Source organism: Rhizobium sp. Root1204 (assembly GCF_001424965.1).
Classification (GTDB): domain Bacteria; phylum Pseudomonadota; class Alphaproteobacteria; order Rhizobiales; family Rhizobiaceae; genus Pararhizobium.
This window is the reverse complement of the sequence record NZ_LMCZ01000006.1, coordinates 457514-515184: the sequence shown is the minus strand read 5'-3', so window position 1 is coordinate 515184 and position 57671 is coordinate 457514. Positions and strand designations below refer to the sequence as shown.

Annotated in this window: 46 protein-coding genes and 1 tRNA gene (2 of these 47 running past the window's edge); 26 read left to right on the top strand and 21 right to left on the bottom strand. The window is 60.0% G+C overall.

The genetic code is table 11. The annotated features are described in order from the left end of the window. The 4 genes from metH to ASC96_RS09905 form a co-directional block, all read right to left on the bottom strand. On the bottom strand, positions 1-126 hold the start of the coding sequence (gene metH, locus ASC96_RS09920) for a methionine synthase (protein WP_060502819.1). The gene continues 3648 nt to the left of window position 1, outside the view; only the first 126 of its 3774 coding nucleotides appear in the window; the start codon lies at positions 124-126; its stop codon lies off the left edge, out of view. Positions 127-289: 163 nt separating this feature from the next. Continuing rightward, positions 290-1447, bottom strand: a complete 1158-nt coding sequence (locus ASC96_RS09915; RefSeq protein ID WP_060502884.1) for an AGE family epimerase/isomerase — start codon at positions 1445-1447, stop codon at positions 290-292. Positions 1448-1467: 20 nt separating this feature from the next. Then, on the bottom strand, positions 1468-1962 hold the full coding sequence (locus ASC96_RS09910; RefSeq protein ID WP_060502818.1) for a heme-degrading domain-containing protein: 495 nt from the start codon (positions 1960-1962) through the stop codon (positions 1468-1470). Positions 1963-1975: 13 nt separating this feature from the next. After that, positions 1976-2872: an ROK family protein gene (locus tag ASC96_RS09905; RefSeq protein ID WP_060502817.1), complete on the bottom strand. Its 897-nt coding sequence runs from the start codon at positions 2870-2872 to the stop codon at positions 1976-1978. 218 nt (positions 2873-3090) lie between these two features. On the opposite strand from ASC96_RS09905, the gene ASC96_RS09900 reads away from it, so the two are divergent. Further along, a tRNA-Arg gene (locus ASC96_RS09900) sits at positions 3091-3167 on the top strand. An 86-nt stretch (positions 3168-3253) separates the two neighbouring features. After that, positions 3254-3553 (top strand): hypothetical protein, encoded by a 300-nt coding sequence (locus ASC96_RS32545; protein ID WP_156393918.1) that lies wholly within the window; start codon positions 3254-3256, stop codon positions 3551-3553. On the opposite strand, the gene ASC96_RS33305 is transcribed toward ASC96_RS32545, so the two are convergent. From ASC96_RS33305 to ASC96_RS09890, 3 genes are all read right to left on the bottom strand, one after another. Then, positions 3547-3711 carry a hypothetical protein gene (locus ASC96_RS33305; protein ID WP_164491974.1) on the bottom strand — a complete coding sequence of 55 codons (165 nt, stop codon included), beginning with the start codon at positions 3709-3711 and terminating at the stop codon, positions 3547-3549. The two genes, ASC96_RS32545 and ASC96_RS33305, sit on opposite strands and share 7 nt — an antisense overlap. Positions 3712-4051: 340 nt before the next feature. Further along, entirely contained in the window at positions 4052-5335 is a 1284-nt protein-coding gene (locus ASC96_RS09895; protein ID WP_060502816.1) for a cystathionine gamma-synthase family protein, read from the bottom strand. 169 nt (positions 5336-5504) lie between these two features. Next, a complete protein-coding gene (locus tag ASC96_RS09890) occupies positions 5505-7235 on the bottom strand; it encodes a cation:proton antiporter (RefSeq protein WP_060502815.1) in 1731 nt (576 codons plus the stop codon). A gap of 221 nt (positions 7236-7456) precedes the next feature. Between ASC96_RS09890 and ASC96_RS32540 the strand changes: the two genes are divergently transcribed. From ASC96_RS32540 to ASC96_RS09875, 4 genes are all read left to right on the top strand, one after another. Then, positions 7457-7594, top strand: coding sequence for a hypothetical protein (locus ASC96_RS32540; RefSeq protein WP_156393919.1), 138 nt, complete (start codon positions 7457-7459; stop codon positions 7592-7594). Positions 7595-7731: 137 nt separating this feature from the next. Then, the gene (locus tag ASC96_RS09885; protein ID WP_060502814.1) at positions 7732-7944 is read left to right on the top strand and encodes a hypothetical protein; all 213 of its coding nucleotides are present in this window, start codon (positions 7732-7734) and stop codon (positions 7942-7944) included. A 120-nt stretch (positions 7945-8064) separates the two neighbouring features. Next, positions 8065-9525 carry an FAD/NAD(P)-binding protein gene (locus tag ASC96_RS09880; RefSeq protein WP_060502883.1) on the top strand — a complete coding sequence of 487 codons (1461 nt, stop codon included), beginning with the start codon at positions 8065-8067 and terminating at the stop codon, positions 9523-9525. Positions 9526-9625: 100 nt separating this feature from the next. Further along, positions 9626-10843 carry an SfnB family sulfur acquisition oxidoreductase gene (locus ASC96_RS09875; RefSeq protein WP_060502813.1) on the top strand — a complete coding sequence of 406 codons (1218 nt, stop codon included), beginning with the start codon at positions 9626-9628 and terminating at the stop codon, positions 10841-10843. 489 nt (positions 10844-11332) lie between these two features. Here ASC96_RS09875 and ASC96_RS09870 read toward each other — a convergent pair whose 3' ends face one another. Both ASC96_RS09870 and ASC96_RS09865 read right to left on the bottom strand, forming a co-directional pair. Then, positions 11333-12544, bottom strand: a complete 1212-nt coding sequence (locus tag ASC96_RS09870) for an acyl-CoA dehydrogenase family protein (RefSeq protein ID WP_060502812.1) — start codon at positions 12542-12544, stop codon at positions 11333-11335. A gap of 73 nt (positions 12545-12617) precedes the next feature. Next, positions 12618-13664 (bottom strand): substrate-binding domain-containing protein, encoded by a 1047-nt coding sequence (locus tag ASC96_RS09865; protein ID WP_060502811.1) that lies wholly within the window; start codon positions 13662-13664, stop codon positions 12618-12620. 354 nt (positions 13665-14018) lie between these two features. On the opposite strand from ASC96_RS09865, the gene ASC96_RS09860 reads away from it, so the two are divergent. From ASC96_RS09860 to ASC96_RS09835, 6 genes are all read left to right on the top strand, one after another. Then, the gene (locus ASC96_RS09860; protein ID WP_060502810.1) at positions 14019-15500 is read left to right on the top strand and encodes a sugar ABC transporter ATP-binding protein; all 1482 of its coding nucleotides are present in this window, start codon (positions 14019-14021) and stop codon (positions 15498-15500) included. Next, positions 15497-16543, top strand: a complete 1047-nt coding sequence (locus ASC96_RS09855; protein WP_060502809.1) for an ABC transporter permease — start codon at positions 15497-15499, stop codon at positions 16541-16543. Before ASC96_RS09860 ends, ASC96_RS09855 begins: the two co-directional genes overlap by 4 nt. 145 nt (positions 16544-16688) lie before the next feature. Continuing rightward, positions 16689-17699, top strand: coding sequence for a sugar ABC transporter substrate-binding protein (locus tag ASC96_RS09850; RefSeq protein ID WP_060502808.1), 1011 nt, complete (start codon positions 16689-16691; stop codon positions 17697-17699). An 80-nt stretch (positions 17700-17779) separates the two neighbouring features. After that, positions 17780-19318, top strand: a complete 1539-nt coding sequence (locus ASC96_RS09845; RefSeq protein WP_060502807.1) for a sugar ABC transporter ATP-binding protein — start codon at positions 17780-17782, stop codon at positions 19316-19318. Beyond that, positions 19308-20336 carry an ABC transporter permease gene (locus ASC96_RS09840; protein ID WP_060502806.1) on the top strand — a complete coding sequence of 343 codons (1029 nt, stop codon included), beginning with the start codon at positions 19308-19310 and terminating at the stop codon, positions 20334-20336. Before ASC96_RS09845 ends, ASC96_RS09840 begins: the two co-directional genes overlap by 11 nt. A gap of 2 nt (positions 20337-20338) precedes the next feature. Further along, entirely contained in the window at positions 20339-21334 is a 996-nt protein-coding gene (locus ASC96_RS09835) for an ABC transporter permease (protein WP_060502805.1), read from the top strand. A gap of 106 nt (positions 21335-21440) precedes the next feature. Here the strand turns inward: ASC96_RS09835 and ASC96_RS09830 are convergent, their stop codons facing one another. Continuing rightward, the gene (locus ASC96_RS09830) at positions 21441-22154 is read right to left on the bottom strand and encodes an META domain-containing protein (protein WP_060502804.1); all 714 of its coding nucleotides are present in this window, start codon (positions 22152-22154) and stop codon (positions 21441-21443) included. Positions 22155-22322: 168 nt separating this feature from the next. Between ASC96_RS09830 and dxr the strand changes: the two genes are divergently transcribed. Together dxr and ASC96_RS09820 are read left to right on the top strand one after the other, a co-directional pair. After that, a complete protein-coding gene (dxr, locus tag ASC96_RS09825; protein ID WP_060502803.1) occupies positions 22323-23513 on the top strand; it encodes a 1-deoxy-D-xylulose-5-phosphate reductoisomerase in 1191 nt (396 codons plus the stop codon). Between the two features lie 319 nt (positions 23514-23832). Further along, a complete protein-coding gene (locus tag ASC96_RS09820; RefSeq protein ID WP_244481960.1) occupies positions 23833-25968 on the top strand; it encodes an Ig-like domain-containing protein in 2136 nt (711 codons plus the stop codon). Between the two features lie 183 nt (positions 25969-26151). On the opposite strand, the gene hemA is transcribed toward ASC96_RS09820, so the two are convergent. The 4 genes from hemA to ASC96_RS09800 form a co-directional block, all read right to left on the bottom strand. Beyond that, the gene (gene hemA, locus ASC96_RS09815; RefSeq protein ID WP_037097469.1) at positions 26152-27369 is read right to left on the bottom strand and encodes a 5-aminolevulinate synthase; all 1218 of its coding nucleotides are present in this window, start codon (positions 27367-27369) and stop codon (positions 26152-26154) included. A 225-nt stretch (positions 27370-27594) separates the two neighbouring features. Beyond that, complete coding sequence (locus ASC96_RS09810) at positions 27595-28395, bottom strand: xanthine dehydrogenase family protein subunit M (RefSeq protein WP_060502802.1); 801 nt, start codon at positions 28393-28395, stop codon at positions 27595-27597. Between the two features lie 12 nt (positions 28396-28407). Next, positions 28408-30756, bottom strand: coding sequence for a xanthine dehydrogenase family protein molybdopterin-binding subunit (locus tag ASC96_RS09805; protein WP_060502801.1), 2349 nt, complete (start codon positions 30754-30756; stop codon positions 28408-28410). A 131-nt stretch (positions 30757-30887) separates the two neighbouring features. Then, positions 30888-31376 (bottom strand): (2Fe-2S)-binding protein, encoded by a 489-nt coding sequence (locus tag ASC96_RS09800; RefSeq protein WP_060502800.1) that lies wholly within the window; start codon positions 31374-31376, stop codon positions 30888-30890. Positions 31377-31817: 441 nt separating this feature from the next. Here ASC96_RS09800 and ASC96_RS09795 point away from each other — a divergent pair, with 441 nt between their 5' ends. From ASC96_RS09795 to ASC96_RS09785, 3 genes are all read left to right on the top strand, one after another. Then, positions 31818-32075, top strand: coding sequence for a glycine zipper domain-containing protein (locus tag ASC96_RS09795; protein ID WP_060502799.1), 258 nt, complete (start codon positions 31818-31820; stop codon positions 32073-32075). 252 nt (positions 32076-32327) lie between these two features. After that, a complete protein-coding gene (locus ASC96_RS09790) occupies positions 32328-34238 on the top strand; it encodes an autotransporter assembly complex family protein (RefSeq protein ID WP_060502798.1) in 1911 nt (636 codons plus the stop codon). 99 nt (positions 34239-34337) lie between these two features. Continuing rightward, a complete protein-coding gene (locus tag ASC96_RS09785; protein ID WP_060502797.1) occupies positions 34338-40049 on the top strand; it encodes a translocation/assembly module TamB domain-containing protein in 5712 nt (1903 codons plus the stop codon). A gap of 35 nt (positions 40050-40084) precedes the next feature. Here ASC96_RS09785 and ASC96_RS09780 read toward each other — a convergent pair whose 3' ends face one another. After that, a complete protein-coding gene (locus ASC96_RS09780; protein ID WP_060502796.1) occupies positions 40085-40528 on the bottom strand; it encodes an Lrp/AsnC family transcriptional regulator in 444 nt (147 codons plus the stop codon). Between the two features lie 138 nt (positions 40529-40666). On the opposite strand from ASC96_RS09780, the gene rocF reads away from it, so the two are divergent. The 5 genes from rocF (at position 40667) to ASC96_RS09755 (ending at position 46021) form a co-directional block, all read left to right on the top strand. Further along, on the top strand, positions 40667-41602 hold the full coding sequence (rocF, locus tag ASC96_RS09775) for an arginase (protein WP_060502795.1): 936 nt from the start codon (positions 40667-40669) through the stop codon (positions 41600-41602). A 28-nt stretch (positions 41603-41630) separates the two neighbouring features. Further along, a complete protein-coding gene (rocD, locus tag ASC96_RS09770; protein ID WP_060502794.1) occupies positions 41631-42836 on the top strand; it encodes an ornithine--oxo-acid transaminase in 1206 nt (401 codons plus the stop codon). Between the two features lie 348 nt (positions 42837-43184). Then, positions 43185-44975 (top strand): methyl-accepting chemotaxis protein, encoded by a 1791-nt coding sequence (locus tag ASC96_RS09765; RefSeq protein ID WP_060502793.1) that lies wholly within the window; start codon positions 43185-43187, stop codon positions 44973-44975. Next, a complete protein-coding gene (locus ASC96_RS09760) occupies positions 44975-45454 on the top strand; it encodes a chemotaxis protein CheW (RefSeq protein ID WP_037097448.1) in 480 nt (159 codons plus the stop codon). Before ASC96_RS09765 ends, ASC96_RS09760 begins: the two co-directional genes overlap by 1 nt. 150 nt (positions 45455-45604) lie before the next feature. Continuing rightward, positions 45605-46021: a hypothetical protein gene (locus tag ASC96_RS09755; RefSeq protein ID WP_060502792.1), complete on the top strand. Its 417-nt coding sequence runs from the start codon at positions 45605-45607 to the stop codon at positions 46019-46021. Between the two features lie 65 nt (positions 46022-46086). Here ASC96_RS09755 and ASC96_RS09750 read toward each other — a convergent pair whose 3' ends face one another. Together ASC96_RS09750 and mprF are read right to left on the bottom strand one after the other, a co-directional pair. Beyond that, positions 46087-47466: an AcvB/VirJ family lysyl-phosphatidylglycerol hydrolase gene (locus ASC96_RS09750; protein ID WP_060502791.1), complete on the bottom strand. Its 1380-nt coding sequence runs from the start codon at positions 47464-47466 to the stop codon at positions 46087-46089. Then, entirely contained in the window at positions 47463-50015 is a 2553-nt protein-coding gene (gene mprF / locus ASC96_RS09745) for a bifunctional lysylphosphatidylglycerol flippase/synthetase MprF (RefSeq protein WP_277996011.1), read from the bottom strand. Before mprF ends, ASC96_RS09750 begins: the two co-directional genes overlap by 4 nt. Before the next feature lie 338 nt (positions 50016-50353). On the opposite strand from mprF, the gene ASC96_RS09740 reads away from it, so the two are divergent. From ASC96_RS09740 to ASC96_RS09725, 4 genes are all read left to right on the top strand, one after another. Continuing rightward, positions 50354-51091, top strand: coding sequence for an ion channel (locus tag ASC96_RS09740; protein ID WP_244481966.1), 738 nt, complete (start codon positions 50354-50356; stop codon positions 51089-51091). Positions 51092-51198: 107 nt separating this feature from the next. Continuing rightward, on the top strand, positions 51199-51597 hold the full coding sequence (locus tag ASC96_RS09735) for a hypothetical protein (RefSeq protein WP_060502789.1): 399 nt from the start codon (positions 51199-51201) through the stop codon (positions 51595-51597). 299 nt (positions 51598-51896) lie between these two features. Then, a complete protein-coding gene (locus ASC96_RS09730; protein WP_060502788.1) occupies positions 51897-52769 on the top strand; it encodes a DUF6030 family protein in 873 nt (290 codons plus the stop codon). A 221-nt stretch (positions 52770-52990) separates the two neighbouring features. Beyond that, positions 52991-53881, top strand: coding sequence for a sugar transferase (locus tag ASC96_RS09725; protein ID WP_244481958.1), 891 nt, complete (start codon positions 52991-52993; stop codon positions 53879-53881). Positions 53882-54009: 128 nt separating this feature from the next. Here ASC96_RS09725 and ASC96_RS09720 read toward each other — a convergent pair whose 3' ends face one another. From ASC96_RS09720 to ASC96_RS09705, 4 genes are all read right to left on the bottom strand, one after another. After that, positions 54010-55728: an ABC transporter substrate-binding protein gene (locus ASC96_RS09720; protein WP_060502786.1), complete on the bottom strand. Its 1719-nt coding sequence runs from the start codon at positions 55726-55728 to the stop codon at positions 54010-54012. A 71-nt stretch (positions 55729-55799) separates the two neighbouring features. Then, positions 55800-56219 carry a DUF2160 domain-containing protein gene (locus ASC96_RS09715; RefSeq protein ID WP_060502785.1) on the bottom strand — a complete coding sequence of 140 codons (420 nt, stop codon included), beginning with the start codon at positions 56217-56219 and terminating at the stop codon, positions 55800-55802. Then, on the bottom strand, positions 56219-57043 hold the full coding sequence (locus ASC96_RS09710; RefSeq protein ID WP_060502784.1) for a carbohydrate ABC transporter permease: 825 nt from the start codon (positions 57041-57043) through the stop codon (positions 56219-56221). Before ASC96_RS09710 ends, ASC96_RS09715 begins: the two co-directional genes overlap by 1 nt. A gap of 18 nt (positions 57044-57061) precedes the next feature. Continuing rightward, positions 57062-57671, bottom strand: the 3' portion of a protein-coding gene (locus tag ASC96_RS09705) for a sugar ABC transporter permease (protein WP_060502783.1). It continues 257 nt past the right edge of the window; 610 of the gene's 867 nt are visible here — the last part of the coding sequence; the start codon falls outside the window, past its right edge; it ends in the stop codon at positions 57062-57064.

Below are 57671 nucleotides of genomic sequence, written 5' to 3'. Positions count from 1 at the left end.
TTCCGTGCCCATTGCGCCATCCATGATCAGGATGCGTTCACGTGCCGCCGCTTTCAGCGCGGCCATGACCTCGGATCCATCCGGTTGGGGTGAAACGGCGCCGAAAAGGGCATCGATGGCGGACATGGGAAATCTCCCGTTCTGAAAACGACATTAAACTGAAAATCAGAGATCACATAAAGATATCTTTATGTCAATATATCAGTTGGAAATTTGATTGCCCCGAAATTGAAACGGCCCGCCTCTGCTTGAGACGGGCCGCTTGAAAAAATCGTGCAGATATCTTGGCTTAGAGTCGTTTCAGGCAATCGTCCAGTTCATAGACCGCGCACAGAATGTGATAGAAGCTGCTGGCCGGCGCAGGTTCGTCGACAAAGCTGCCGTCGGCCTTCTGCTTGTCACGCCAAAGCCCCTCGACCGGCGTATCGAGAAAGCCTTGCAACGCTGTAGCGGCGCGAACGGCAGACCGCAGATACCGCTCACGCTCCTCGCCCTGTGTCAGCGCCGCAAAACGAACAGCGGCCTTCAGCCACTCCGTTTGCGGCCAAAGCCGCGCAATCGGATCGGCGACGGAGAAATCGTCCAGCAGCGTCATGACAGCGACGTCGCGTGGCTGGGCAATGCCATATTGTTCGCCAATTTCGAACAACCGCCGCGCCTTCACCAGTGCATCGGCATTGCCGCGCCGCTCGGCCCAACGCAGCAAGAGCCAGGCCCATTCGAACTGGTGGCCGGGCTCGACGATACGGCCCTTGTCACCAGGCATTGGCGCCCAGTCCTGATCGAAGAATTCACGCAGCGCGCCGGTTTCCCGGTCGATGAAATGCTCCATGCAGAGAAAGGCGATTTCATCTGCCAGATTGGTCCAGGCCACGGTGTCGAAGCCCTCCACCGTCTCGCTGGCAAGGCATGCCTCGAACAGGTGCATATGCGGGTTGGAGCAAAGCGGCAGGCGTGATGGATTGTCTTCTTCAAACCCTGCCGACGGATGCTTGCAATGCGCTTCCAACCTGCCGTGCAGCGCATTGCTACGGTCGATCATCTCCGCCTTGCGATCAGGAAAGACCTGCGCCAGATAGGCGAAGGACAGAAGCGCAAAAGCCTGATTGTAGAGATCGAATGACGCGTCGATCAGAGTGCCATCGGCGTCGGCAAGAGCGCCATAAAAACCGCTTGGCTGCAGATAGACCCTATCGAAATAGGCGATGCCATCGCTGGCCACCGTCTGCCAATCGCCGGACCAACCACGTCGCCCGGCTTCCGCGAAGCAATAGACCTGACGAGGCTGGACGCGCGAACGGCGATTGGCCCGCGTCGGCTGCCCGGACATGTCGATCGTCTCGACAAAGCCGCCGCCGACACCATCAAAACCCTTGTCCCGCCAGAGCGGCAAGGCTTTTTCGGAAAGCCACGCGTTCAGTTTTGCGGAAAAACCGGCAATATCCATTGTCATCAATCCGTTCAATCTTATTCGCTCAGCTGCAACTCACCAAGATTTTTACCGAGAAGTTTGGCCAGCGCTTCGATGACCATGGTGTGATCATCACGCTGCGGCAAGCCCGAAACAGTCACCGCGCCGATACAACCAGTACCCTTGACGACGATCGGGAAGCTACCGCCATGCGGCGCAAATTCCGCATCCGGCAAGCCGAACTTGGTGGTGATATCGGTGCCTTGCTTGGCGAGCGACAAGCCCACCGCATAGCTGCTCTTCAGGAACCGGAAGACGCAGTTTCGCTTGCGGCGCACCCAATTCGGATTGTCGGGCGTCGAGCCTTCCAGCGCCGTGTAGAATACCGGCATGGAAAACAGCGTCACATCGATGACGACGCCGAGCTTGCGCTCCACCGCCATCTCGCGCAGCAGCGAACCCAGCGCCCAGCCGGTTTCCAGGCTGAAACTGTCGAACTGAAGTTCGCGTTCCTGCAGTGCAATCTGCTCCAGATCCGCCTCGATAATCATCGTAATCCCTCCATCAATCCTTCCAGAGCCAGGCGGCACCGCGCACGCCGGAACTGTCGCCATGCACCGCCTTGCGGATCGGTGTTTCGAAGCTGTCGCCGAAGATGTATTTGACGATCAGGTCCGGCAATTCGTCGTAGATCTCATCGACATTCGACATGCCGCCACCCAGCACGAACACATCCGGATCGACGATATTGGTCAGAAGCGCCAGGCTGCGGGCAAGCCGGTCGACGAAACGCTCGTAGACGGCGGCCGCTACCGGCTCGCCGTTGCGCTTGTCGGCAATGATATCGCGACCGCGCCGGTCGGTACCCGTGGTCAAGCGATAGTCCAGCTCTACCCCGGTACCGCACGCATACATGTCGAGACAGCCATGTTTGCCGCACCAGCATTTGTGGCCGGGATATTCGTCCCTGGTCATCCAGGGCAGCGGATAATGGCCAATTTCAGCGGCAATGCCCTGATAACCGGCATGTACGTGCTTGTTAATCGCCAGCCCGCCGCCATGGCCGGTCCCGACAATCACGCCAAAGACTGTATGCGCATCCTTGCCGGCACCGTCGACAGCTTCCGAGATCGCCAAGCAATTGGCGTCGTTGGCAAGCCGGACCTCACGGCCGAGTGCGGCGCCAAGATCGCGCCCCAGCGGCTGGCCATTGAGAAGCACCGCGTTGGAATTGCGTACTATGCCGGTGCGCGGATTGAGGCTTCCGGGAATACCAATACCGATCGTTCCCGTTTCGCCAGCGCTCTGCTCGGCGGCTGCGACAAGCTCCTGTACCGCGCGGATACAGGCATCATAGCCGCTGGTCGGCGTGGCGATGCGATGCCTTGCCCGTGTTGCGCCATCGCGATCGAGCGCGATGACTTCCATTTTCGTGCCGCCCCAATCAATTCCGATGAACATGCTGGATCAAACTCTATGGGTGTCATTGTCAAAGGCGGCGCCATCGCGGCCGGGTCTCCTCCCCGTTTCGCCGCACCCTGCTTATCATCGGAAAACCGTTCCGCGCCAGCCCCGGCCTGCATCACACACGTTAGAAAACCCAGTTCGCAGAAAACCACTCAAACCACACCGGAAACACTTGGCTTCCACGCCCACCTTTTGTAAGGGTTCTTCAGGTTGGTCCCATAGCTCAGCAGGATAGAGCGCAAGATTCCTAATCTTGAGGCCACTGGTTCGAATCCAGTTGGGATCACCACTTTTGTCCTGCCCAATACTTGGGGAAAACGCGGACACGACCACCAGCATTGCCTTGGACGATATCGAACCGGCTGGAACTTCGCCGTGGCCGATCAACCTGTTTCCGCCCGCATCAAGGATTTCCATGAACTCGGCGTGAAGAACCGTTCAGAACGGCTACTCTGTGTTTCTGACGATGGCAACGCCGCTGAACAGCCCAAAAAAGAGCACGCCGGAATGAGTGCGGCGATAATCCAGACAGGGGTGCAGCAAGCCCGCCGTAAAGTTTCAGCTGGCGCGCACACAGGAAAACCTTGTTCAACGCCGCCGCATCAACTGTCATGCACGGCTTGCAGGGGCATCCACAATGCCCCTGCAAGCCGTCACCTCAAAAAACGTCAGTAACCGATGCGCACGCCACCGGCATCAGAGGGACCGAGGTCCGGTATCGGTCCATAGCCCTGGTATTGCGCGTAGGTCGTGTTATTCGCGCCGGTGCTGGCGCATCCCGAAAGCGCCAAAAGCGCCAGCGCCGCAACGGCCATCAGAGATTTAAGGGACATAATTTTCTCCTGTCGAGGGGATTGGCCAGCAGGCCGGACGGCCATGGCAAATGTTCGTCTATATCATCGGCAATGACAAGTGGGATCATCCCCGCGAAAGGCGAGATACAAACGACAGCGTAAACACACCTTGAAAGGCAAACCAGACGGCGGGAAATCCGCAAGCATCCGGACAAAGAAAAAGGCCGGGTGAAAACCCGACCTCTCCGACCCGTCTCGACAGCGATTGCCAGTACATCCGTGGTCAACCGCTGGAAACGAATTCCGTATGCCCAATATGGCAAGGGAATGTAACCGTTTCAAGACAAAGCGAAAAATAAGAAAAAAACGGGGCTCTCTGTCAGGCTGCATCCAGCGCAATCGTCAGGTCGGCGATCAGATCATCCGGATGCTCGATACCGATCGAAAGCCGGATAGTCGATTCCAGCACGCCGATCCGCTGGCGGACCTCCAGCGGCACGCCGGAATGGGTCATCGTGGCCGGATGACTGGCCAGCGATTCCGTGCCACCGAGACTGACGGCGAGCTTGAAGATCTGCAGCGCATTGAGAAACTTGAAGGATGCAGGCTGGCCACCGCGGATATCGAAGGAAAAGGTCGAGCCAGCGCCGGTACACTGCGCAGCAAATGTCTTGCCAAGTGGCGACTGCGGGTCATGATAGGGCAGATAATGAATGCCCTCGACCTTGGGGTGATCGCGCAGGAAATTGGCAACCTCGAGTGCATTGTTGTTGGCCTTTTCCATGCGAATCGACAATGTCTCAAGAGACCGGCCAAGCATCCAGCAGGAATGCGGATCGAGTTGCGTGCCGATGGCGCCGCGCAGTGCCTTGACCTGTTTCATCACCGCCTTGGCACCGAGAGCCGCACCCGCGATCAGGTCCGAATGACCACCGACATATTTGGTCAGCGAATAAAGCGAGATATCGGCGCCATGTTCGATTGGCCGCTGGAAGACCGGGCCAAGCAGGGTATTGTCGCAGGCGACGATCGGCGTATGCCCCTGCTTGCGGCCGATCGCATCGGCAATCCGGCGGATCATCGCGACATCGACAAGGCTGTTGGTGGGGTTGGCCGGCGTTTCGATCAGGATCATCGAGACCCGGCCTTTGGTCATCGCCTCTTCAGCCGCCGATTGCACCGACGCCTCGTTGACGCCATCGGCAAATCCAACCGCAGCAACACCCATGTTGAGAAAGGTTTTTGCCAGCAGCGTTTCGGTTCCACCGTAGAGCGGCTGGGAATGAAGAATGGCGTCGCCCGGCCGTACGAACGCCAGAAGCGTCGTTGCAATCGCTGACATGCCGGAGGAAAACAGCGCGCAGCTTTCCGTCCGCTCGTAAACGGCGAGACGGTCCTCAACAATCTCGCTGTTGGGATGATTGAAGCGGGAATAGACCAGCCCCGCCCCGGTCCCCGCAGGCGGCTCGCGGCGGCCGGAAACGAAATCGAAGAAATCGCGCCCTTCTTCGGCCGACTTGAACACGAATGTAGACGTCAGAAAGACCGGTGGCTTGACCGCGCCCTCGGAGAGCTCCGGGTCATAACCGTAATTCAGCATCAGGGTTTCGGGATGCAGTTTGTGATTGCCGATATGAGTCTTGGAGGGATGTGGAGCAGTCATGACGGTCTCCGGGATTTGCGGCCAATGACGCAGTCTACATCAATTTTCGACACCGCTTCTTGCCATTCTTCGGGTTTTTTCATCCGAAAATTGCGCTACAGCGATGGATGACCGGAAAAACCGGATAGTGCAGCACTGGCCCGTCGTCTGCGAGGCCAACGTTTCGCAATCAATCCACCGCACCGCTCTTGAGACTGCCAGGAACATTCATCTTCTTACGCTCACGGGCCATGTCGCTGACGGCGGCACGCAGCCGCGGGTGCCGGGCCATGAAGATATTGAAATCGCGCCGGTCGAGTTTCAGGAACTGGCAGAAATCCACAGCGATCACGTCGGCGGTGCGCAATCCGCCGCTGAGAAGTGCCATCTCGCCGAAAAATGCGCCGGCTTCCAGCATGATGGCATTGCCCGGCAAGCGGACCTCGGCAGCACCGGCCGAGATGAAATACATGGCATCGCCACGCTCCCCAACCCGGATGACCTTGTCGCCCGGTGAGGCCGAGGCCGGACGGAACAGGAGGAGAAGCTCCTCGAGCGCATGCTCGTTGACTTCGGAAAACAGCGGGAAAGTGTGAACCAGCTGCTGTTTCTTCAGCTGCTGTTGGCTTTCCTTTTCCTCCGTCCGCGCCTTGATGATGTCGAGCTCGCGGCTCAGTGTTGCAAATTTCCGCTGGCCATAGTTCGGCATGGCGCCGCTCAGCGCCGTCTTCAGCTTTGCCGCAGCCCAGAAAATCAGTGGGTTGAGGGTAATCGACAGGATGGCGCCTGCCAGGATGAGGTCATATCCCTCCTGTGACATCAAGCCCAGGGAGACGCCGAGACCGGCGACGATGAAGGAAAATTCACCGATTTGCGCCAGGCTCGCCGCCACGGTCAACGCCATCGACAGGGGATAGCGCAGCATGAGCACGAAGGCGGCGGCAATCAGCGATTTTCCAAGCGTGATCAACGCCACAATGGCGAGGACTGCAAGCGGCTGATTGATGAGGATCATCGGGCTGAACAACATCCCGACGGACACGAAGAACAACACCGAAAAGGCATTCTGCAACGGCAGCGAATCGGCTGCCGCCCTGTGGCTGAGATGTGATTCGCTCATGACCACGCCGGCAAAAAATGCGCCGAGCGCAAACGAAACACCAAAAAGCGTGGCCGAACCAAAGGCGATGCCCAACGCAATGGCAAGAACCGTCAGCGTGAACAATTCGCGCGATCCGGTGCGGGCAACCAGCGTCAGAAGCCAGGGAACGATTCGTGGCCCAAGAACAATGGCAAGAACAGCGAATGCACCAAGCTTGACCAGGGTCAGCACGATCGTCAGCGCAACCGGCGTAGAGCTCGCTTCTGCTCCGTGCGCCGCGGCACCTTGAGCGCCCAGAACCTCCGCGACGATCGGCAGTAAAACGAGTGCCAGCACCATCGCCAGGTCCTCGACGATCAGCCACCCGATGGCCACCCGCCCATTCGGCGAGTTGACCAGATTTCGCTCCTCCAGCGCCTTGAGCAGAACGACAGTACTGGCAACCGAGATGCTCAAGCCAAAGACCAGTCCGGCGCCGAGGTTCCAACCCCAGAGTGTGCTGAGACCAATTCCCAGAAGCGTTGCCAGGGCAATCTGCCCGATGGCGCCGGGGATGGCCACGCCGCGAACGGCGATAAGATCGGCAGCAGAGAAATGCAGGCCGACACCGAACATCAGAAGGATGACGCCGATCTCGGCCAATTGGGTGGCAAGGCCGGCATCCGCCGTAAACCCGGGCGTAAAGGGTCCCATCAGAATACCGGCAACGAGATATCCGACCAATGGCGGCAGGCGGAGCCGATCCGCGACATAACCGCAGCCCGCAGCCAGCACGAAGCTGATTGCGACGGTTGCTACCAACGCCATATCGTGATGCACGCACTACCCCCCGGCTGCCTTCATTCCATTCATCTGATGTATTTGCATCGGAAGCCTCCGGCAAGCGCTCGGCCAAGTATCAAATGGGGGAAGGATGATTTATCGTTTTCCAGGTGCCAGGAGGGTTGATGCCCGCATCAGGACCAACCTTGCGGCCGCCGCTTTTGGAACAAGCCTTCGATCCACACGTTTGCGGGCAAGCTTAAACAGGAAAAAGCACAATGCAAATGACCATGCGCGCCGTTGTCTTCGTTATCGTCGGATCGATCCTCAGCATTCTTGTCATCAAATATGCCGACAACGATCTCAATGCGGCCGTGCCGATGATGGACCCGGCCGCAGAAGCAGCGCCTGTCTGATCCACAACGATAAAAAACCGCCACAATCAACCGTCACTCGTATCGCTCAAGGGCGCGCAGCAACTCTGAACGCGGCGTAAGCCTTGTTGCAGTCCGGCATTGGCAGGTCCGCCTTAGCTGGCACCAGGAGACGAAGCATGACGAAATGGCGCAATGAACCAATGCTCCCCAACCATGTGCAGTTGTGCCAGCGTGTCTTCGACAAAGCAAAGTCGGCCCGCAATATCGCCCCTGACAGCGACGCCAACGACCCGGTGGCGGCGCTGGTGCTGACATTGTACCGCCACGGCGTTCGCGGCGAAGAAGAATTGTTGACCCGTGTTCTCCTAGCACTGGACGAGAAGTCCTGACCGCGATCAACGCCTGCCTCACCATGCTTAAGGCTTGACCGCCGAATAATATTGATAAAAACTATAGACTATCAAACGGCTCGACGGTGAGGTGTGATGAACCAGTTGATCGTCAACCCGATGACATTATCCGGCACCGCTGCCAGCGAAGCGCCGGTGGGATCGCAACGGCCAGTCGTCGCCATTATCGGCGGCGGCGTGTCGGGTGCGGCAACGGCCTTTCATCTCGCGTCGTCAAACCAGACCTGCGCGCCGCAAATCATCGTCTTCGAACCGCGCGAATGTCTTGGCAAGGGCCTTGCCTATGATACGACCGAACCTGCCCATCGTATCAACGTGCCAGCCGCGCGCATGAGCCTCTTGAGCGACGAACCGGATCATTTTCTGCGCTGGATTGCGGCGAATTCGGCAACAGCCGGCGATGTCGATGCCCTGCGGCCGGATGGCGCTCTGTTTCCACGCCGCAGCGTGTTTGGCGATTACGTCAATGCCATGCTGCAGCCACTCGTTGCCAGCGGTGCCATCCAGCATCGACGCAACGCCGTCGCCCATGTCCTGCGCGAGGATGCGCACTGGTGGATCAGCGGCGACGATGGCACGCAGACCAAGGCCGACATTGTCGTCATCGCCACCAGCCACCCGCCACCGGTGGCGCCGGGCCGGCTTCACGCCCTGCTGAAAGACCATCCCCGTTTCGTTCCCGACCCAACCAGTGCGAATGCGCTTGCGGCCATCCGGCCATCAGACCGGGTGCTTATCGTTGGCAACGGCCTCACCTCCGCCGACGTCATCGCAGCTCTCGCGCTGAAGGGTCACACCGGCCCGATTACCGCGATTTCACGGCGTGGACTGCGCTCGCGCGGCCATGCGCCGGTGGCGCAGGACCCCACCGGCGACTTTCTCACGGAACCGGCCTTTACGGCGCGGGCATTGCTCAAAAATATCCGCCGCACAATTTGGCAGGCCGGTCTGGGGGGCCGGACTTGGCACGGCGTCATCGATCAGGTCCGCGCACAGGGACAGGCACTGTGGCAGGTTTTGCCGATGCAAGAACGACAGCGCATCGTCCGGCATTTGCGGCCGTTCTGGGACGTGCACCGGTTCCGCGTCGCGCCGCAGGTGGAAGCAGCACTTGATACGGCGATCGCTGAAGGGCGCCTTGAAATCCTCGCAGGCTCGGTTGCGGCAAGCCGGATTGAAGCGGATGTGATTCATTGCGCGCTACACCTGCGGCGCTGTCCCGGCACCATCGAGAAGAGTTATGACGCCGTGGTCGTCACCACCGGCCCCGGCCATGGCGGCATTCTCGCCAGCCAGCCTTTCCTCGTCGAGCTTTCGCACAACGGTTACCTCGAACTCGACCCGACCGGCCTTGGGCTCTCCTGCACGCGTAACTCGGAAGCCATTGGTCCGGCGGCGGGCGTGACATCGTCCCTGCTGATCGCCGGACCCCTGGCACGCGGCACGTTCGGCGAGTTGATGGGCCTGCCACAGGTGACCGACCATGCCGTGTTTGTTGCCACGAAGATTGCCGAATTCTTGTCGGCGCAAAGGCCAAAGGCGGCGCAAAAACCGCTTTAAGAAAAGACTTTTCTTAGTATAGTGGATCTATAGAAATTATAATCTTATCTTTCCGCCCGACTTCTTCCACCCATGGTCCGTACAAAAAATGGAGCGTGCGATGGAAACCATCCTGCAGTATCAGCCAATCGTCAAACAAACGGCCGGTCGCCTCCGCAGCGATTTCGAAGCCATCGAAACTGCCCGGGCACTGGCCGCCGATTTCGCCACCCGAGCCGCCGATCGCGATGCCAACCGCACCCTGCCCTACGACGAACTCGAGGCGATCGCCGAGTCCGGGCTTCTAGCGATTACCGTTCCCGCCGAATATGGCGGGCTGGATGTGTCCAATGCGGTGCTGGCGGAAGTGACTGCCATCCTGTCCGAAGCGGATGCATCGATCGGCCAAATTCCGCAAAACCATTTCTACATTCTGGAAGCCTTGCGGGTGGACGGCAGCGAGGAACAGAAGCGCTACTTCTTCGGCCGTGCGCTGGCGGGCGACCGTTTCGGCAACGCACTTTCCGAACGCGGCACCAAGACGGTGGCCGATTACAATACCCGCATCACGCCGGAGGGACCGGGCTACCGCGTCAACGGTGAAAAATTCTATTCGACCGGCGTCCTTTTCGCCGACTGGATCACCGTGTTCGCACTCGATCCCGAGGATCGGCTAACCATGTCCTTCGTCGCCAAGGGCACCGAGGGTATCGAGATCATCGACGATTGGGATGGCTTTGGCCAGCGCACCACCGGCAGCGGCACCACCGTCTTCAAGAATGTCTATGTCAATGCCGATGTCATTGTCTTCCATCACAAAGGCTTTGAGCGGCCGACCACCATCGGTTCGGTCGGCCAGATCATCCATGCCGGTGTCGATCTCGGTATCGCGCGTGCCGCCTTTGCGGAGACGCTGGATTTCGTCCGCACGCAGAGCCGTCCGTGGAAAGATTCCGGCGTCGAGCGCGCCACAGACGATCCGCTGACCATCGCCAAGATCGGCGAGATCGCAATCAAGATCGAGGCCGCTACAGGGCTGATCGAGCGGGCTGGCCGCAAGGTCGATGTCGCCCAAATGGACGCGACCGAAGCCAATGTCATCGACGCTACACTCTCGGTCGCCGCGGCAAAAGTCCTGACGACCGAAGTCGCGCTCTCAGCGTCCACGACGCTGTTCGAACTCGCAGGAACATCGGCCACCCGCATCGGCCTCAATCTCGACCGCCACTGGCGCAATGCCCGCACGCACACCCTGCACGACCCGGTGCGCTGGAAGGCCCATGTCGTGGGCAATTATCACTTGAACGGCGTCGTACCACCGAAGAACGGGGCGTTGTGAGACAGACAATTGCGGCGGTGAAATTCTGCGGCCGCAAACGGCTAGGAGACCCGAAAGCGATAGACTGATGAGGACCGCCCCTCACTCCCTGTCATGCTCTCCTCAGGTTTCAACTTGAGGACCTGTGGCGGGCATCCAACGATCCAACGTCCGCCCGGTTAAAGACTCTTCCACTCGAAGACCTAAACGGCACCCCGAATCGGCAGGGCTATCGCATATGGAAGGAGGCAGTCTGGGAACGATCCTATCTTCTCCCCAGCGGGCAGAAGTGCCGAGCGGATGCGAGGCGATGAGGGGGCTTCGGCGAAGCCGGAGCCGGACAAAGGTGGCCTTCGGCCCCTCATCCGGCGCTTCGCACCACCTTCTCCCCGCTGGGGAGAAGAGGGAGGGCGCCGCCAATGGCACATGCGACGGCCCTGCCCACATTCGGGGATACCGCATCGCTCACGCCGCATCCCAGCTGTAAATTGCGATTTCCCTTCACGCTGCTCAGCTGTACAAACTCACCACCGGGATTTTATCGTTCAGCACGAACTCGCCGACCTCCTTCGCCTTGTAGAACACCGGATCGTGCAGCGTGTGGGTGCGCACATTGCGCCAGAAGCGGTCGAACCGGTATTTTTCCGCCGTCGACCGAGCTCCGGTCACCTCAAAAACGCGCGCGGTGATATCGAGGGCGACATGGGTGGTGTGAACCTTGGCAGCGTAGGCCTCGGCCGCCGCCTCGCCGCGTTCGCGCGCGGTCACATCCCGTCCCTTCGAAAGGGCGGTTTGCACCGCCAGCGCTGCACCGTCCGCAAGAGCCACGGATGCCTTCAGCGCGGCCGTGAACTCACCCACGCGCTCGAGAATATACGGATCGTCCGAGGCGCGTTCGACACCCGACGTCACCCAGGGACGGGTCGTGGTGCGGACATAATCGACGGCGGCGGCCAGCGCGCCTTCAGCGGCGCCCAGATAAAAATTGACGAAGACCAGCTGAATCAGCGGCGTATTGAACGTTGCCAGAGCCGGTGGCGGCGCATTTTCATCGGCAGGTGCTGCGACGAAATCTTCGTCGTAGACCGGAAAGTCGTGGAACTCGACGCTTCCGGAGTCGGAGAGCCGCTGGCCGATATTCTCCCAGTCGTCATTCGCGACATAGCCAGGCCGATCGGTTGGCACGGCGAAGTTGGCGATCTTGCCATCCAGCGTCGCGCTGGCATTGATATAGTCGGAAACCCGGGCGGCGGTGGAGAAGGATTTACGGCCGTTCAGCACGTAACCGGTGCCACGGCGCGTCAATGTCAGGCCGGCGTCGCGGGGGTTGACCGCCGCACCCCAGTAAAGGTTCTGTGCCACGGTCTCAGCGCCCAGCACCTGCGCGCGCGCCTGATCCGCAAAAGACCAGTAGATCGACTGGCTGTTGACATAGTGGTAGCCGAGCAACTGGCCGACAGAGCTTTCGCCGCGTGCCAGGATGCGAACGAGCTTCAGCCCATCGACCCAATTCAGCCCACCGCCACCAACCTCACGCGCATGCAGGGCATTGAGCAGGCCCGATTTCTTCAGTTTGACGATCTCGCCGATCGGCGGGCGCCCTTCCCTGTCGAGGTCTGCCGCGCGCAGCGACAGGTCGTGGGAGATTTCGGCGGCACTGGCAAACAGGCTATCGCGGGTGACGCCGAGACCGGCGGCATAGACGACATTGGATTGGCTCATGGGAAAAGCTCCAGTTCTTTAACGAGGAAGAACGGCGGAACCGTCGGCGGCTCCGCCATCGCGATGCAAAAGCTCAGAACAGCTTGGCCGGAATCCAGTTTGCCGTAACCGCATCGCTGGCGCTGAAAGCCGGGATCTTGGCGGCGAGTTCCTCGATGGTTTTGACGCCGGCGTCTCTCAGGCTTTTCTGGGTCAGCAGCGTCGGCTCGACGGTGATCTGGCGAGGAACGTCCTGTCCGGCAATTTCAAGCGCAGCCGCGCGGATCGAAACGGCGCCAACCACGGCCGGATTGGTTGCGACCGTTGCGACCCAGGGACTGCCTTCCTCGACAATCTCCTGGATATCGGCAGTGGAAACATCCGCCGAATAAATCTTCAGCTTGTCGGCGATGCCGAGATCGGCCGCCGCCAGCTTCACCCCACGGGCAAATTCGTCATAGGGCGCGAAAACCACGGTAATATCCGGATTGGCCCGCAGTGCCGCTTTCGCCTGATCGGCCGTGGTTGTCGCTGTCGTGTCGCTGACATTGCCGAAACGCGCCTTCTCGACGACCCCCTTATTCTCCGCCTTGAACGCATCCCAGACCTCGTTTCGGCGATCGAGCGGCGCAAAGCCGGCGACATAGACGTAACCGGCATTGAAGCTGGTGCCGTTATCCTTGACCGCCTGTTCGAGAGCCTGTTTTGCCAACGCGTGATCGCTTTGCTCGACTTGAGGCACTTTCGGATTGTTGAGATTGACATCAAAGGCGACGACCTTGATGCCCTTGTCCAGCGCCTGCTGCACGACATCGGCGAGCGATTCGGGAACACCGTGATCGATAACGATGCCTTCGACGCCGAGATTGATCGCCTGCAGAATCTGCTCGCGCTGTTCCGCCGCGTTCTGGCGTCCAGGGAACACCCGCAGATCGACGCCGAGCGCCTTCGCCTGTGCCTCAGCACCGGCCTGATAGGCCTGGAAAAAATCACCGGTGGAAATGTAGCTGATCAATGCCAGCTTGACGCCGCCCTTGTCGAACGGCGCCGGTGCGCCTGCAACACCATCGGCCTTGGCAGCAGAGACGAACAGGAAGGGAATGAAGGCGGCGGTTGCCGCCAGACGGAGAATGGTTTTCATAAAAAGCGTTCCTTCTGAAGACAATCGGAGACGTCACCGGCAGCAGCCTTCTCGGGACGCAACATCTATTAAATATTCAATCAATAAATTTAATAGACTAATTAGTGCCAATTTTCTGGATTGATAGAGAAACGTGTTTCACGGAAACCGAGCTCACCGGCAAAGTCCTACCGGCATCGCGCCGCTCGACAGCCGCTGCCCGCGCGGCGCGAACTTTCTGCCGCACTCCGTCCCTCAGCAAAGAAATTACCGGCTCAGACGGTACTTCGCAAAGCTGTTCCGCCAGCCCGGCTGTCACCAGCAGGAAATATATGACAAATTATATAGATAATAAAGATATCAGGATTCCCATTCATGCCATTGCTTCACATCGATGCGCTCAACCGCAGCTTTCAGTCCACGCGCGCCCTCGTAAACGCAATGCTGAAGATCGATGCCGGAGAGATCGTGGCATTGATGGGGGCAAACGGTGCCGGAAAATCGACACTGGTGAAGATCCTCTCCGGAGTGTTGCCCGCCGATAGCGGCGTAATCACGCTGAACGGCCGGCCCTATGTCCCGCGCACGCCCGCACAGGCCGCCGCTGCAGGCATCGTCACCGTCCATCAATCAACTGATCTGGTGGGCGCGGCAGGCCTCACCGTTGCAGATACGCTGCTGCTGACGCAGTTCAGCCAGCGCGGCCAACCTTTCTTCATCTCCCGCGCCAGCGTCAGACGGCAAGCACAGGCAATTCTCGACGCCGCCGGGTTCGATCTGCCGCTGGACCGCGACTTCGCCGATCTCACGGCAGCCGACCGGCAACTGGTGGCCATTGCCCGCGCACTGGCCAACCGGGCGGACCTCTTGATCCTCGACGAGCCGACAGCCAGTCTTTCCCTTGCCGAAAGCCAGCGCCTGTTTAACATTCTCAAGCGCTTGCGCGATGGCGGCCTTGCCATTCTCTACATTTCGCATCGGACCGCCGATCTCCAGGCAATTGCCGACAGGGTGCTCGTCATGTGCGGCGGGGCGATCGCTGGCGTCTTCGAACGTCCGATCGATTTTGCCGCAGCGATCGAGGCAATGATCGGCCGCAAGCTGCAATCGGCGCGGCCCGGCATTCGCCCGCCTGAAGGGCAGCCGGTCTTTGAGATGCGCGACGCGCGGCTGTTGCCCGGCTCCCTTCCTTTCGATCTCGCCGTCCACACCGACGAGGTGGTGGCGATCACCGGTGTGCTGGGGGCCGGCAAGAGCCGCCTGCTCTCCGCGATCTTCGGCAACGGCCGCCTTGCTGCCGGAGAGATGTATCTGGACAGCCGCCGGCACCGGCCGAAAACACCGGCAGAGGCGATTGCCGCCGGTGTCGCCATGGCCGCAGAAGACCGGCACCGCTCTTCCTTGATGCCAGCCGATTGGCCAGGAAGTTCACTGGCAGCCACCATCAGCCTGCCGCATCTTTCCAAATGGTATCCGCACGGCCTGCTGTTTGGCGGCCGTGAACGGCGCGAGGCGGAACAGGCAATCGACCGCCTGCGCATCAAGGCATCCGGACCACTGGCCCCGATAACCTCGCTTTCCGGCGGCAACCAGCAAAAGGTGGTTCTGGCCCGCTGGGAAGCCGAACCGAGCCGGCTTCTGCTGCTCGACGAACCCTTTCAAGGCGTCGATGTCGGCGCCCGTCACGATATCATCCAGGCGATCCGCAGCCGCAGCGACCGTGCCACCCTGATCGCCACCTCCGACCCGGAAGAAGCCTACGAGGTTGCCGACCGCATTCTGATCATCGACCACCACAGCCTTGCCGCAGCGCCCGGCGGCGCGCGCGGCGGTCTTTCCGAGGAAATCCACGCATGACATCGACCATTGACGAAGCCGCTCCGGTACAACGCAACGCAAACCGGGTTGGCTGGCTTGCAGACCTCGGTACGGCCTTGCGATCGAGCGCCGTCTTCATTCTTCTGGCAGCGCTGCTTTTAGGCTTCTCTGCCGCCGAGCCCGCCTTCGCCAATCTCGGCAACCTGATGAGCATCCTGCAGGCCGTGGCCGTCGTCGCCATTCTCGGTGCGGGCGTCACAGTGACGCTCGCCGTTGGCGGCTTCGATCTGTCGATCGGCGCGATAGCCGCCTCCAGCGTCATGGCCGCCAGCTATGCGATGATCGTCTGGGGGCTCGGTGCCATTGCCACCGTGCTGCTGGTGCTTGCCTTCGGTGCGCTGATCGGCCTTGTCAACGCCTTCCTCATCGTCCGGCTGAAGGTTCCCGATCTCTTGGCCACGCTGTCGATGATGTTTCTGCTCTCCGGCCTGCAGCTGATCCCGACCGCCGGCCGCTCGATCTCCGCCGGACTGATCCTGCCGAACGGCACAACCGCCACCGGCGTCTACGATCCCGCCTTTCTCCTGATCGGCCGCGCCAACCTGGCCGGCATCGTCCCGGTTTCCGTCGTGCTGATGGCCCTCGTCGCCATCGCCCTGTTCGTGCTGACGGAGCGGACCCGCATCGGCCGCCTGCTGTTTGCCACCGGCGGCAACGCGGTAGCGACGCGGCTGGCGGGTGCATCAACGGCGCGGCTGAAGATGCTTGCCTATGTGATCTCCGGCACGCTTGCCTCGCTCGGCGGTATCGTCATTGCTGCCCGCGTCGGGCGCGGCGACGTCTCCTCCGGCGGCTCATTGCTGATGGATGCTGTCGCTGCCGCCCTGATCGGCTTCGCAGTGCTGGGCAAGCGGCGGCCGAATGTTCTCGGCACCATTGTCGGTGCCGTCTTCGTCGGCGTTCTGCTCAACGGCCTGACCATGCTCAACGCGCCCTATTACACGCAGGATTTCGTCAAGGGCGCCGTCCTCGTCGGCGCCTTGGCGCTGACCTACGGAACTGTTCGCAGTCCCTCCCCCTGACATGACCCCGCCGGCCGGGATTTCGCCCGGCTGCGTAACTTCCCAGCCCAAGTTTTCCGGCCGCTGTTCCATCTTTGGAAATTTCTTCCTCGGCAAGCCGCATAATACACTTATTCTATAGATATTATTTAAACGGGGATTGACCATGACACAGGATAAAGCGGTACAGGGCGTCGGCCGGCGTGACCTTTTGAAACTCTCGGCAGTCGCCGGTGCGGCCATTGCCGGAGCCAGCCTTATCGGCAGCCGGACAGCGGCGGCGGAAGGTGAACTCTCACTGAAAGGCAAGCGCATCGCCATCAGCGCCACCGGCACTGATCACTTCTTCGACCTTCAGGCCTACAATGCCCAGATCGAGGAAGTGAAGCGCCTCGGTGGTGAGCCGATTGCTGTGGATGCAGGGCGGAACGACGGCAAGCTCGTATCGCAACTGCAGACGCTGATTGCCCAGAAGCCGGACGCCATCGTCCAGATTCTTGGAACGCTCAGCGTCATTGATCCCTGGCTGAAAAAGGCGCGCGACGCGGGCATTCCGGTCCTGACCGTCGATGTCGGTTCGACCAATTCGATCAACAACACCACTTCCGACAATTGGGGCATCGGCAAGGACCTGGCGCTGCAGCTGGTTTCCGATATCGGCGGTGAAGGCAATATCGTCGTCTTCAACGGCTTTTACGGCGTCACGCCCTGCGCCATCCGCTACGACCAGCTGGTCAATGTCGTCAAATATTTCCCCAAGGTCAAAATCCTTGAGCCGGAATTGCGCGACGTCATCCCGAACACGGTTCAGGACGCCTTCACGCAGATCACCGCGCTTCTCAACAAATACCCGGAGAAAGGCTCGATCAAGGCGATCTGGTCGGCCTGGGATATCCCGCAGCTCGGTGCCACCCAGGCGGTGGCCGCCGCCGGCCGTACCGAGATTCTGACCTACGGCGTCGATGGCAGCCCTGAAGTGCTGCAGCTCGTTGCCGATCCGAATTCGCCAGCCGGTGCCGATGTCGCCCAGCAGCCGGCCGAAATCGGCCGCACGGCAATCCAGAATGTCGCTAGGCTGCTCGCCGGCCAGACACTGCCGCGTGAAACCTACGTGCCAGCGCTGATCGCCAACAAGGCAAACGTCAACGAAGTCAGCAAAAAGCTCGGTATCGGCTGACATCAGCATGTCTTCGGGGCGATCCGGACCGATACCGGATCGCCCATTCCATAAGGGTCGATCAGCAGGACGGTCATGCCATGAGCACAGCTTCACCAGACGAAACCGGCGATGCCATTCATCTCGACGGGATCGTCAAGCGCTTTGATGGCGCACTGGCGCTGAACCACGCCTCGTTGCGCGTCCGGCGCGGTACCGTTCACGGCCTCGTCGGCCAGAACGGCGCCGGCAAATCGACCCTGATCAAGCTGCTCGCCGGCCTGCATCAGCCGGACGAAGGCCGTATCAAGATCGATGGCGAGGCTTACGACAGACTGACGCCGCACCGGGTCGAGGAACTCGGTATCCATTTCATCCATCAGGACCGGCTGCTCGTTCCGACCTTCACGGTCGATGAAGCCCTGTTTCTCGGACGCGAACCGCGCATCGCCGGTACGCCCTTTCTCGACCGGCGGCTGATGCAACGCCGAGCCAGCGAAATCCTCGACGATTATTTCGGCATCAAGCTGCCCAACAGCGCGCTGATCAGCGAGCTTTCCACCGCCGAAAAACAGATCGTCCAGATCACCCGTGCGCTGCTAGACCAGCCGAAAGTCCTCGTCTTCGACGAGCCGACGGCGGCTCTTGTGCGCCGCGAGGCGGATATTCTCTTCCGCCTGATCCGCCGCCTGCGCGACGAGGGGGTGACGATCATCTACATCTCGCATTATCTCAACGAGATCGAAGAGCTCTGCGACACCGTCACGGTGCTGCGCAATGGCGAAGACGTCGCCACCTTGCCGCTTGGCGAAACGTCTGCTGCGGCCATCGCCCGGCTGATGGTGGCGCGCGACATCGCCGACCTCTACCCGAAACGCGACGTGACGCCCGGCAAGGACATCCTGACGCTCGAACGGCTGTCGGCACATGGAAAATATCAGGATGTCTCCCTGACACTGCGGCGCGGCGAAGTGCTCGGCCTGACTGGCCTTCTCGGCTCCGGCGCCAAGGACCTGATCCGTACACTGTTCGGCCTGGAAAGTGCCTCATCGGGGCAGATCACCATCAATGGCAAACCGGTGCGCTCAGTCAATCCCGCCCAAGCCGTCGACCGGCACCTTGCGCTCGTCCCGGAAGACCGGCGCGGCAACGGCGTGGCGCTTGATCTCAGCGTCAAGGAAAACATCACGCTATCCTCGTTGAAGCGCTTCACTCGCCTCGGCTTCCTTGATTTCAACAGCGAACGGCGCGAAGCGGATGATCTTATCCGTCGCCTCGAGATCAAGACATCGGGGTGCAATGCCCTTGTGCGCACGCTCTCGGGCGGCAACCAGCAGAAGGTGGCGATCGCCAAATGGCTGAGCCGCCACTCCGAAATCTACCTGCTGGACGAGCCGACGGTCGGCGTCGATATCGGCTCCAAGGTCGAGATTTACAACCTCATCGGCGATCTCGCCGCCCGCGGGGCCGGTATCATCGTGCTGTCATCGGATCTGCCGGAACTGATCGGCATTACCGATCGCATCCTCGTCCTCTTCCGCGGCAGTATCATCAGCGAATTCACCTCTTCGCAAACATCTCCGGACGACGTGCTTGCCGCATCCACCGGCTCCTCAGAGGTTCTCCGCCATGTCGGTTGATATCCAGCTCGCACCCGTCATCCATTTTGAACCGGGCTTATCGACGTCCAAGCCGAGCCGGGGTGGAAATCTCGCCGCCGGTGCACTCCGTGCCGGATCGCTGGTAGCCTTCGTTACCATCCTGCTCGTCTTTTCACTGACGGCACCTTACTTTCTCAGCGTTGGCAATATCGGCAACGTGCTTGGCCAGTCGGCGATATCAGGCGTTCTGGCCATCGGCCTGACCATCGTGCTGATCGCCGGCGGTTCCAACGTCGTCACCGGCGGCATCGACCTGTCGCTTGCCGCCAATATGGGCCTGAGCGCCGCCGTCTATGCGACGGCAGCCCAACTCGGCTATGGTGATGCAACGGCGGTTGCAGGCGCCCTCCTCACCGGCCTCCTGATCGGCGCGATCAATGCCATCGCCGTGGTCGGCGCAGGCATCGTGCCGCTGCTTGCAACGCTTGCCGTAATGAACATCGTCGCCGGCCTCGAACTGGTGCTGACGCAAAACACCGTCATTCCCGCCTCGACACCGCTGCTGACGGATCTGTCCTCATCCGGCCCGCTGGGCATTCCGGCGCTCGCCTATGTGCTGCTGGTCTTCACGCTGATTGCTGCAGCCATCGTGCAACATACCCCGGCCGGACTTCGTCTCTACGCCGTCGGCGAGTTTCCCGATGCAGCCCGCGCCGCCGGCCTGCCGGTTCGCCGGCTGGTCGCAGGCGCCTTCATGGCCAGCGGCTTTTGTGGTGGGGTCGCCGGTGTTCTGTCGGTGTCCAATCTCAGCGGCAGCACCACGGGCTCCGGCGAAATGCTGCTGCCGGTGGTGGTTACGGCCCTGCTCGGCTCCGTCTTCTCGCGGCGGCTGGTGCCCACTGTCATCGGCACGCTGTTATCCACCCTGTTCGTCGGTTTCCTCGTCAACGGTTTCCAGCTTCTCAACATTTCAAGCGTGCTGGTGAGCGGCGTCCAGGGTCTGCTGATCCTGCTCGTCGTTTCGGCAACGACATTGCTGCGCAGGCAGGAGGCCTGATCATGACCCTGCAGACCTCCGCAATCGAACCGTCCGTCCCCCGCGCCCTCATCGGCGTGGTCGTCGATAACGCACTCGTGCTGGCGCTCGTCACGGTGTTTGCGATCTTCTCCTTCGCGACCCCGACGTTTCTGACCATCGCCAACCTGCAGAGCATTCTCGTCAACAATTTTACGCTGCTCGCCATCGCCGCCATTGCCATGACCTCTGCCGTCTCGGTTGGCGGCATTGATCTGTCAGTCGGTACAGCCATCGATTTCGCCAGCTTCGCCTTTGTTTCCCTGGTCCTCGCAGGCCAGCCCGTCGCGATCGCCGCCTTGGCAGGTCTTGGCGCCGGCGCAGCGGTCGGCGCCTTCAATGCGGTGCTGATTTCGGGCATCGGCATATCGCCCTTTCTCGCCACGCTTGGCACGCTCTTCATCGGCCGCAGCATCCAGCAGCTCCTGACCAATGGCGGCAACCCCGTTTACCTGCCGCCATCAGGCATTCCCGAAACCTTCCGCTTTCTCGGGCGCGGCGCGATCGGTGGCATTCCGGTTCCGCTCATCATCACCGCCATCATCATCGTTGCTGCAACCGTAATCCTCACCCGCGCCCGCTTCGGCCGTGTCGCGCTCGCCATCGGCATTCAGCCGAGCGTCGTGCGCTATTCCGGCATCGCAGCGCGAATTCATGTGGCGATGGCCTTCATTCTGGCGGGCCTTATCGCTGCAGTCGCGGGGCTGATACTGTCGGCGACGGTCACCGTCTACATCCCCTCCTCCGGCAGCGCCTTCCTGCTCAATGCCATCGGCGCTACGTTCATCGGCACGACTCTGTCGCGCCTTGGCCGCCCCAATATCCCGGGCACCGTACTTGGTGTGCTTTTGCTTGGCATCGTCGCCAATGGCCTGCTGCTCACCGGGCTGAATTTCTACTGGCAACAGGTCGGCACCGGCCTGCTGATCTTCGCCGTGCTGGCCCTGAGCTTCATCACCCGGCGCAAGGCTTCGGCCTGACATCAAAGACAGAGGTTCCTACTCTCGACGGCCGGGAAATACGCATCGCGGCTACGAATTAGAACCAAAAGAAAATCCGCCGGCATCGACCGCCGGCGCGCTTGGCTCATCCCACTTTCGAGCAGGTGACGCCCGGGGCGTTTTCGCCCTTCATGGTATCGATCAGCGTCGCCTCGTCGCCTTTCGTCCACCAGATATATTGCCCGCCTGTATATTTGGCGCCCGATGCCGACAGCACGTTTGCGGCGACCACGAACTCGCTGCCGATCGTCAAGGTGACCAGGGAAACAGGACCAGCATTGATATATTCCGCAGCGATCGATTGGCCGGCGCAGTCGTACCGCAAAGCTTGCCGGTCAACCGTCCGGGCGCCGGGGATATTGATGAGAACGTCTGACGATACGGTGTGCGGGGCAAGCCGCAGAGCAGTTTTCGAATCGGCCTTTGTGAGGACCAGCTTCGTTTCTTCGATCTTCCAGGACAGGCCAGTCTTCAAAGCCGCGAAAAACTTCGTCTCCTGATCCATCACCGCCGGTACGCACATCTTGCGTGTCGACCCGGCAGGACCGAAGGCGATTTCTCCGCCCTGCAGGTCGAAGGTGCCTGTGTAATTGTTACAGCCAGCAAAACCGGAATAGGTGCCGTCATCGTTGATTTCCAGCGTCGTCTGCAGATAATCGATGACGCCGCCGCCGCCGATATCCTCGGCCAGCCATGTCCCCACAAGCTCGCGGGGGACTGATTCGGCAGCAATCGTGGAGACAGATGTCGCATCGATCAACACGCAGGAGCAGGAAAGAAACAGCGCAAGTTTCAGCATTAGATACACCCTTTCCGGCGAACGGCAGATCCCGGCCGGCCCGCCAAGGCCGGTGATTCGCAACATCTGCGACCCTATCGCCACCACCCGGAGCGAAGCTACCCTTGTTGGCACCCGCTTTCACCTGTAGAGCCTAACATGAAAAAACAAAAACAACGGGACTTGGCCATGACCTCCGGCGCGCAAGGCAAACGCCGCTTGACCATTTTGGGCTCGACGGGCTCGATCGGCACCAACACGCTCGACGTCATCCGCCAACTTGGCGGACGCGATGCGTTCGATATTGCCGCATTGACCGGTAACGGCAATGTCGCGCTGCTTGCAGAACAGGCGATAGCAACGGGCGCCGAACTCGCCGTCACAGCGGACGAGGGCCAATATGAAAACCTCAAGGCGGCCCTTGCCGGCACCGGCATCGAAGCCGCGGCCGGTCGCAACGGCCTGATCGAGGCGGCGCAGCGTGATGCGGATTGGGTGATGGCCGCCATCGTCGGCACGGCGGGTCTTGCCCCCACTCTGGCCGCCGCACGCCGCGGCGCCGACATTGCCCTTGCCAACAAGGAATGCCTGGTTTCCGCCGGTGATCTCTTCGTGGCCGCCGTCCATGCCGGCGGTGGCAAGCTGCTGCCGGTCGATAGCGAACACAATGCCATTTATCAGGTGCTGGAAGAGCACCAGCGCCACGCAGTCGAGCGCATTATCCTCACCGCGTCCGGCGGCCCGTTCCGCCGTTCAACGCTGGCCGAAATGCGCGATGTCACCGCCGCAACGGCCCGCGCCCACCCTAACTGGTCGATGGGCCTGAAGATCTCGATCGACAGCGCCTCGATGTTCAACAAGGCGCTTGAGATGATCGAGGCCAAGCATCTGTTCGGCATGAGGCCAGACCAGATCGAAGTCATCGTCCATCCGCAATCGGTCATCCATTCGATGGTCGGCTATAGCGACGGTTCGGTGCTGGCGCAGCTCGGCTGCCCGGACATGCGCACCGCCATCGGTTACGCCCTGTCGCACCCGGCACGGCCAGCGCTCGATGTCGAGCGGCTGGATTTCGCAAAACTGTCGCGGCTCGATTTCGAAGCACCGGACGAAGAGCGCTTCCCGGCTCTGCGCCTCGCCCGGCTGGCGATGGAACGCGGCGGCATGCAGAGCGCTGTTCTGAACGCTGCCAAGGAAGTGGCGCTGGAGGCGTTTATCAGTGGGCACATCGGCTTCCTGCAGATGGCCGAGATCACTGAAACGGTCATGGAGGCGATGACCGCTATACCGGCGGCATCCAGCATGGATGAGGTGTTTGCCCTGGACGGCGAAGCCCGGCGCATCGCCAAAACGATCGTCGAACGCGAGGTTGCGGCCTGAGATCCCACCACCCGTTGCCAGAAGACGCGGCGGCGCTCCCGTCTGTCATTCGCGAACGGCAGGCAGCGTCACCCCACCATTTGATTCCTCGGTAGTTAGCCCGCCCCAATTTCGGTATCCGATGGGTTGCATCCTGGGTAGACCTCCCCTTTTGCAGGACAACCCAGTCGGGTCTTATGCCAAAGGATGTACACCTATTTGATCGGTGGCCTATTCCGAAGCCGAAGTGGCACAATCCCGCCAAATGGAGGGAATTGCCCGCGTGGTGGAGAAGAGAGAGACGAGAGGTTTAATTCTGATCGCCGCTGCACTTTTAGCGATGATCACACTGACCGCGGTAGCACCTTGGACCGGTAAACCACTGGCCGTGGCCGGGCTTACTCCGATGGCAGACGCTACCGATGTCGACCTCGGCGCAGCAATCATGGTCACCTTCACCGAGGACGTCGATCCAGCCACAATTGGGCCGAACTCGCTCCAACTCTCCGAAATGGGCATACCGGTGAAGGCGAGCGTCTCTTACGATACCTGGACCAACTCCGCAGTGCTCACAACCAAGATGCCGCTGAAAAGTGGCGCAAGATACACCGCGACCCTTGCCGCAGGCCCAAGGGACAAGGCCGGCAATACGCTGGAGACCAGTCAGAGCTGGTCGTTCACAACGCGGCGCGATTTCGAGCACGGTTTCGGCGGGCCAGTCTTGATCATTCACTCATCCGACTTGCCATTCAGCAAATATCTCAGCGAGATTCTGCGGGCAGAGGGTATCGGGTCGTTCGAAAGCGCCGATATTTCCAGCGTCACTGCAAAACTGCTCGACCGTTTCGACCTTATCCTGATTGGCGAAGTACCACTGGACGACGCCCAAGCCACACTGTTTTCGCGATGGGTCGAGGCCGGTGGCGATCTGATTGCCATGCGCCCCGACAAGAAACTCGCCAGTCTCCTCGGATTGCAGGACAAGGGCGAATCGCTGACCGAAGGTTATCTGCTGATCGACACGGTGTCGGCTCCCGGACGCGGCATTACCGGCCAGACGATTCAGTATCACGGATCGGCCGACCTCTACACGCTGAACGAAGGCACGACCGAGATAGCCCGGCTCTACAGCAACGTGTCGAACGCTACGCCAAACCCGGCTATCTCGATCCGCAATGTTGGAGATGCCGGTGGACAGGCGGCCGCATTCACATACGATCTCGCCCGGTCCGTCATTTACACGCGGCAGGGTAATCCCGCCTGGGCAGGAGACGAACGCGACGGCAATTCCGTCATCCGGCCCAATGACCTGTTCTTCGGGGCCAAGGAAGGCGATGAGCAACCCGATTGGAACGACTTCAATCGGATCGCCATTCCAGTGGCGGATGAGCAACAGCGGCTGCTCGTCAACCTGATGAACTTCATGCTCGAAGGCAAGGCGCCGTTACCAAGGCTCTGGTATTTCCCAAAAGGACACAAAGCGGTTCTCGTGATGGCCAGCGACGATCACGGAACACGAAGCGGAACGGAGGACTCGTTTGAGCGGCTGAAGGCCGTTGAACCGGAAGGATGTTCACTGGCCGACTGGGAGTGCTTTCGCGCCACGTCATGGATTTACACGAGCAGCGGTTTATCAGCCGAGGAAGCCCGCACATACGCTTCAGAGGGCTTTGACATCGGCGTGCACGTCAATACGGGCTGCAGCAATTCACCTCCAATGGACTTTGCGCGGATGTTTAGCCACGATCTCTACGCTTTCCGCATGAGATATCCTGACTTGCCGGCCCAGACCGGAAGCCGCACACATTGCCTGGCATGGAGCGACTGGGCCTCGACGCCGAAGGCAGAGGCGCGCTACGGCGTCCGCATCGATCTCAGCTATTACTATTGGCCCGGCCCGTGGATTAAGGGCCGCCCCGGCTTCAAGACCGGCTCCGGCCTGCCGATGCGCTATGCCGATGTCGATGGAAGCATGATCAATGTCTATCAAGTGGCGTCTCATCTGGTGAACGAAAGCGGGATGAGCTTTCCATCGGCCATCGACACACAGCTTGATCGCGCTCTTGGACCAGAGGGGTATTTCGGTGCGTTCGGAACACATTACGACTTCAGCGACGGCTTCGACCTCCAGTTGACCGCTGCGGCAGTGGCGCGTGGCGTGCCGTTGGTGTCAGCGCAGCAACTGCTAGATTGGACGGAGGGCCGCAACAATTCCCATTTTGCCCATATCGAATTGAGCCAAGAAGCGCTCACTTTCGACGCGTTCACAGACAGACGAACCGGGACGATGCTTCGTGGAATGATCCCGGCGGAAATCAGTGGCAAAGACATACTCACGATCAGCCGCGACGGCTTGCCGGTCAACTTCGAGAAGACGATCATCAAGGGAATTGCCTACGCCATGTTTCCTGTCGAAACGGGCGTTTATCGTGTGAGCTTTCCTACCGATGATCAGCGGGTGGAATTGACCGAATGATTCCATTCTGCACGTCATCAAGCGCCATGCAGAGATCAGCATCGGCTCCAGCGGCGATTGGAAATCGCGGTTTGCGGACGAAGCAGCCACTGCACCTCGTCTAAGCCTTCCCAAAGGAAGGGCATAAAAAATGCGGATCGCCCTTCGACAATCCGCATTGTAACGCCAAGCGACCAACAGTTTTCAGGCGACGGCCCTTGCGAGCGCGCAACGCGACCAGAGCTGGTGCAGCGCGCCGACCAGATGATCGAGATCGGCATCCGAATGCAGCGGCGTCGGCGTGATGCGCAGACGCTCGGTCTTCTTCGGCACCGTCGGATAGTTGATCGGCTGAACGTAGACGCCGCAATTGTCGAGAAGCAGATCGGAGATCCACTTGCACTTCGACGCGTCGCCAACAATCACCGGCACGATATGGCTCGGATTGTTGAGGTGCGGAATGCCGTTCTTGTCGAGCAGATTGCGCAGACGACGGACACGTTCCTGATGGGCGAAGCGTTCGACTTGGCTTTCCTTCAGATGCCGGATCGAGGCGACCGCACCGGCAGCCAATGCCGGCGGCAGCGCCGTCGTGAAGATGAAACCGGATGCGAAGGAGCGGATGAAATCGCACAGCGCCGTCGATGCAGCGATGTAACCGCCCATGACGCCAAACGCCTTGCCGAGTGTGCCTTCGATCACCGTCAGGCGGTGCATCAGGCCTTCGCGCTCAGCGATACCGCCGCCACGTGCGCCGTACATGCCGACAGCGTGCACTTCATCGAGATACGTCATCGCGCCATACTTGTCGGCGAGATCGCAGATTTCCTTGATCGGGGCGATATCGCCATCCATCGAGTAAACCGATTCAAACGCGATGATCTTCGGCGCGCGCGGATCGGCGGCCTGCAGCTTCGCTTCGAGATCCGTCAGCGAGTTATGCTTGAAGATCACCCGCTCGCACTTGGAGTAGCGGATGCCTTCGATCATCGATGCGTGATTCCCGGCGTCCGAAAAGACGATCACACCGGGAATCTTCGAACAGAGCGTTCCGAGCGCGGCCCAGTTGGACACGTAGCCCGAGGTAAACAGCAGCGCCGATTCCTTGCCATGCAGATCAGCAAGTTCGCGCTCAAGAAGAACGTGATAGTGGTTGGTGCCTGAAATATTCCGGGTGCCCCCAGCACCCGCGCCACACTGGTCGATGGCGAGTTTCATCGCCTCCGTAACCTTGGGATGTTGGCCCATGCCGAGATAGTCGTTGGAACACCAGACGGTGACATCCTGCTTCTCGCCGGCCGAATTGTAACGGGTTGCCTTGGGGAATTGTCCGCTCTGGCGCTCCAGATCGGCAAAAACGCGGTAGCGGCCTTCCTGATGCAGGCCGTCCAACTCACCTTTAAAGAAACTCTCGAAATCCATCATTGTCTCCAGAACCTTGCCGTCTTTTTGATCCAAAGCGTGGCGGCGTCAACCTCTGCGAGGGTTATCGCGGCCGAGTGCGGCAAAAGGCCCCTAATTTTGAACAGTTCCAAACTATCCATCGTGAATTTAATTCCACCTAACCTTGATCTGAGTCAAGACCATGCAAAAAGGACGGGGCATCCCGTCCTTATATTCTGTTTCAAGGAAATCAGCGGTAATTCCTCAAGAGGCCGCTGCAACGGCGCGTTTGGCCATGACCTTCACCAGATTGGCGCGATACTCCGAACTGGCATGGATATCCGCCATAAGGTCCGACGGATCGACCGTGATAGCGGCAAGCGCATCCGGCGACCAGTTGGCGGCAAGAGCTGCCTCCATGCCGGAATGCCGAAAGACCCCATCCGCACCGGCACCGGTCACCGCCACCCGCACATCGCCATTGTCCCGGCGGGCAACGAACACGCCGGTCATGGCATAACGCGACGCCGGATTGCGGAACTTCGCATAAGCGGCCTTGGCCGGTGCATCAAACGTGATGGCGACGATCATCTCGCCGTCCTCCAGCGCGGTCTCGAACAGGCCGGTGAAGAAGTCTGCCGCCTTGATCTCGCGGGCATTGGTGACAACGATAGCATCGAGCGCCAGAAGGGCTGACGGATAATCCGCCGCCGGATCGTTGTTGGCCACCGAACCGCCGATCGTGCCCATATGGCGCACATGCGGATCGCCGATATGATGGGCGAGATCGCAGATTGCCGGACAGACGGCCTTCAGGTCCGCGGACGAGGCAACATCGAAATGCGTCGTCGCAGCGCCGATCCGCACGGATTTCCCGTTGACGGAAATGCCCTTCAGATCGGGGATATGCCGGAGATCGACGAGATCGCTCGGCGACGCCAGCCGCTGCTTCATCGTCGCGATCAGCGTCATGCCGCCGGACAGATATTTGCCTTCGTCAGCGCCTGATTTCAGTTTCACCGCATCCTGAACAGAGGATGCGCGATGGTAATTGGTCGCATACATATCGTCTCCTCCTCAATTGGCCGCGTTGAGTGCAGCCCAGACCTTTTGCGGGGTCGCGGGCATCGTCAGGTTATTGTTTCCGATCGCATCGGTAATGGCGTTCATCAGCGCCGGTGGCGAACCGATCGCACCCGCCTCGCCACAGCCCTTGATCCCCAACGGATTGGACGGACACGGCGTGTTCTGGTGCGACAGCTTGAACGACGGCAGGTCGTCGGCGCGCGGCATGGCATAATCCATGTAGCTCGCCGTGATCAGCTGACCGTTCTGCGGATCGTAATGGACGTTTTCGAGCAGTGCCTGACCGATCCCTTGCGCGATCCCGCCATGCACCTGGCCCTCGACGATCATCGGGTTGATGATATTGCCGAAATCGTCGGCCGCAACGAACTGGATGATGTCGGTCACGCCCGTTTCCGGATCGACCTCGACCTCGCAGATATAGCATCCGGCCGGGAAGGTGAAATTGGACGGATCGTAGAACGCGCCCTCCTTCAATCCCGGCTCCATGCCGGCTGGCAGGTTGTGGGCGGTGTAGGCGGCCAGCGCCACCTGGAACCAGGGCAGCGTCTTGTCGGTACCCGCCACCTTCACTTCGCCATTCTCGATGACGATATCGCTTTCGTCCGCCTCCATCAGGTGGGCGGCGATCTTCTTGGCCTTGGCCTCCACCTTGTCGAGCGCCTTGACCACCGCCGACATCCCCACGGCGCCGGAGCGGGAGCCATAGGTCCCCATGCCCATCTGCACCTTGTCGGTATCGCCGTGGACGATGTTGACACTATCGATCGGAACGCCGAGACGGTCGGCGACCAGCTGGGCAAAGGTGGTCTCGTGCCCCTGGCCATGACTGTGCGACCCGGTCATCACCTCGATCGTCCCGACGGCATTGACCCGGACCTCGGCCGATTCCCACAGTCCGACACCAGCCCCAAGCGAGCCGACCGCCGCCGACGGCGCAATACCACAGGCTTCGATATAACAGCTCATGCCGATGCCGCGCTTCTTGCCGTGCCGGGCAGCTTCCGCCTTGCGGGCGGCAAACCCGTTCCAGTCGGCCGATGCCATCGCCGCTTCGAGCGACGCCTCGTAGTCGCCGGCGTCATAATTCATGATCAACGGCGTCTGGTAGGGGAAAGTCCGCACGAAATTCTGGCGGCGAAGCTCTGCCGGCGAAACGCCCAGTTCCCGCGCTGCGGTCTCCATCGTCCGCTCCAGCAGATAGGTCGCCTCCGGCCGCCCGGCACCGCGATAGGCATCGACCGGCACGGTATTGGTATAGACTGTGCGGACATTGGCATGGATGGCCGGAATGGCATATTGGCCGGACAACAGGGTGGCATAGAGATAGGTCGGCACGGCGGATGAAAACAGCGACATGTAGGCGCCGAGATTGGCGATCGTATCGACCTTCAGGCCGATGATTCGGTTGTCCTTGTCGAACGCCATCTTCACCGTCGAAACATGGTCGCGGCCATGCGCGTCGGTGAGGAACGCTTCCGTGCGGTCGCATGTCCATTTCACTGGCACGCCGGTCTTCTTCGACGCCCAGAGACAGACGATCTCCTCCGGATAAATATAGATCTTCGAACCGAAACCACCGCCGACATCCGGCGCAATCACCCGCAGCTTGTTTTCCGGCGCGACATTGTAGAAGGCGCTCATCACCAGCCGGGCGACGTGCGGATTCTGGCTTGTCGTGTAACAGGTATAGTGATCCTCGGCGCTGTCATAGATGCCGAGCGTTGCGCGCGGCTCCATCGGGTTTGGCGCAAGCCGGTTGTTGCGAAGGGTGATTTCGGTCACATGTGCGGCTTCCGCGATCGCCTTCTCCGTTGCGGCGCCGTCACCGATCTGCCAGTCAAAGATCAGATTGTTTGGCGCTTCCGGATGCAATTGCGGTTGCCCCGGCTCAAGTGCCTTCACCGCCTCGGTGACCGCCGGAAGAACCTCGTAGTCAACCACCACCGCCTCGGCCGCATCGCGGGCCTCGCCCAGACTCTCGGCAACGACGATGGCAACCGCATCGCCGACATAGCGCACGGTTTCGTGCGCCAGGGGCCGCCACACACCCATGTTCATCGGCGAACCATCCTTGGAATGGATCATCCAGCCGCAAATGATGTTGCCGATCGCATCGACCTGCAGCTGCTTGCCTTCCAGGATGCCGATGACGCCCGGCATGTCCTTGGCCGCTGACATGTCAATGTTCTTGATCCGGGCATGGGCATAGGGGCTGCGCACGAAGAACGCATATTTCATGCCCGGGACGCTCATGTCGTCTGTGTACCGGCCCTTGCCGGTCAAAAACCGCTTGTCTTCTTTTCGCGCAACGCTTGCGCCAATGCCTTCAACACCCATGCTTCATCTCCTCCCGAGATATTTCTGCGTGGTCAGGTCGTGGCAGACGTTGGAAGCAATCGCGAAATGACGACACTACGGGGAGCGCGTTCATTCCGTATCCACCGGCTACCTCAGTCTGCGACCGCTGCTTATTCGGCTGCCTGCTGCGCACCGGCCATTTCGGCGGCGGCAGCGAGGATCGACTTGACGATATTATGGTAGCCGGTGCATCGACAGATATTGCCGTCGAGTTCCGCGCGCACCGTCGCCTCATCCAGATTGGCACCATGCCTGCGGATCATATCGACGGCGGTCATCACCATGCCGGGCGTACAGAAGCCGCACTGCAGACCGTGATTGGCCTTGAAGGCTGCCTGCACGGGGTGCAGTTCGCCGTTTGCGGCCAGTCCCTCGATCGTCGTGATTGTCGAGCCCGCTGCCTGCGCAGCCAGGATGGTACAACTCTTCACCGAACGGCCGTCCATATGGACGACACAGGCGCCGCATTGCGTGGTGTCGCAACCGACATGCGTTCCGGTCAGAGCCAGATTGTCTCGTAAAAAATGCACCAGAAGGGTGCGGTCTTCGCAGTCACTGCCGACCTGCCGGCCGTTGACCGTCATTTTCACTTTTGCCATCTCGCTCCTCCGAGGTTGGTCTTGCCAACACGAGCGGCTGTCGGGCAGATAAACTCGTTCCCGCGACAGAACCGCGTCAACTCTCATGCCTGGACCGCAGGCTTTCTCCTCAAAGCGTTACGGCATTCGTATCATTTGTTTTTTTTTGATCGGCCGCAACCGCTACTTTCAATCCTGCCGAAAATTCTGCCGGACAGAAAATACCCAAGCTGCCACGCCCAAACCTGTCACGAAAGGAACAGCCTTCAGCTTCCGTTCAGGTTGAATAGCATTACTTGCGCCAAGGGGATTTTGCAGGATATCTGTAGACTTTCACAGGCAGGCATTTATCTTTTAAAGGTGCAAGTTCGACCGGAGGGGGACCTTACGTCCATCTTCCATCCCTGGGGAGAAACGGACGGCCGGGAACTTGGGTCTCGCGTCCAGATTTTGGAGAAATAAATGAAGAAGGCCATCGTGCTTGTCCTGCTCGCGCTATCCGTTGTGAGCTGCACGCAGACTGAAAAGGGTGCCGGTATCGGGGCGGTTTCCGGCGCAATTATCGGCGGAGCAATCACCGGCGATGTTCGCGGCGCAGCCGTTGGCGCTGCAATCGGTGGCGTTTCGGGCGCCGTTATCGGCCACGTGACTGAGCAGCCCGGCCAGTGCTACTACCGTGACCGCTACGGCCGCCGCTACATCGACAGCTGCCCGCGTTGATCGCAGGCTTCATAAAAAGGCGGCGCATTACACCGCTTTTTCTCTCAGCCCCGGAGAAATCCGGGGCTTTTTGTTTCCCTCATGCCACACCGGCAGGGGTTTTCCACAAAAAGACGGCCAAAAGTCTTCATCACCCGGTCAATGCTGTGTAGGGTCATCATTAACAAACGGCAAACCTTGTCATGCGATTGTACTCCTGCCGTGATGGCAGGCAGGTGTTCGAAGTGGCCTGAACAGCGGAATGCGGAAATTATGCGTTTGCCGACTATGAGTTTTGCGTATCGGAAGGTTGGTGCTGCTTTTGCGGTCGCGGCTCTGGCTATCTGCGGGCCTCTGTCGGTCGGTGACGCCTATGCCTTCAAGATTTTCGGCATGCGGTTTTTCGAAAAAGAAGAAGAACCCAACGACATCGTCGATCCCGTCAATTTTAGCCTCACACTGAATGAATCCTCCGGCGACGAGGATCTGAAGTCGGCGCTGGAAAACAGTTCCCGTCTGTTTCAGGACAAGGACAAGCCGGTTTCGGGCGATCTTGGCCTCGCCATCAAGGCCCGCGACGACCGCGACCGCCTGCTGGCGGCTCTTTACGAACAGGCCCGCTACGGTGGCGTTGTGGCCGTTAAGGTGAATGGTCAGGACATCGATACACTGCCGCCCGATCCGGTGTTTCCGGACGGTGCCCCGGTGCCTGTCGAAATCACGGTAACCCCTGGCCCAGTGTTCACGCTCGGCGACATTGTTCTAAAAGGTGACGCCATCGGACGCCGGCCGGACGAGTATCTGAAGCCCGGCGCACGCGCGGATTCGACCCTGATCATCAAGGCTGGCGAAAAAGTCGTTGAAGATCTCAAGGAAGAAGGCCGGCCACTCGCCAAGTTGACGGAACGTAGCGTGGTTGCCGATCACGCAACGAATACCGTCGATGTGACGATCGCAGCGCAGGGCGGTCCCGTCGCACCGGTGGGCGCCGTCACCGTCAGCGGCACCAAGACCGTCGACCCGTCCTTCGTTGTCGATTACTCCCGCCTGAACGGCGGCAAGCCCTATTCTCCAGAAGCCCTGCGCAAAGCCTCCGACCGGCTTCGGCAGCTGGGCGTGTTCTCCAGCATCACCATCAAGCAGGCCAATGAACTGGCCCCCGACGGCACCATCCCAATGACCATCGAGGTTTCGGAAGGCAAGCAGCGCTATTTCGGTGCAGGCGCCCAGTATTCCACCACCGACGGCTTCGGCCTCCAGGGCTACTGGGGCCATCGCAACCTGTTCGGCCGGGCCGAATCGCTGCGGCTTGAGGGCTCGGTCAGCCGCATCGGTGAAACCACCGATATCGGCGATCTCGACTATTCGGCTGGCCTGCTGTTTGCCAAGCCGGGCGCATTTGGGCCCACCTCCACCTTCAACGCCAGCCTGAAGGCGCAGCTGCTCGATCCAGACGCCTACAAGGCAACGATCTTTACGGCGGCGGCGGGCGCCACGTTCGAACTGTCCGACACCGACACGGTGTCTGCCGGCGGCGAGCTCGCCTGGGCCGATGTCGATGATGCGTTCGGCAAGAACGAATATCTGACGGCCGCAATCCCGATCGAATATGTCCGCGATACGCGCGACAACAAGCTCAATCCCGTCTCGGGATATCGCGCTTCAATCAATGCCAAGCCGAGCTATGAGATCAACGGCCAGAGCTTCTTCAGCTCGTTCGAGGGATCGGCAGCCGCCTATGTCGGCTTCGGCGCGGAGAACCGCTTCGTTCTGGCCGGAAGGCTTGGCGCCGGTGTGATTGCCGGTGGCGACGGATTGGCCTCAATTCCCGCAAACCGGCGTTTCTATCTCGGCGGCGGCGGCACCGTGCGTGGCTATTCATATCAGGAGATCAGCCCGCGCAACGGCGACAACGAAATCCTCGGCGGCCGCTCCTATGTCAACGCCACGGTGGAAGCCCGCATCGGCATTACCGATACGATCGGCATCGTTCCCTTCATCGATGCGGGAACGGTGTCGTCAAAGACGGCCCCGGATTTTTCCGATATCCGCGCTGGTGCCGGTATCGGCCTGCGCTACAACACACCGTTCGGACCGATTCGGCTGGATGTCGCCGTGCCGCTGAATGCCTATCCGGGCGGCACCAAATACGGAATTTACGCCGGGATCGGCCAATCCTTCTGATTGCGTGAGGGCAGTCACCACGGCCTGAACCCGGTTTGAAAGATTGGGTTTCAGGGAGAAGCAATTTCACCGCAACGCGACTTGCGCTATGGATGAATCATGAATCGTTTGCCCCGTTTTCTGAAGATCGCGCTGCGTTGGCTGGCTTATGGCACAGGCTTTGCCCTGTTCGCCCTCGTGCTCCTGGTGCTTTTCGCAGGCTTTACCGCGCCCGGTGCGCGCTTTGTCGCCGCGATGATCGAGAAATATGCCTCGACGCCGGACCAGATCGTTCGCATCAACGACCCGAGTGCACTGCTCACCGGTGATTTCAAGGCTTCGAGTGTAACGCTGTTCGACAGCAAGGGCGTCTATGCGGAAATCCGCGAGGTCGCCATCGACTGGTCCCCCACCGCCCTTTTCTCCAAACGCTTCGATGCCGCAAAACTGTCGGCCGGATCCGTTCGCCTCGAACGACTGCCGATCCCTTCGCAGGAAACCAAGGAAGTCCGCAAGACCTTTGCCCTGCCGCTCGAGGTCAAGATCGACGCGTTCGATTTTGAGGAAATCATCATCGGCAAGGAGATTGCCGGCGCCGATCAGTTCCTCAATGCGCAGGGTAAGCTGAACGCCACCAATGCCAGCATTGCCGCTGCCCTTGCCATTGCACAACGCGACCGTCCGGACGCCAAGGCGATCGCCGATATCATCTTCAATCCGGCAAACGACGAACTGAAGCTGGAAACCACCATCGAGGAACCGAAGGGCGGGCTGCTTGCCAAAGCCATGCACCTGCCCGGCGAACCGGCGGTCAGCATTTCGGTCACCGGCAACGGTCCACTGACGAAATGGACTGGCACGGCAACCGCAGCCCTTGATGGCAATCAGGTGCTGAAAGTGGACGGTGAGCACACGCTTGCGCCGGATGGCTTTCGCACCATGGCGCTCAAGGGTGGCGGCACGTTCCGCGACCTCCTGCCTGCTGTCTTCCGGCCGCTTTTCGAAGGCACCACCGACATCGACCTTTCTGCGGCGCTCGACGGCACGACCATGCGCATCCAGCGCGGTAAATTTACGACCGCGGCTTTCGCGTTTGCTGCCTCTGGAACCTATAGCACGCTGGGCCAGAACGACCTGCAGGCAAGCCTCACCGGCACCAATGGCCCGATCGACTTCCGGCTACCGCTGGCAAAGGGCGAGGCGCAGCTATCAATCAACAATGCCAGCGTTTCGCTGATCGGCGAGGCCCAGGCAGCCGTGCTCGACATCGGTGCCGATATTGGCAAGGCAACGCTGCCACAGGGCGAGATCGAGGCAATCAGCCTGCACGCCTTTAGCGATGGTTTCAACCTCTCGACGAAGACAGGCCCCCTGAAGACGACGATCGAAACCGGTGCAACCCGCTTCATCAGCGCCGATATCGACCGCCTCGTCAAGGGACCGGTGAAGATCGACGGCACACTATCGGTGACCCCTGAAACCGTCTCTTTCGATCCGCTGACTCTCGAAAGTGCCAGCATTGGCGGTACGCTGACCGGTTCCTATACCATTGCCGAGAACACGCTCGCTACTGGGTTCAAGCTCTTTGCCCTACCGGCTGTCCTGCCCCCTGCCCTCGCGGAAAAATTCGACACGACCATTGCTATCACCGGCAATCTTGGTACTGGCTCCAACGGCAGCCTCACCGTCAACGATCTCGCCCTCAAGTCCGGAACGATCGAGGCGGCCGGATCGGCAGCGCTCGAAACCGGAAACCTGACAGCAGCGGTCAGCGGCGCCGTTCCCGAAATCGGCAAATTCCTCGCAAACGCCAAAGGCGCCGCCAACTTCAAGGCAGATGCCAGTGGTCCGCTCGACGCTCTTGCCATCAAGGCTGAAGTAACGGCAAACGGCGCAACGCTTGCCGGACGCACGCTCAATGATCTCGCCGTCAACGCCGACGCCACCGTCGGTCAGAACGGCCCGAATGCGACGGTAACCGCCACCGGCTCGCTGGACGGGCAGAAAATCGACGCCAAGGCCGAGATCGCCTCCGCCAAGGGTGCGACCAGCCTTCCTTCGATCGAGGCAACGATCGGCCAGAACACACTAACCGGCGCGCTCGACCTGAGGGAAGATTTCCAGCCGAACGGTTCGCTCACGTTCAATCTTCCCGATCTCGGGCTGCTCGCCGCCATGGCTGGGCAGACCGCGTCCGGCGATCTTGCCGGAACAGCCAGCATCACGTCTGAAAATGGCGTGACGTCGGTTGTCGTCAAGGCCAATGGTTCCGGCATAACCCGCGGCGACCTGGTGATCAGCAAGCCCGCCGCCGATATCACGATTGCCGATCTGAAGGCACTCGCGATCAAGGGTGCAGTGACGGTGGAAGAGGTCAAACAGGGCGACACCCGCCTTGCCGGCCTCAAACTCGGCTTCGAACAACAGGGACCGAAAACCAATTTCGCGCTCGACGGCACCTATGACGACGCACCGCTGACGGCACGCGGCGACCTGCAGAGTGCTGGCGGCCAAACGACGATCAATCTCCAGTCGTTCGCCGCCGCACCGAAGAAAATCCCGCTGCAACTCGCAGCGCCGACGACGATTACGATCGAAAACGGCGCGGTCAATCTGCAACAACTGGCAATCGCTGTATCCGGCGGCACCGTCACTCTGAACGGTAGCGCCGGCGAGAAGCTTGATGTGACCGCGACGCTGGCGGGGATCGATACCCGGCTGCCGCTCGAAAATGGCGAAGCGCACGTCGTGCTCGACACCGGAACCGCGTCCATCACCGGTGGCATGCAGTCAGCCATCATCAACGTCCAGGCAAGCGTCGGTCAACTGGCCCTGCCGCAGGGCCGTATCGACGCAATCAAGCTGACGGCCCAGAGCGATGCCTTCAACCTATCGACCCAGACCGGCCTGATCAAAACCCGTATCGAAACCGGCGATACACAACTGACAAGCGCCGACCTCGACAGGCTGGTCAAGGGACCGGTGAAGGTTGAGACCATCCTGGACGTATCGCCGGAACGGATCGGTTTTGATCCCGTCACCATTGACAGCAATAACCTCGGCGGCACGATCAACGGCGCATTCGAGATTGCCGCAAAGGCTTTGAACGCAGGATTCAATCTGTCCGTGCTTCCGGCTGGCCTACCAACGTCCCTTTCCGCCAAGTTCGATACGCCGGTCACGTTATCCGGCATGGTGACCACCGGCGCCGACGGTGCGGTTGATATCAGCAGGCTCGCCGTCGGTTCCGGAACGATTCAGGCCGCAGGCTCCCTCGGTCTCAAGGACGGAGCCCTGACGGCTGCCCTCACCGGCACACTGCCCGATCTCGGCAAGGTGCTGGCGGATGCCAGTGGGATCGCCGACTTCAAGGTCGATGCCACCGGCCCGCTCGACAATCTCGGCATCAAGGCCGAAGTCACCTCCAGCGGTGCAACGTTGGCAGGCCGCACACTCAGTGACCTCCAACTGACCGCAGACGCGACAGCCAATCCGAAAAACCCGCAGGCCAAGATCAAGGCCACCGGTGCTCTTGGCGGCCAGGCCATCAACGTCAATGCCGACCTGATATCCGAAGAGGGACGCACCAGCCTTCCGGTTCTTCAGGTTCAGGTCGGCGACAACCGATTGAACGGCAAGATCCAGTTCACCACCGATTTCCTGCCGCAGGGCAATGTCGACTTCGCCTTCCCCGATGTCGGCTTGCTGGCTGCAATGGCGGGTGAAAAGGCGTCGGGCGACATTGCCGGATCAGCTTCGATCAACAGCACCGGCGGCAAGACCTCGATTGCACTGAAGGCGAGCGGCTCGGGTATCAAGCGCGGCGATCTCGTCATCACCAAGCCGGTTGCTGATATCACCATCGCCGACCTCAAAGCCTTGGCGGTCAAGGGCAATCTCTCCGTCGACGCCTTCGCGCAGGGTGAGAACCGCGTCAACGGCCTGAAGCTCGACTTCGCCCAGCAGGCCGGAAAGACCGATGTGACACTTGATGGCCAGTACGACGGAGCACCGCTCAGCCTGCGCGCCGGTATCGAAACGGCAAATGGCAAGACGACCGTCAACCTCGCCTCCTTCACTGCTACACCACGCAGGATCCCGGTAAAGCTGTCGGCACCAACGACGATCACCATCGAAAACGGAAAGGTCAGTCTGCAGAAGCTGACGATCGGCGCTTCAGGCGGCACAATCGCCGTCACTGGCTCGGCGGGTGAAAAACTCGACCTTAATGTCAATCTCAACGCCTTGCCGGCCAGCCTCGCCAATACATTCGTGCCGTCGCTCGGCGCGGACGGCGCCATCAGCGGCAAGGTCGATGTCACCGGCACCGCGGCTGCACCCGTCGTGGCCTATGATATGCGCTGGGCAAACGCCGCAGTCGCGCAGGCCAAGTCCGCTGGCGTCGGTGCGCTCGATATCGCGGCGAAGGGGCAATTTGCCAACAATGTCGTGACGCTCGACACAACGCTCAACGGGGCAGGCGGCCTTGCGTTCAAAGGCAATGGCAAGGTTGGCATTACCGGCAACAAGCCGATCGACGTCAAAGCGTCCGGCAACCTGCCGTTCGCTCTCGCAGCCAATCTTCTGGCCGAGCAGGGATTCACCCTGACTGGTGCCGCCAATGTCGATCTTTCCATCACCGGCGCCGCAACAGCGCCCCAGGTGACCGGCACGATCTCCACGTCGGGCGCGCGCTTCGTTGATGTCCGCCGTAATCTGGCTATCACCGACCTCACGGCCCATGTTGCGCTTGATGGCAAGCAGGCGAATATCCAGAAGCTTTCCGGCAAGCTCGCCAGCGGCGGCACGCTGGATGTCACCGGCACGGTTGGCATCGCGCCCGGTTCCGGATTCCCGGCCGACATCGCCATCCGCCTTGCCAATGCGACCTATGTCGATGGCAGCCTGTTCACAGCCAGCATCGACGGCGCGATGACCCTCAAGGGCTCTCTGACCGCAACACCCGTTCTGGGCGGCAAGGTCACCATCCACAAGGCGTCGATCACCATTCCGGAAAAGCTGCCGGCGTCGCTGTCCGAGATCAACATCAAGCACAAGAACGCCCCGGCCAAGGTCAGGCAGATGCAGGCGGATGTCAGCAAAGACACGGGCAGCGGCGGCAGCACCAAGAGCGGCGGCATTGCCTTTGATCTGACTGTCAGCGCGCCCAGCAAACTGTTCGTCCGTGGCCGCGGTATCGATGCCGAGCTTGGTGGTGACCTGACCATTCGCGGAACAGCGGTCGAACCCGCCGTTTCCGGCGGTTTCGAAATGCGCCGTGGGCGGCTGGAAATCCTCGGCAAGCGCCTCGACTTCGCCGATGGCACAATCACTTTTGGCGGCAACCTCGTTCCCACCCTTGACCTCGACGCAACCTCCAGCGCCGGGGCAACGACGATCACTGTCAACGTCGCAGGCCCTGCCAACAACCCGGCCATCACGTTCTCATCGTCACCTGCTTTGCCACAGGACGAAATCCTGGCGCAGCTGATCTTCAACCGGTCGCTGTCCAACCTGTCGGCCCTGCAGATCGCCCAGTTGGCCAGCGCCGTCAGCGAACTGGCCGGCGGCGGCTCAAATTCGCTCTTGAGCGGCCTGCGCAACAAGCTGGGTGTCGATGATCTCGACGTTTCGACGGATGCGACCGGCGGCGCGACGGTGACGGCCGGAAAGTATCTCAACGACCGGACCTATCTGGAACTGCAATCCGGCTCGGAGGCAGGCGGCGGCAAAGCGATCATCAATCTCGATGTCGGCCGCGGCGTCAAGCTGCGCGGCGAAGCCGGCGCCAGCGGCGCAGGTGGCGGGATTTTCTATGAGAAGGAATATTGAGCGAAGCTGCTTCGGCTCGCTCAATACCGTCTGGTTTAAACCGCCGCCGAAATCTTGCTGGTCTTCAAAAGGATGTTCGTCTCGGTGAGGTTGATGCCGTCAATCAGCCGGATCAGCCGCAGCGTTTCGTCGAAGGTGCCGAGATCCTTGTCCTCCAATTCGGCAATGAAATCCCAGCGGCCATTGGTCGAATGAAGGGCGCGCACCTGCGGCATGCCGCGCAGCTGCGTGGCGACGCGATCCGCCATCTTGCCGTGAATTTCGATCATGACGATGGCACGCACGCCGCTGCCGGAAAGCTCCGCTCCCGTGCGGATCGTGAAGGCGGCAATCGTTCCGGATGCGACCAGCCGGTCGATGCGGGCGGCAACGGTCGCACGCGACGCGCCGGTGGTGACGGCGAGAGCTGAGACGGGCGTGCGGGCATTGTGGCGCAGCGCGCTGATCAGGGAATGGTCAAGATCGTCGAGACTTATCATTTTGCCTATCCGCACTTCTCATAGTGTCAATTATTGCAATCTATTTGCCAGTTTTCCATCTATTTGCCAACAAACAAACCCGTATAATCCGCGCACAAACCGGGCAAACCGGCATCACGCGAACTTGCGGGGAAGACCATGGCTGAATCCAAGAAGAACATCGTACTCATCGGCGCACCGCTCGAAGAAGGCTCCGGCCGCCGTGGCGCTGCAATGGGTCCTGCGGCCCTGCGCATTGCAGGTCTCGACACAATGCTGGCCGGCCTTGGCCACAGCGTCACCGACGACGGTGACCTGAAGCCGCTGCCTGCACGCGACCTGCCGAACCACCCGAAAGCCAACAATTTGCAGATCGTCGCGGCGATCACCCGCGCGCTCGACGAATCGGTGCATCAGTCAGCCCGCGCCGGCAATTTCCCGGTCATCCTCGGTGGCGACCACGCCCTGTCGATGGGCTCGGTCTCCGGCATGGCGCGCTATGCCCAGGAACAGAACCGCCCGCTCTTCGTGCTCTGGCTCGATGCCCATGCCGATTTCAATTCGCCTGCGACTTCCCCTTCAGGCAATATGCACGGCATGCCGGTGGCCTTTTTCTGTGGCCAGGCCGAGTTCGCCCCGATCCTCGACAAGGACCGCCCGATGGTCGATCCGAAAAACGTTTTCCAGGTTGGCATCCGCTCCGTCGATGACCGCGAACGCGAGGAAATCGCCGAACATGGCGTCAATGTCTATGACATGCGTGCCATCGACGAGACCGGCATGGCCCATATCATGCACGAGATCATCGCCAAGATTAAAGCCGCCAACGGCCTGTTGCATGTCAGCCTCGACGTCGATTTCCTCGATCCGGAACTGGCGCCCGGCGTCGGCACCACGGTTCCCGGCGGCGCGACCTTCCGCGAAGCGCATCTGATCATGGAAATGCTTTGCGACAGCGGCCTCGTCTCATCGCTCGATCTTGTCGAGCTCAACCCCTTCCTCGACGACCGCGGCAAGAGCGCCCGCATTCTCGTCGAGTTGACCGCAAGCCTGTTTGGCCGCCGCATTCTCGACCGGCCGACACGCAGCGCCTGAGCCAATAACAAAAGCCACTGGAGGACCCATGAATACGACAAACGCACTGATCGAAACCGAATACCGGCTGGGCGCGCATAACTACAAGCCGATTGATGTCGTGCTTTCGCGCGGTGAAGGTGTCTATGTCTGGGACCTTGACGGCAATCGTTACCTCGATTGCCTGTCGGCCTATTCCGCTGTCAACCAGGGCCATTGCCACCCCAAAATCCTGGCGGCGATGATGGAGCAGGCGCAAAAGCTGACGCTCACCTCGCGCGCCTTCCGCAACGACCAACTGGCGCATTTCTACGAGGAACTGGCAACGCTCACCGGCAGCCACAAGATCCTGCCGATGAACTCAGGCGCCGAAGCCGTCGAAACCGCCGTCAAGGCGGTGCGCAAATGGGGCTACGAGGTCAAGGGCGTCGCGGAAAACAAGGCCGAGATCATCGTCTGCTCCAACAACTTCCATGGCCGCACCATGGGCATAGTCGGTTTCTCGACCGATCCGGACGCCCGCTCCGGCTTCGGCCCGTTCGCGCCGGGCTTCAAGACCGTTCCGTTCGGCGATATCGAAGCGTTTCGCGCCGCGATCAACGAGAACACCGTCGCCTTCCTGATCGAACCAATCCAGGGCGAAGCCGGCGTCATGATCCCGCCGCAGGGCTATTTCCCGGGAGTCCGTGCGCTGTGCTCCAAGCATGGCATCACGCTGATCCTCGACGAGATACAGACTGGCCTCGGCCGCACCGGCAAGCTGCTCGCCGAAGAGCATGAAGGCATCGAAGCCGACGTGACCCTGATCGGCAAGGCACTGTCCGGCGGCTTCTATCCGGTCTCGGCCGTTCTTTCGAATTCCGAAGTGCTCGGCGTCCTGCAGCCCGGCCAGCATGGCTCGACCTTCGGTGGCAATCCGCTGGCCTGCGCCATCGCCCGCGCGTCGTTGAAGGCCCTGACCGAAGAAGACATGATCGGTAACTCGGCCCGCATGGGCGAGCGTTTCCAGGCTGGTCTCAAGGACATCCGTTCGAACATCATCAAGGACGTTCGCGGCCGGGGCCTGATGCTGGCCGTCGAACTGGTTCCCGAAGCCGGCGGCGCCCGCAAATATTGCGAAGCGCTGAAGGAGCGCGGCATCCTTGCCAAGGACACCCATGGCGACACGATCCGCATCGCTCCGCCGCTGGTGATCACGGCTGATCAGGTCGATTGGGCCGTCGAGCAGTTCGCCGGCGTTTTGACGGCGCAGTAAGCGGCAAGCATGGGTTTCTGCAACCCCATAATGTACCTATAATACGAACCAATACCCGGCGTTGCGCCGGGTATTGTCATTTGTCATATTTATGCCGGCAGGCGTTCGAAACTCGGCAAATCTTAAATATCTATTGAAGTTTTAGCCCCTAGATATTGCCGTCGCGACCGGTCTGAACCGGGGCATGAAGCTTTCGCGAAAAGCCGGTCATCCGGCATGACCTGACGACGCCGTGCAAAGCGCCGGTATCGTTTGCCAGCCGTCCACATTCCTACTCAGAAAAACCGCCCGATCGCGCGGCACTCAGCCGCGCGCGTTGCAAACCCGCGTGCACAAGGACCGATAGTCATGACCCGTTTTTCGTCACCGTTCCGCAGCGACGCCAAGGCAATCCTGTCTGCGATGCAACGATCTCAGGCAATTATTGAATTCGACCTGCAGGGAAACATCCTGACGGCCAATGAAAACTTCTGCAAAACTGTAGGATACGATCTGGCGGAAATCGTCGGCCAGCACCACCGCATGTTTGTAGATCCGGCCGACGCAGCAAGCAGGGACTATCGTGACTTCTGGGCGCGGCTTGCCCGCGGCGAGTTCGATCGCCGCCAGTACAAGCGGATCGGCAAGGGTGGCAGGGAAATCTGGATCGAAGCATCGTACAATCCCATTTTCCGGGGCTCGAAACCCTATAAAGTGGTCAAGTTTGCCACTGACATAACGGCCGTGAAACTGAGAAGTGCAGAAGATGCCGGCAAGATCGCTGCGATCTCCCGCGCCCAGGCCGTTATCGAGTTCACGCCGGACGGCGACATTCTGACCGCCAACGGGAACTTTCTGTCGACGCTCGGTTATCAACTTGGCGATATTCAAGGCAAGCACCACAGCATGTTCTGCGAGCCCGCCTACGGCAGCAGCGAAGAATACCGGGACTTCTGGGCCAGGCTGCGCAATGGTCAGTTCATCGCCGATGAATTCAAGCGGATCGGCAATGGCGGCAGAGAGGTCTGGATCCAGGCCAGCTACAATCCGATCTTCGATTTGAATGGGTCGGTGAAGAAGGTGGTAAAGTTCGCAACCGACATTACCGGTCGCGTCAATAACAGCCGGGAGCTGGCGGCAGCAATGCGGGAATTGGCCAATGGTAATCTCGATCAGCATCTGGACAGGCCATTCATCCCGGCACTGGAAGCGCTCCGCCTCAGCTTCAACGGTACCATCGACAAGCTGAAAGAGACGATGCGTGCCGTCGGCGCCAATGCGCAAGCAATCGCAGCCGGCTCAGGCGAAATCAGCAGTGCGGCTCAGGACCTTTCAAAGCGTACCGAGCAACAGGCCGCGTCGGTTGAAGAGACAGCGGCAGCACTGGAGCAGATCACCACGACCGTGGCCGATAGCAGCCGCCGCGCCGCGGAAGCAGGCACACTGGTTGCCCAGACCAAGCTCGACGCCGAACGTTCCAGCGAAGTGGTGAGAAACGCCGTCCACGCGATGGGCGAGATCGAGAACTCGTCGCGCGAGATTTCCAGCATCATCGGCGTCATCGACCAGATCGCCTTCCAGACCAACCTGCTTGCCCTCAACGCAGGCGTCGAAGCGGCGCGGGCGGGCGATGCCGGCAAAGGGTTTGCCGTGGTAGCCCAGGAAGTGCGCGAACTCGCCCAGCGTTCGGCAACAGCGGCAAAGGAGATCAAGAGCCTGATCACCACATCCAGCGATCAGGTCAAGGACGGCGTCTCTCTCGTTGGCCAGGCCGGCAAGGCGCTGGAGGAAATCCTGAGCCAGGTGGACCAGATCAACACCAATGTGTCCGCTATTGTAGAAGGTGCAAAAGAACAGGCGACAGGTTTGAAAGAAATTAACCAGGCTGTGAATACAATGGACCAAGGTACACAGCAGAATGCAGCAATGGTCGAGCAATCCACGGCTGCCAGCCACGCCTTGGAAAAGCAAGCAGACGGTCTTTTCAGTCTTCTCAGCCAGTTCAAGGTCGGTGAGGCATCGCAGGGTCGCTTGGCGGCAGCGCGGCAGGACGCAAAACCGGTCGCTTCCCCGGCCCGGGTCATGGCCAGCCGGGTAGCGAAGGCCTTTAGTTCAAACATGGCAGTTGCCGCCAATCGGGATAGCTGGGAAGAATTTTGATGAACAACACGATCTCTACAGGTACCTTCGGTCACGAAACGCTCGAGATCATCGCTTTCCGTCTGCACGATCAGGAGTTCTGCGTGAAGACTACGACGATCCGCGAAATCCGTGGCTGGGCACCTTCGACACCGATTCCGCATTCGCCTGCCGACGTTCTCGGCGTGATGAACCTGCGCGGCACCGTCATCCCGATCATTGACCTTGCCCACAAGCTCGGCATGAAGAGCACGGTTGCCAACGAACGCAGCGCCATCGTGGTTGCCGAAGTGCACAATATGGTCATCGGCCTCGTCGTTGACCGCGTCTCCGATATCCTGACGGTGCGTGGCGACCAGGTTCAGCCGGTTCCGGAAATCACCACATCCTTCGACAAGAGCTATGCAGAAGGCATCATCGCCAACGAAACCGGCATGATCTGCTTCCTCAACCTCGCCCGCATGTTCAAGGAACGCGAAATGGAAGACGTCGCAGCCTGATCGCTGCCCATGCTTACCTCATAGAAGAGCGGCTCCGGCCGCTCTTTTTTGTGTCCAGACTGCATCGCATCCGTTGCGGCAGACCCCGCCAGCGGAACAAAACTTCGCCCGTACGGTTATCAGCGTAACGCAACCACGGAGGCGACAGTCATGGAAGTAATCGGCACGCAAGTCCACCCGCAGTCTTCGGCAGGGCTGATGACGGTGGAGTTCGTCGGTGAAGGCGGTGATGTGATTTCGGTTCAGATGCACCATACCGAATCTGATGGCTTGAACCGGCTGAACGCGATCGCAAGGGCCAAGGCGATGATGTTGCAGGTGGCGGCGTTCGAACAGCCCGAAAATGGTGAAGCAGCTGATGGTTCCGGTTCCGGCAATGATACCTCCGGCGAATCTCCGGCCGTTATGTCATTGCGAAGTGCGCGGGCCGCAGGCGATACCGGAACGCTGGAAGAACAGCTCGATGAAGGGCTGGAATCGTCTTTTCCTGCCAGCGATCCGGTTTCCGTGACCACCAGCACGATTCCAAGCGGCCGTGCTGATACTGAAGAAGCCAAGAAGCAGTAGTGTATCGAGTAGACAGGATCGTTCGCGCGGCCGATCCTGTCATTTCAAGCCATGCTATGGGCAGGCTAAGGATTGGCTACAGCCGCCAGCCTGCGATCAAATCCGTCCAAAATCCGCTTGACCAGCGCCGGATAATCCTCGTCGAAATGATGGCCACCATCGATGGCAATGACTTCGACACCCGTATCCTTCAGCGTCGGGCAGACATCGTCGTCCTCATCTGTCCCGTAGATGCACTGCACGAGAGCCGGTTTCATCTTGGTGATATCGTCGGCCGGGTCGCCGGCGCCGTCCGCCGCCGCGGCACCCAACCAGCCGAGAACGGAAATCTTGTAATCCACCTGATGCGACACGGCGAGCAGCGACACCTGCGCCACGCGATCCCGGTCTGCTTGCGGCAGCAAATTGTAGGTCCGGGGCAGGATATCGGCACCGAAGGAATATCCAATCAGCAGGATATGCTTGACGTTCCAGCGCTTGCCGTAAAACGCGATGATGCGGTGCAGGTCATCGGCGGTCTCCTGCGGCTGACGCTCCGACCAGAAGTAGCGCAGAGAATCGATGCCGACCACCGGCATGCCCTGTTGCTGGAGAACATCGCCGACTTCCTTGTCTATATCGCGCCAGCCGCCATCGCCCGAATAGACGATTGCCATCGTGTCGCGTGTCGGCTTGGTTTCAAGCACGGTCAGGGGCAGTCCCAGCGGATTGTCCTCGCCTGCGGAGGCGGTCACGAGCGCCGACAGCGCATCGTAAAAAGCCGTCCACATGTCGTCATCCGTTTCAGTGATCTCGATGTCGCTATGCTTGGCAGTCAACTCGGTGACATGGGCGCGGCCGTCTGCGGGCGCATCCGGCGTGAACAGCACGGTGACCGGATCGGGCAGCGGCCCATCGGTCAAACCGTAGACCATCCGGTCGCCCACCTTTTTCTTGTCGGCAGGCGTGCAGAGCTGTTTGCTCAGTGTGATGCCGGCCTCGGGATTGATGGCCAGCGTTTGCCCAATTGTCGCCGCCGGCGTCTGCGCCGCAATGGCAAGAGCCAGCGCGCCACCCGCCCCGGCACCGGCAATGATCGGCAGCCGATAATCGTTGTTTTTCGCCGCCCGCTGAACTTGCTGGCTCAGCGCTTCGATGTCGGACACCATGTAGATGCAGTCGCCCTCGTCCTTCGCCAGCGATGCAAGATAGCTTGGAAGATCGATACCGATGACCAAGGCTCCGCCATCGGTCAGGCTTTTGGCGAGCGTATCCTCCTTGTCAGACCATCCGGCCTTATCGGAAATAAGCACAACCGCGGCCGCCACATCGCCGGTGGGCAAGAGGATATGTGGCGACGGGATCATGCCCGTATCAAAAGCAGCCGGATCCTCCGAACGCGCCGGAAATGCTGCAAAAAACAGGCTGGCGGCAAAAGCGGCCTGATAGAATCTCTTCAAGATCATTTTTTCACAATTCCCTTCACGCCGCCGCCAATCAGGAATGTTGCATCCATCAGTGCCAGAACGGGATTGATACCACCACCCGCCGCCATATACCGAGGCTGCCAGTGCGGATGGAATTTCGACTTGAAGGCCTTCAGGCCCTTGAAGTTATAGAAGCGTTCGCCGTGTTCGAAAACCGTGCGACCCACCTTGTCCCAAACGGGCGAGGAACGGCGGCCGGAAAGACCGGCCAGAGGCGCCATGCCAAGGTTGAACCGCTTGAATCCCTTGTCACGCAGATATTCCATCAATGACACAAAGAGAAAGTCCATCGACCCTTTCGGTGCCTCCGGCAGGAAGCGCATGAGGTCGATAGTCCCTTCCTCGCAGGCATCCGTCACGAGGATATTGGCGAACGCAACGATTTTTCCGTTCAACCGCAAAATCCCAACCGGTTGGGCGGTAATGTAATCCGTATTGAATGCCCCCAACGAAAAGCCCTTTTCCCTGGCACGATGATGCGCCAGCCAGGCATCGGACACGGCTACGAGATCGCCCATGATCGCCGGGACATCCTCGGGTTCGACAACGGCGAATTCCAGCCCGTCGCGCTGCGCCCGGCTGACCGTCTGGCGCAGGGTGGCCCACTTGCCGCCCTTCAGTTCGAACGTCGTGAGGTCCGCCGTGGCCAGTTCGCCGAGACGGAAGGCCCGCAAGCCGGCATCCGCATAGTAGGAGAGCCCCGCAGGCGAGACCTGATAGAAAACCGGCCGGCAGCCGCAGGAACGGGCCTCCTCAATGAACTGCCAGATCAGATCCGGCCATGCATCACGCGGACCGACCGGATCGAACAGGGCAATCCAGGAACGAGCCTGACGGCCATACATGATGAACGCACGCCCGTCGGAGGAAAACATCAGGCTCTTATCGCCCATCCGCACGAGATTGGCGTCCGACATATCCTGCGCGTTGGCAATGGCGATCGCTTTTTCGATGTCGGCGGCAGAAGACGCTTCCCTTGGGCCTTTGGCGGGCCGCAGCAGGCTCCACAACGCAGCAGCGCCAGAGAAGATCGTCAGACCGAGCACGGCGCGAAGGCCGCGCGGCGCTTCCTCCGACAGTTCGAACTGCCACCAGAGCGTATTGCTGTATTCCACGTCACGATAAACGAACAACAGGACGATCACCGCAAAGGCACAGAGCGCCAGCATTGCCGTCAGCCATGGCAACGTCAACCGCTCGTTCGACAGGTTTGCTGGCCGGTCGAACAGCCGGTGCGTGGCAAGCAGGCTGACGATGAAGAAGGCGAGAAGGCTCGCCTCGATCAGGGCCACCGCCTTGAGGAGAGAAAACAACAGCGCGATAACGGCAACGACAAGCGCCGCCCACCAGGCGCTATCCAACCGTCTTGCCAAGCCGCGCGCGACAATGACGAGAACCAGACCCAGCAGGCTTGCGAGAAAATGCGTGCCTTCGATGATCGGTAATGGCACGTAATCGGCAAGAAAAGCCAGATTGTCGTCCGGCGTCGGCGTGACACTGGAAAATACCAGCATGGCGGCCAAGATAAGTGCAAGCGTCGCCAAGAGAAGCGGTGTCAACCGACCGGCCACGCGGCGCAGGCTGGAACCGACAGGCTTGCGGTAGAGGCTGCGCAGTTCGGCACCAATGACAAAGATGACTGCCAGAAGCAGCGGCAGGACGTGGTAGATCAGCCGATAAAGGACGAGCGCGCCCAGGACTGTGTCGACATCCACCGCCTGGCCCAGCGCCGCGACGATGACGGTTTCAAAGACACCAAGACCGGCCGGGACATGGCTGAGAACGCCAAGTCCGACAGCCACCGCATAAATCGCCAGAAACGCCGGCCAGCCGATCACCCCTTCAGGCAGCAGCACGTAGAGGACGGAAGCCGAGGCGGCCAGATCCAGAACGGTCACAAGGAACTGACGCGATGCCGTGCGTGAATCCGGAACCCGCAGCGAAAAACGCCCCAACTGCAACGCCCGGCCATCGCGGCCCGCCACCATCAAAGTCAGCAGGACGGTCAGGATCAACACAGCGATCGCACGCAGCGCCGGTGAACTCATTCCCACGAGTGGCGCCACTTCCGGCGCGATCATCAACAGGCTGAGAGCCGCGACACTTGCAAGCCCGAGCCCGAAGGCAAGGGTGACAAAGGCGATAACGCCGCCGATTTCTTCCGGCCTCAGCCCGAGGCGGGAATAGGCGCGATAGCGGATGGCGCCGCCACTCAACGGGCCGAAACCTGCGGTATTGCCGACCGCATAGGCCGCAAAAGCCGTCAATGCCACATCGGCATAGGGCAGTCGCCGCTTGAGATAGATCAGCGCCCCGACATCGTAGAAGGTCAGTGCAAAGAAGCTCAAGGCGGTAAAGCCGATGGCCAGTGCAATGGACGTGCCGCTGGTATTATCGAGCGCGGCCATCACGTCTTCATACCGAACTTCACTCGTCAGATGGAAGATCGCATAGCCCGCAAGGGCAAGGATGAGGATCGTGGCAATCGCAGTCAGCAGCCGGCCCTGAAGCCACACCCGCTGAACCATGACTTGAGTGCCACCGGGCTCATCGTTTCTATCGGCTGGATTGGACATGGAGCACCTGGTGGGGCATTTCAAACTCTAACGTCATCGACGATATACATCCTGCCACAGCTAAATAAAGTGAACTTAATGTAATCTTCGATCAACTGAATCCGGGCGTTTGCTTGGTAAGGCGCCCGGCATGAAATTCGACTGAAATGACGGTCAGGCAATGCCAGCGCCTGACAACAGGCAGCATTGACCGCTTCCACACACCAGCCTATCTCAATCTCATGACAGAGCACACCAAGAGCGACGAGCCCGGAGAGCCGATGTTAAACGGCGTACGCGCACGTTTACGTATGCTCTATCTCGGGACCAGCGCCATGGCGATCCGGTTTCAGATAACCATGGCGATCATCGATCTCGCCATCATCATCTTCTTCCTCGTTGGCCCGTATTTCGCCGCGGGGCACACCTACCTCATCATCGACTATGCAATTGCCGCCTTGATCGCCTTCGAGCTTGGCGCCCGGGCGCTGATCGCCTCAAACCTCCGGCGCTGGCTGACACGGCCGATGACGTGGGTCGATATCGCCATCCTGGCAACGCTGCTCTTCCCGGCGCAATTCTCCAACTTCGCGTTCCTGCGCGCCTTCCGCATCTGGTCGCTGGGCCAGAGCAAGGTATTCACGCTGTTGATCAAGCGGGCGGGCTATGGAGAATGGGAAGAGGTCATTCGCGCCTGCATCAATTTCGTGACCTTCCTGTTCCTCGTCACCGGCTTCGTCTACACCGCGTTCTTCTATCACCAGGCGGCCGGCGTCGAAGGGTTCGTCGATGCGCTCTATTTCACCGTCGCCACCATCACGACGACGGGCTTTGGCGATATCACCCTGCCCGGCACGCTGGGCAAGCTGACGTCGATCGTCACGATGATTTTCGGCATCTCGCTGTTCGTACGGCTGGCACAGGCGATCGTGCGCCCGCACAAGGTCGTCTTCCCCTGTCCCCAATGCGGTTTGCAGAGACACGATGCCGACGCGGTACACTGCAAGGCTTGCGGCCAAATACTGAACATTCCGGACGAAGGAAGTTGAACCTTCTGGCCACGATGACGGCCCTGGAAGCGACCAAATTTGGGCTTCGCGCCCAACCATAGTGGGTGCTAATATTCCCCTAAGGACAAGACTTGGGGGGAAGACATATGCCGCGCGTCGCAAAGCTCTATTTCCGCACTGCCATCATTTTCCTGATTATCGGAATTGCAATGGGCCTGAACATGGCCATCTCGCAGGATCACAGCGCCATCGGCGCGCACGCCCATGCCAATCTGCTCGGCTGGGTGACCATGGCGATCTTTGGCGGATACCACGCGCTGAACCCTGCCAAGGCGGGACGGCGGATCGCCATGATCCAGTACGTGGTCTACACGGCGGGCGTCGCCCTGATGGTGCCGGCGCTCTATCTGATGCTGACCGGAAATCCGGCGCTCGAGCCTGTTGTCGCAATCGCCTCGCTGATCACATTTGCGGGCGTCTTGCTGTTCGCAGTCATCATCTATAGCGGGGATACAGTACACCGCCCGGCAATTGCCACACAGTAAGACTATCTTCAAGTTTCGCCCGCGGCGGGATCTCTGAACTGTTGGCTTAGTTCGCGACCCGCACCGTATTGCCGTATCGGCGGTGCCGAATACATGACGGTCGCCGCGCCTTGCCTATTTCTTTCAACCAACTCCCCGCCCCGGCGTAACAGAACGGGTTCTTTCATTTTATACCTTGATATGTCTGTTTTTTCTCGACAATACCTATCGCGAGGGTGAGACGAGAAACGCCAGATGGCCAAGGCATGTGGATCCATGATGTCTGAGATCGGCGAAAACTGCGCAGGTCAGGTTTCGGCATGAATGTGCAGCGGAAAAACCGGTCCGGAAAGATATTCTTCCTCGCCGCTGTCGGGTTGGTCTTCGCCGGCATCCTGGCGACGGTTCTGCTTGCCAACAACCACCGCAATCTTGATCTGCTACTGACCTATCTCGGCTACCCCAATCTGATTCCCAATGCCGCGCCGCAGCAGGTGAAGATAACCCAGACCAGAAGCTTACGCTTACCGCCGGCACGCATGGTCCTGCCTGTCTATGCTTTCGCCGACTTCAAGGCCCCGCAACAAAACTTCATCCGGCTGATCCAGAGTGACCCGAGGACCCTGTGCGAACAACTGAGGGACGGCGGTTTCGGCCAATTGGACTGGACCGTCAGCAGCGCTCACAAGGACAATTGGGAATGCTCGTCCTCGGTCGATCTTCCCGCTCCGGATGCCGATAAACCGGAACAGTCCTCGATCTTTATCGTCATCAAGGGCGATGGGGAAAACCGTGTCACCTCCTTTCGCGTCAAGCTGAACATCGAAAATAAAGCCGATACGGCCAAGGTCGCCGAACTTGCCGGGGACGCGGCGAACATCTTCCTGCGCCAGGTCCGTTGGGGAAATCCGGAAGAGATCATCGGCAAGATCCATGCCCTAGAACCCTTTGACATCCGCAAATTCGGTAGCCGCATCCAGTTCAAAAGAGAATTCGGCGAAACACCACGCTACAATTTCCTTGCCAATCAGATCAGTGTGCAACGCAAGAACATGCCGGGAGATCTGTTCTTCGACCGGAGCAAGTGGTTTCCGCTGACCGGAAGCGATGGGCTGCCGATGATTGACGGCATGATGGCCGGGGAAGGCGCTGGCGGAATCCCCCTCACGGACCCAGGCAATCCTGCCCCCTAAGCCAAATCGTCCGCGCACACGATGCGATTGCGGCGCGTTGCAACCGGCTGTCCCCTTACCTGTTTCGATCCGGAGCCGGCCGCTCCGGCCCACCACAATTAACCACAGGAACGGATTGGATTCGCAAGGCCCTACCGAAATCGGTAGTATTTAATAAATCGTTAAAATCGCATATTCCACATATGCGGCGAAGTAACGAAAAGACATCTAACGAAGATCTCGTGCGCTCGCATTATCAAGGTCAATATTCAGGATATTCTGCCGCAGTCTCATCCAGCCATTCCAGCTCCATTGGCAATGCATCTCCTGGTAAAGATCAACACAAAGTAGGTATTCCGGTCGAATTCCGGGGAAGATGTAAAGTCATGACGGAAAAAACGCTGCCGCAACGACGACCTCTCATCCGGGCAACGGAAAGCCGCCCTGTCTGGACAGCGTCCGCTGAACGCCCAGACAAGCAATCGCCGGCATGCGATGACCAAGTTCACCTCGAATCGGTTCGCGTAGCAGACCTGCCCGTTCAGTTTGCGATCAAGCGCACAATCGATGCCGCCTGCGCATTTTCCGGGCTGCTCGTTCTTGCGCCCGTCATGCTTGCCATTGGCGCCCTCATCAAGCTGGACAGCAAGGGGCCTGTTTTCTCCCGGCGACTGCACCTAGGGCTGAACGGAGCTCCCTTCGAGCTGTTGACGTTCCGCTGTACGGCTACGGGCTTTCGCAATGCCGGTCAGCCAGCCACCGATGGTCAACACTTCACGCCGTTTGGACGTTTCTTGAACAAAGCCAATCTTGAAGGGTTACCGCGATTGTGGAACGTTCTCACCGGCGACATGTCGCTGGTCGGCCCTCGCCCACATGTTCCGGACTTGCTTGCGGCAGGCCACAACTACAATGACCTTGTGCAGGGCTACGAATACCGAAACCTGATGCGCCCGGGCCTTACCGGTCTTGCGCAGACCCGCGGCCCTCACGCCGCTGCCGGGCACCGCTGGATGGCGGTCCGACAAATTGTCTCCGATGTCGATTACATCACCCAGTTCTCGCTGCTCCTCGACATGAAGATCATGATGCGCACCGCAATCAACGCCATGAAGCGCTGGACGCGCCGTTAGGAGACTGGCAAGCGCAACAGCCCAAACGCGAAAATGAAAACCGCCCGAAGATTCTCTCTTCGGGCGGTTTTCATTTCAACGGAGGCTGAAGACTGGCGCCGGGACGGACCCGGCGCCAGTCTGTCGTCTTACTGCCAGCTCTTGACCAGTTCGTCGTAGTTGATGGTCTGCGGCTTTTCTTTTTCGTTTTCGATCTTCAGCTGCGGCGCAAGGTTACCCTTCGAGACGGCGTCCTTGTTCCAGTATTCGAGATCGTGTTCTTCGGCGAGCTTCGGACCGATATCGCCCTGAACGCCGGAACGCTCCAGGCGCTGCAGAACCTTTTCCTGCTCAGCGCACAGCGAATCCATGGCTTCCTGGGCGGTCTTGGCGCCGGAGGAAGCGTCACCGATTGCCTGCCACCACAGCTGGGCCAGCTTCGGATAGTCCGGGATGTTCGTACCGGTCGGCGACCACTGAACGCGAGCCGGCGAACGGTAGAACTCGATCAAACCACCGAGCTTCGGCGCACGATCCGTGAAGCTCTTGTCCTGGATGGACGATTCACGGGTCAGCGTCAGGCCGACATGGCTCTTCTTGAGGTCAACCGTCTTGGAGGTGACGAACTGCGCATAGAGCCATGCTGCCTTGGCGCGGTCTTCCGGGGTGGACTTCATCAGCGTCCAGGAACCCACGTCCTGATAACCGAGCTTCATGCCGTCCTTCCAGTAAACGCCATGCGGGCTCGGAGCGAAGCGCCACTTCGGCGTGCCGTCAGCATTGACGACCGGCAGGCCTTCCTTGACGAAATCGGCCGTGAAGGCCGTGTAGGTGAAGATCTGCTGGGCGACTTCACCCTGGGCCGGAACCGGACCAGCTTCGCCGAAGGTCATGCCCTGGGCGGATGCCGGTGCATAAGCCTTCAACCAGTCGAGGTACTTCTGGATCGAATAGACGGAAGCTGGGCCGTTGGTGTCACCACCGCGAGCGACGCAGGAGCCGACTGGCTGGGATTTCTCGTTGACCTTGATACCCCATTCGTCGACAGGCAGACCGTTCGGCAGGCCCTTGTCGCCGTTGCCGGCCATGGAGAGCCAGGCGTCGGTGAAGCGCCAGCCGAGCGACGGGTCCTTTTTGCCGTAGTCCATGTGACCATAGACCTTTTTGCCGTCGATTTCGCGGCCGGTAAAGAACTCGGCGATGTCTTCATAAGCGGACCAGTTGACCGGAACGCCGAGGTCATAGCCGTACTTCGCCTTGAAATCCGCCTTGTTCTTCTCGTCGTTGAACCAGTCATAGCGGAACCAGTAGAGGTTCGCGAACTGCTGGTCAGGCAGCTGGTAGAGGTCGCCATCCGGCGCGGTCGTGAACTTGGTGCCGATGAAGTCGGCGAGGTCGAGACCAGGGTTAGTGACGTCCTTGCCTTCGTTGGCCATCCACTTGGTCAGCGAGCGGGCCTGCTGGTAGCGCCAATGGGTGCCGATCAGATCCGAGTCGTTGACATAGGCATCATAGATGTTTTCGCCCGTCTGCATCTGGGTCTGCAGCTTTTCGACCACGTCGCCTTCGCCGATCAGGTCATGCGTGACCTTGATGCCGGTGATTGCGGTGAAGGCTGCGGCCAGAGTCTTGGATTCGTATTCGTGGGTCGTCAGGGTTTCGGAAGCAACCTTGATGTCCATGCCGGCAAATGGCTTTGCCGCATCGATGAACCATTGCATTTCCTTTTCCTGATCGGCGCGGGAAAGCGTCGAAAGATCGCCGATTTCCTTGTCCAGGAACTGCTTGGCTTCGTCCATGCCCGCAAATGCGGTTCCGGTCAGTGCCAAGAGTATCGCTGCTGTAGATGTTAGTAAGTGCCGTCGCATAATGTCCTCCCTTAAAGGTTTGCGATTGCATTCCGCCCGGCTCCATCCGGACGGCATTTCCAGTCCTTGCCTCACACCAGCTTGAAGACCCCGAAAGCGTAGACAAGCGAGAGGGCAAGAGCCCACCACTGGCCGGTACCGACGAGGCCCAGCCAAGCGAGATTGATGAAGGCGCTGCCGAGCAGCGAGATAAACAGGCGGTCGCCGCGCGTCGTCTCGAAGCGCAGGATGCCGACACGCGGATTGCCGCCGGGACGGGCATATTCCCATACGGCCATCAGCGCGAGCAGCAGGAAGATCGTCAGGAAGAACATGGCCGTCGGGAAAGTCCATGCCATCCAGCCGCCACGGATCAGCGGGGCGAACCAGTCACGCGCGCCGTCCTTGATCGGCAACGCGGAGATGAGCAACCCTGCCAGGGCGGCGTAGACGACGAGAACGGCGGCCAGTGCCAGCGGCCAGCGATTGGTGCGTTGGGACACGGTGGCCATTAGACCCTCCCCAGGGCAAAGCCCTTGGCAATGTAGTTTCTGACGAAATAGATGACGATGGCGCCGGGAATGATGGTAAGCACGCCCGCAGCAGCAAGAACGCCCCAGTCCATGCCGGATGCAGACACCGTGCGCGTCATGATCGCAGCGATCGGCTTGGCGTCGGTTGTCGTCAACGTGCGGGCGATCAGCAGTTCCACCCACGAGAACATGAAGTTGAAGAACGCAGCGACGCCGATGCCCGATGCGATCAGGGGGATGAAGATCCGCACGAAGAATCGCGGGAACGAATAACCGTCGATATAGGCGGTCTCGTCGATTTCCTTCGGCACACCCGACATGAAGCCTTCAAGGATCCAGACGGCCAGCGGCACGTTGAACAGGCAGTGCGCCAGGGCAACGGCGATATGCGTATCGATCAGGCCGAAGGCGGAATAGAGCTGGAAGAACGGCAGCGCGAAAACGGCCGGCGGCGCCATGCGGTTGGTCAGGAGCCAGAAGAACAGGTGCTTGTCGCCGAGGAACCGGTAGCGCGAGAAGGCGTAAGCCGCCGGCAGCGCGACAGAAACCGAAATCACGGTGTTCATCACCACGTAGATGATCGAGTTGATATAACCCTTGTACCAGGACGGATCTGTGAAGATCACCGCATAGTTCCGGAGCGTCGGCGCATGCGGGTAAAGCGAGAACGTGCCGGTAATTTCGGTATTCGTCTTGAAGCTCATGTTGACGAGCCAATAGATCGGCAAGAGCAGAAAGAGGATGTAGATCGTAGGCACGAGCCAGGAGAGGCTGCGGCCGGAAGATTGTGTCGCTGTGGTCATTGTTCTTTCTCCCTTCCGTCAGCTCTGCGCATCGCTATTGGTCATCACGGTGTAGAAGATCCATGAGAGCAGCAGGATGATCAGGAAGTAGATGAGCGAAAGTGCTGCTGCCGGGCCGAGGTCGAACTGGCCGATGGCCGTCTTGACGAGATCGATCGACAGGAATGTGGTGGCATTTCCGGGGCCGCCGCCGGTAACGACGAAGGGCTCGGTGTAGATCATGAAACTATCCATGAAGCGCAGCAGGAAGGCGATCAGAAGTACGCGCTTCATCTTCGGCAGCTGGATGTAACGGAACACGGCCCAGCGCGAGGCGCCGTCGATCTTGGCTGCCTGATAATAGGCGTCCGGGATCGATACCAGGCCGGCATAGCACAAGAGCACGACAAGGCTCGTCCAGTGCCATATGTCCATGACGATCAGCGTCACCCAGGCATCGAAGACATTGTTGACGTAGTTGTAGGGAATGCCGATCGCATCGAGCGTATAACCGAGCAGGCCGATATCGACGCGGCCGAACACCTGCCAGATGGTGCCGACGACGTTCCACGGAATGAGCAGCGGCAGCGACATCAAAACGAGGCAGACAGGAACGCCAAGTCCCGTCTTCGGCATGTTGAGCGCGATC

Bases quoted from the DNA above. Each gene is read 5' to 3' on its own strand.
- ASC96_RS09915 (WP_060502884.1), bottom strand. From the start codon at position 1,447: ATGGATATTGCCGGTTTTTCCGCAAAACTGAACGCGTGGCTTTCCGAA.
- ASC96_RS09910 (WP_060502818.1), bottom strand. From the start codon at position 1,962: ATGATTATCGAGGCGGATCTGGAGCAGATTGCACTGCAGGAACGCGAA.
- ASC96_RS09905 (WP_060502817.1), bottom strand. From the start codon at position 2,872: ATGTTCATCGGAATTGATTGGGGCGGCACGAAAATGGAAGTCATCGCG.
- ASC96_RS33305 (WP_164491974.1), bottom strand. From the start codon at position 3,711: ATGTCCCTTAAATCTCTGATGGCCGTTGCGGCGCTGGCGCTTTTGGCG.
- ASC96_RS09895 (WP_060502816.1), bottom strand. From the start codon at position 5,335: ATGACTGCTCCACATCCCTCCAAGACTCATATCGGCAATCACAAACTG.
- ASC96_RS32540 (WP_156393919.1), top strand. From the start codon at position 7,457: ATGCAAATGACCATGCGCGCCGTTGTCTTCGTTATCGTCGGATCGATC.
- ASC96_RS09885 (WP_060502814.1), top strand. From the start codon at position 7,732: ATGACGAAATGGCGCAATGAACCAATGCTCCCCAACCATGTGCAGTTG.
- ASC96_RS09880 (WP_060502883.1), top strand. From the start codon at position 8,065: ATGACATTATCCGGCACCGCTGCCAGCGAAGCGCCGGTGGGATCGCAA.
- ASC96_RS09875 (WP_060502813.1), top strand. From the start codon at position 9,626: ATGGAAACCATCCTGCAGTATCAGCCAATCGTCAAACAAACGGCCGGT.
- ASC96_RS09870 (WP_060502812.1), bottom strand. From the start codon at position 12,544: ATGAGCCAATCCAATGTCGTCTATGCCGCCGGTCTCGGCGTCACCCGC.
- ASC96_RS09865 (WP_060502811.1), bottom strand. From the start codon at position 13,664: ATGAAAACCATTCTCCGTCTGGCGGCAACCGCCGCCTTCATTCCCTTC.
- ASC96_RS09860 (WP_060502810.1), top strand. From the start codon at position 14,019: ATGCCATTGCTTCACATCGATGCGCTCAACCGCAGCTTTCAGTCCACG.
- ASC96_RS09855 (WP_060502809.1), top strand. From the start codon at position 15,497: ATGACATCGACCATTGACGAAGCCGCTCCGGTACAACGCAACGCAAAC.
- ASC96_RS09850 (WP_060502808.1), top strand. From the start codon at position 16,689: ATGACACAGGATAAAGCGGTACAGGGCGTCGGCCGGCGTGACCTTTTG.
- ASC96_RS09845 (WP_060502807.1), top strand. From the start codon at position 17,780: ATGAGCACAGCTTCACCAGACGAAACCGGCGATGCCATTCATCTCGAC.
- ASC96_RS09840 (WP_060502806.1), top strand. From the start codon at position 19,308: ATGTCGGTTGATATCCAGCTCGCACCCGTCATCCATTTTGAACCGGGC.
- ASC96_RS09835 (WP_060502805.1), top strand. From the start codon at position 20,339: ATGACCCTGCAGACCTCCGCAATCGAACCGTCCGTCCCCCGCGCCCTC.
- ASC96_RS09830 (WP_060502804.1), bottom strand. From the start codon at position 22,154: ATGCTGAAACTTGCGCTGTTTCTTTCCTGCTCCTGCGTGTTGATCGAT.
- dxr (WP_060502803.1), top strand. From the start codon at position 22,323: ATGACCTCCGGCGCGCAAGGCAAACGCCGCTTGACCATTTTGGGCTCG.
- ASC96_RS09820 (WP_244481960.1), top strand. From the start codon at position 23,833: ATGATCACACTGACCGCGGTAGCACCTTGGACCGGTAAACCACTGGCC.
- hemA (WP_037097469.1), bottom strand. From the start codon at position 27,369: ATGGATTTCGAGAGTTTCTTTAAAGGTGAGTTGGACGGCCTGCATCAG.
- ASC96_RS09810 (WP_060502802.1), bottom strand. From the start codon at position 28,395: ATGTATGCGACCAATTACCATCGCGCATCCTCTGTTCAGGATGCGGTG.
- ASC96_RS09805 (WP_060502801.1), bottom strand. From the start codon at position 30,756: ATGGGTGTTGAAGGCATTGGCGCAAGCGTTGCGCGAAAAGAAGACAAG.
- ASC96_RS09800 (WP_060502800.1), bottom strand. From the start codon at position 31,376: ATGGCAAAAGTGAAAATGACGGTCAACGGCCGGCAGGTCGGCAGTGAC.
- ASC96_RS09795 (WP_060502799.1), top strand. From the start codon at position 31,818: ATGAAGAAGGCCATCGTGCTTGTCCTGCTCGCGCTATCCGTTGTGAGC.
- ASC96_RS09790 (WP_060502798.1), top strand. From the start codon at position 32,328: ATGCGTTTGCCGACTATGAGTTTTGCGTATCGGAAGGTTGGTGCTGCT.
- ASC96_RS09785 (WP_060502797.1), top strand. From the start codon at position 34,338: ATGAATCGTTTGCCCCGTTTTCTGAAGATCGCGCTGCGTTGGCTGGCT.
- ASC96_RS09780 (WP_060502796.1), bottom strand. From the start codon at position 40,528: ATGATAAGTCTCGACGATCTTGACCATTCCCTGATCAGCGCGCTGCGC.
- rocF (WP_060502795.1), top strand. From the start codon at position 40,667: ATGGCTGAATCCAAGAAGAACATCGTACTCATCGGCGCACCGCTCGAA.
- rocD (WP_060502794.1), top strand. From the start codon at position 41,631: ATGAATACGACAAACGCACTGATCGAAACCGAATACCGGCTGGGCGCG.
- ASC96_RS09765 (WP_060502793.1), top strand. From the start codon at position 43,185: ATGACCCGTTTTTCGTCACCGTTCCGCAGCGACGCCAAGGCAATCCTG.
- ASC96_RS09760 (WP_037097448.1), top strand. From the start codon at position 44,975: ATGAACAACACGATCTCTACAGGTACCTTCGGTCACGAAACGCTCGAG.
- ASC96_RS09755 (WP_060502792.1), top strand. From the start codon at position 45,605: ATGGAAGTAATCGGCACGCAAGTCCACCCGCAGTCTTCGGCAGGGCTG.
- ASC96_RS09750 (WP_060502791.1), bottom strand. From the start codon at position 47,466: ATGATCTTGAAGAGATTCTATCAGGCCGCTTTTGCCGCCAGCCTGTTT.
- mprF (WP_277996011.1), bottom strand. From the start codon at position 50,015: ATGGTTCAGCGGGTGTGGCTTCAGGGCCGGCTGCTGACTGCGATTGCC.
- ASC96_RS09740 (WP_244481966.1), top strand. From the start codon at position 50,354: ATGCTCTATCTCGGGACCAGCGCCATGGCGATCCGGTTTCAGATAACC.
- ASC96_RS09735 (WP_060502789.1), top strand. From the start codon at position 51,199: ATGCCGCGCGTCGCAAAGCTCTATTTCCGCACTGCCATCATTTTCCTG.
- ASC96_RS09730 (WP_060502788.1), top strand. From the start codon at position 51,897: ATGAATGTGCAGCGGAAAAACCGGTCCGGAAAGATATTCTTCCTCGCC.
- ASC96_RS09720 (WP_060502786.1), bottom strand. From the start codon at position 55,728: ATGCGACGGCACTTACTAACATCTACAGCAGCGATACTCTTGGCACTG.
- ASC96_RS09715 (WP_060502785.1), bottom strand. From the start codon at position 56,219: ATGGCCACCGTGTCCCAACGCACCAATCGCTGGCCGCTGGCACTGGCC.
- ASC96_RS09710 (WP_060502784.1), bottom strand. From the start codon at position 57,043: ATGACCACAGCGACACAATCTTCCGGCCGCAGCCTCTCCTGGCTCGTG.